General features: G+C 69.2%; 48 protein-coding genes and 2 tRNA genes. 30 read left to right on the forward strand and 20 right to left on the reverse strand.

Features of this window, described 5'->3' with window-relative positions; genetic code table 11:
* Nucleotides 1–47: 47 nt before the first annotated feature.
* Entirely contained in the window at nt 48–2,846 is a 2,799-nt protein-coding gene (locus ACFC09_RS32710) for a penicillin acylase family protein (RefSeq protein ID WP_376534212.1), read from the reverse strand.
* A 313-nt stretch (nt 2,847–3,159) separates the two neighbouring features.
* On the opposite strand from ACFC09_RS32710, the gene ACFC09_RS32715 reads away from it, so the two are divergent.
* The 6 genes from ACFC09_RS32715 to mscL all read left to right on the forward strand — a co-directional run bounded on the left by ACFC09_RS32715 (nt 3,160) and on the right by mscL (nt 9,605).
* Nucleotides 3,160–4,620 (forward strand): potassium/proton antiporter, encoded by a 1,461-nt coding sequence (locus tag ACFC09_RS32715; RefSeq protein ID WP_376534214.1) that lies wholly within the window; start codon nt 3,160–3,162, stop codon nt 4,618–4,620.
* A gap of 568 nt (nt 4,621–5,188) precedes the next feature.
* Nucleotides 5,189–6,481, forward strand: coding sequence for an MFS transporter (locus tag ACFC09_RS32720; RefSeq protein WP_376534216.1), 1,293 nt, complete (start codon nt 5,189–5,191; stop codon nt 6,479–6,481).
* 67 nt (nt 6,482–6,548) lie between these two features.
* Complete coding sequence (locus ACFC09_RS32725; protein WP_376534217.1) at nt 6,549–6,914, forward strand: FmdB family zinc ribbon protein; 366 nt, start codon at nt 6,549–6,551, stop codon at nt 6,912–6,914.
* Between the two features lie 103 nt (nt 6,915–7,017).
* The gene (locus tag ACFC09_RS32730) at nt 7,018–7,851 is read left to right on the forward strand and encodes an S-methyl-5'-thioadenosine phosphorylase (RefSeq protein WP_376534219.1); all 834 of its coding nucleotides are present in this window, start codon (nt 7,018–7,020) and stop codon (nt 7,849–7,851) included.
* A gap of 584 nt (nt 7,852–8,435) precedes the next feature.
* Nucleotides 8,436–8,996 carry a hypothetical protein gene (locus ACFC09_RS32735; protein WP_376534221.1) on the forward strand — a complete coding sequence of 187 codons (561 nt, stop codon included), beginning with the start codon at nt 8,436–8,438 and terminating at the stop codon, nt 8,994–8,996.
* 138 nt (nt 8,997–9,134) lie between these two features.
* Nucleotides 9,135–9,605 (forward strand): large conductance mechanosensitive channel protein MscL, encoded by a 471-nt coding sequence (mscL, locus tag ACFC09_RS32740; protein WP_376534223.1) that lies wholly within the window; start codon nt 9,135–9,137, stop codon nt 9,603–9,605.
* A 19-nt stretch (nt 9,606–9,624) separates the two neighbouring features.
* Here mscL and ACFC09_RS32745 read toward each other — a convergent pair whose 3' ends face one another.
* A complete protein-coding gene (locus ACFC09_RS32745) occupies nt 9,625–9,795 on the reverse strand; it encodes a hypothetical protein (protein ID WP_376534225.1) in 171 nt (56 codons plus the stop codon).
* Nucleotides 9,796–9,958: 163 nt separating this feature from the next.
* On the opposite strand from ACFC09_RS32745, the gene ACFC09_RS32750 reads away from it, so the two are divergent.
* The 4 genes from ACFC09_RS32750 (at nt 9,959) to ACFC09_RS32765 (ending at nt 14,725) form a co-directional block, all read left to right on the forward strand.
* The gene (locus ACFC09_RS32750) at nt 9,959–11,197 is read left to right on the forward strand and encodes a low temperature requirement protein A (RefSeq protein ID WP_376534227.1); all 1,239 of its coding nucleotides are present in this window, start codon (nt 9,959–9,961) and stop codon (nt 11,195–11,197) included.
* A gap of 50 nt (nt 11,198–11,247) precedes the next feature.
* Entirely contained in the window at nt 11,248–12,276 is a 1,029-nt protein-coding gene (locus tag ACFC09_RS32755) for a P1 family peptidase (RefSeq protein ID WP_376534229.1), read from the forward strand.
* A 307-nt stretch (nt 12,277–12,583) separates the two neighbouring features.
* Nucleotides 12,584–13,801, forward strand: coding sequence for an Ig-like domain-containing protein (locus tag ACFC09_RS32760; RefSeq protein WP_376534230.1), 1,218 nt, complete (start codon nt 12,584–12,586; stop codon nt 13,799–13,801).
* A gap of 177 nt (nt 13,802–13,978) precedes the next feature.
* Nucleotides 13,979–14,725 (forward strand): DUF6227 family protein, encoded by a 747-nt coding sequence (locus ACFC09_RS32765; protein ID WP_376534232.1) that lies wholly within the window; start codon nt 13,979–13,981, stop codon nt 14,723–14,725.
* Nucleotides 14,726–15,040: 315 nt separating this feature from the next.
* Here the strand turns inward: ACFC09_RS32765 and ACFC09_RS32770 are convergent, their stop codons facing one another.
* Nucleotides 15,041–15,292, reverse strand: coding sequence for a hypothetical protein (locus ACFC09_RS32770; RefSeq protein ID WP_376534234.1), 252 nt, complete (start codon nt 15,290–15,292; stop codon nt 15,041–15,043).
* Nucleotides 15,293–16,196: 904 nt separating this feature from the next.
* Nucleotides 16,197–17,225, reverse strand: coding sequence for an RNA polymerase sigma factor RpoD/SigA (locus ACFC09_RS32775; RefSeq protein ID WP_376534236.1), 1,029 nt, complete (start codon nt 17,223–17,225; stop codon nt 16,197–16,199).
* Between the two features lie 226 nt (nt 17,226–17,451).
* Between ACFC09_RS32775 and ACFC09_RS32780 the strand changes: the two genes are divergently transcribed.
* On the forward strand, nt 17,452–17,970 hold the full coding sequence (locus tag ACFC09_RS32780; RefSeq protein ID WP_376534238.1) for a GNAT family N-acetyltransferase: 519 nt from the start codon (nt 17,452–17,454) through the stop codon (nt 17,968–17,970).
* 135 nt (nt 17,971–18,105) lie between these two features.
* Here ACFC09_RS32780 and ACFC09_RS32785 read toward each other — a convergent pair whose 3' ends face one another.
* Nucleotides 18,106–18,897, reverse strand: a complete 792-nt coding sequence (locus ACFC09_RS32785) for a dioxygenase (RefSeq protein WP_376534240.1) — start codon at nt 18,895–18,897, stop codon at nt 18,106–18,108.
* A gap of 140 nt (nt 18,898–19,037) precedes the next feature.
* On the opposite strand from ACFC09_RS32785, the gene ACFC09_RS32790 reads away from it, so the two are divergent.
* The gene (locus ACFC09_RS32790; protein ID WP_376534242.1) at nt 19,038–19,547 is read left to right on the forward strand and encodes a MarR family winged helix-turn-helix transcriptional regulator; all 510 of its coding nucleotides are present in this window, start codon (nt 19,038–19,040) and stop codon (nt 19,545–19,547) included.
* A 22-nt stretch (nt 19,548–19,569) separates the two neighbouring features.
* Here ACFC09_RS32790 and ACFC09_RS32795 read toward each other — a convergent pair whose 3' ends face one another.
* The 3 genes from ACFC09_RS32795 to ACFC09_RS32805 all read right to left on the reverse strand — a co-directional run bounded on the left by ACFC09_RS32795 (nt 19,570) and on the right by ACFC09_RS32805 (nt 22,167).
* Nucleotides 19,570–21,096, reverse strand: a complete 1,527-nt coding sequence (locus ACFC09_RS32795; RefSeq protein WP_376534244.1) for an MFS transporter — start codon at nt 21,094–21,096, stop codon at nt 19,570–19,572.
* A 38-nt stretch (nt 21,097–21,134) separates the two neighbouring features.
* A complete protein-coding gene (locus ACFC09_RS32800; RefSeq protein ID WP_376534245.1) occupies nt 21,135–21,335 on the reverse strand; it encodes a hypothetical protein in 201 nt (66 codons plus the stop codon).
* A gap of 187 nt (nt 21,336–21,522) precedes the next feature.
* On the reverse strand, nt 21,523–22,167 hold the full coding sequence (locus ACFC09_RS32805; RefSeq protein WP_376534247.1) for a TetR/AcrR family transcriptional regulator: 645 nt from the start codon (nt 22,165–22,167) through the stop codon (nt 21,523–21,525).
* 448 nt (nt 22,168–22,615) lie between these two features.
* Between ACFC09_RS32805 and ACFC09_RS32810 the strand changes: the two genes are divergently transcribed.
* The 3 genes from ACFC09_RS32810 to ACFC09_RS32820 all read left to right on the forward strand — a co-directional run bounded on the left by ACFC09_RS32810 (nt 22,616) and on the right by ACFC09_RS32820 (nt 25,989).
* Nucleotides 22,616–23,905, forward strand: a complete 1,290-nt coding sequence (locus ACFC09_RS32810) for a M6 family metalloprotease domain-containing protein (RefSeq protein WP_376534337.1) — start codon at nt 22,616–22,618, stop codon at nt 23,903–23,905.
* 241 nt (nt 23,906–24,146) lie between these two features.
* Nucleotides 24,147–25,853, forward strand: coding sequence for an IclR family transcriptional regulator C-terminal domain-containing protein (locus ACFC09_RS32815; RefSeq protein ID WP_376534249.1), 1,707 nt, complete (start codon nt 24,147–24,149; stop codon nt 25,851–25,853).
* A gap of 63 nt (nt 25,854–25,916) precedes the next feature.
* Nucleotides 25,917–25,989: transfer RNA gene (locus ACFC09_RS32820), tRNA-Arg, on the forward strand.
* Nucleotides 25,990–26,036: 47 nt separating this feature from the next.
* On the opposite strand, the gene xerC is transcribed toward ACFC09_RS32820, so the two are convergent.
* Nucleotides 26,037–27,710: a tyrosine recombinase XerC gene (xerC, locus tag ACFC09_RS32825; RefSeq protein ID WP_376534251.1), complete on the reverse strand. Its 1,674-nt coding sequence runs from the start codon at nt 27,708–27,710 to the stop codon at nt 26,037–26,039.
* A complete protein-coding gene (locus tag ACFC09_RS32830) occupies nt 27,707–28,399 on the reverse strand; it encodes a helix-turn-helix domain-containing protein (protein ID WP_376534253.1) in 693 nt (230 codons plus the stop codon). Before ACFC09_RS32830 ends, xerC begins: the two co-directional genes overlap by 4 nt.
* A gap of 96 nt (nt 28,400–28,495) precedes the next feature.
* On the opposite strand from ACFC09_RS32830, the gene ACFC09_RS32835 reads away from it, so the two are divergent.
* From ACFC09_RS32835 to ACFC09_RS32855, 5 genes are all read left to right on the forward strand, one after another.
* Nucleotides 28,496–28,744, forward strand: coding sequence for a hypothetical protein (locus ACFC09_RS32835; RefSeq protein ID WP_376534255.1), 249 nt, complete (start codon nt 28,496–28,498; stop codon nt 28,742–28,744).
* A 233-nt stretch (nt 28,745–28,977) separates the two neighbouring features.
* On the forward strand, nt 28,978–30,285 hold the full coding sequence (locus ACFC09_RS32840; protein ID WP_376534257.1) for a DUF3631 domain-containing protein: 1,308 nt from the start codon (nt 28,978–28,980) through the stop codon (nt 30,283–30,285).
* A gap of 196 nt (nt 30,286–30,481) precedes the next feature.
* Nucleotides 30,482–31,312: a DUF2637 domain-containing protein gene (locus ACFC09_RS32845; RefSeq protein ID WP_376534259.1), complete on the forward strand. Its 831-nt coding sequence runs from the start codon at nt 30,482–30,484 to the stop codon at nt 31,310–31,312.
* Between the two features lie 182 nt (nt 31,313–31,494).
* The gene (locus tag ACFC09_RS32850) at nt 31,495–32,148 is read left to right on the forward strand and encodes a MobC family plasmid mobilization relaxosome protein (RefSeq protein ID WP_376534261.1); all 654 of its coding nucleotides are present in this window, start codon (nt 31,495–31,497) and stop codon (nt 32,146–32,148) included.
* Nucleotides 32,145–33,863 carry a relaxase/mobilization nuclease domain-containing protein gene (locus ACFC09_RS32855; protein WP_376534263.1) on the forward strand — a complete coding sequence of 573 codons (1,719 nt, stop codon included), beginning with the start codon at nt 32,145–32,147 and terminating at the stop codon, nt 33,861–33,863. Before ACFC09_RS32850 ends, ACFC09_RS32855 begins: the two co-directional genes overlap by 4 nt.
* On the opposite strand, the gene ACFC09_RS32860 is transcribed toward ACFC09_RS32855, so the two are convergent.
* Nucleotides 33,864–34,409 carry a flavoprotein gene (locus ACFC09_RS32860; protein WP_376534265.1) on the reverse strand — a complete coding sequence of 182 codons (546 nt, stop codon included), beginning with the start codon at nt 34,407–34,409 and terminating at the stop codon, nt 33,864–33,866.
* A complete protein-coding gene (locus ACFC09_RS32865) occupies nt 34,406–35,680 on the reverse strand; it encodes a helix-turn-helix domain-containing protein (protein ID WP_376534267.1) in 1,275 nt (424 codons plus the stop codon). Before ACFC09_RS32865 ends, ACFC09_RS32860 begins: the two co-directional genes overlap by 4 nt.
* Before the next feature lie 176 nt (nt 35,681–35,856).
* Between ACFC09_RS32865 and ACFC09_RS32870 the strand changes: the two genes are divergently transcribed.
* From ACFC09_RS32870 to ACFC09_RS32910, 9 genes are all read left to right on the forward strand, one after another.
* A complete protein-coding gene (locus ACFC09_RS32870; RefSeq protein ID WP_376534269.1) occupies nt 35,857–36,297 on the forward strand; it encodes an ATP-binding protein in 441 nt (146 codons plus the stop codon).
* On the forward strand, nt 36,297–37,613 hold the full coding sequence (locus ACFC09_RS32875) for a UDP-N-acetylglucosamine 1-carboxyvinyltransferase (protein WP_376534271.1): 1,317 nt from the start codon (nt 36,297–36,299) through the stop codon (nt 37,611–37,613). Before ACFC09_RS32870 ends, ACFC09_RS32875 begins: the two co-directional genes overlap by 1 nt.
* Nucleotides 37,610–38,851: a bifunctional metallophosphatase/5'-nucleotidase gene (locus ACFC09_RS32880; RefSeq protein ID WP_376534273.1), complete on the forward strand. Its 1,242-nt coding sequence runs from the start codon at nt 37,610–37,612 to the stop codon at nt 38,849–38,851. Before ACFC09_RS32875 ends, ACFC09_RS32880 begins: the two co-directional genes overlap by 4 nt.
* Complete coding sequence (dcd, locus tag ACFC09_RS32885; RefSeq protein WP_376534275.1) at nt 38,848–39,387, forward strand: dCTP deaminase; 540 nt, start codon at nt 38,848–38,850, stop codon at nt 39,385–39,387. Before ACFC09_RS32880 ends, dcd begins: the two co-directional genes overlap by 4 nt.
* Nucleotides 39,384–39,920: a deoxycytidine triphosphate deaminase gene (locus ACFC09_RS32890; protein ID WP_376534277.1), complete on the forward strand. Its 537-nt coding sequence runs from the start codon at nt 39,384–39,386 to the stop codon at nt 39,918–39,920. Before dcd ends, ACFC09_RS32890 begins: the two co-directional genes overlap by 4 nt.
* Nucleotides 39,917–41,032, forward strand: coding sequence for a glycosyltransferase family 4 protein (locus tag ACFC09_RS32895; RefSeq protein ID WP_376534279.1), 1,116 nt, complete (start codon nt 39,917–39,919; stop codon nt 41,030–41,032). The genes ACFC09_RS32890 and ACFC09_RS32895 overlap by 4 nt, the downstream gene beginning before the upstream one ends.
* 94 nt (nt 41,033–41,126) lie before the next feature.
* A complete protein-coding gene (locus ACFC09_RS32900) occupies nt 41,127–42,170 on the forward strand; it encodes a serine hydrolase domain-containing protein (protein WP_376534281.1) in 1,044 nt (347 codons plus the stop codon).
* A gap of 1,298 nt (nt 42,171–43,468) precedes the next feature.
* Nucleotides 43,469–43,542: transfer RNA gene (locus ACFC09_RS32905), tRNA-Met, on the forward strand.
* Between the two features lie 246 nt (nt 43,543–43,788).
* Nucleotides 43,789–48,660: a DEAD/DEAH box helicase gene (locus ACFC09_RS32910; protein ID WP_376534283.1), complete on the forward strand. Its 4,872-nt coding sequence runs from the start codon at nt 43,789–43,791 to the stop codon at nt 48,658–48,660.
* 614 nt (nt 48,661–49,274) lie between these two features.
* On the opposite strand, the gene ACFC09_RS32915 is transcribed toward ACFC09_RS32910, so the two are convergent.
* Nucleotides 49,275–49,505, reverse strand: a complete 231-nt coding sequence (locus ACFC09_RS32915) for a hypothetical protein (protein WP_376534285.1) — start codon at nt 49,503–49,505, stop codon at nt 49,275–49,277.
* Between the two features lie 496 nt (nt 49,506–50,001).
* Between ACFC09_RS32915 and ACFC09_RS32920 the strand changes: the two genes are divergently transcribed.
* Nucleotides 50,002–51,393, forward strand: a complete 1,392-nt coding sequence (locus ACFC09_RS32920) for an IS1380 family transposase (RefSeq protein ID WP_376534287.1) — start codon at nt 50,002–50,004, stop codon at nt 51,391–51,393.
* A 161-nt stretch (nt 51,394–51,554) separates the two neighbouring features.
* Here the strand turns inward: ACFC09_RS32920 and ACFC09_RS32925 are convergent, their stop codons facing one another.
* The 7 genes from ACFC09_RS32925 to ACFC09_RS32955 form a co-directional block, all read right to left on the reverse strand.
* Nucleotides 51,555–51,851 (reverse strand): hypothetical protein, encoded by a 297-nt coding sequence (locus ACFC09_RS32925; RefSeq protein ID WP_376534289.1) that lies wholly within the window; start codon nt 51,849–51,851, stop codon nt 51,555–51,557.
* Nucleotides 51,852–52,629: 778 nt separating this feature from the next.
* On the reverse strand, nt 52,630–53,673 hold the full coding sequence (locus ACFC09_RS32930; protein WP_376534291.1) for a serine hydrolase domain-containing protein: 1,044 nt from the start codon (nt 53,671–53,673) through the stop codon (nt 52,630–52,632).
* A complete protein-coding gene (locus ACFC09_RS32935; RefSeq protein ID WP_376534293.1) occupies nt 53,670–54,596 on the reverse strand; it encodes a DUF6895 family protein in 927 nt (308 codons plus the stop codon). Before ACFC09_RS32935 ends, ACFC09_RS32930 begins: the two co-directional genes overlap by 4 nt.
* A 114-nt stretch (nt 54,597–54,710) precedes the next feature.
* On the reverse strand, nt 54,711–55,379 hold the full coding sequence (locus ACFC09_RS32940) for a hypothetical protein (protein WP_376534294.1): 669 nt from the start codon (nt 55,377–55,379) through the stop codon (nt 54,711–54,713).
* Between the two features lie 43 nt (nt 55,380–55,422).
* The gene (locus tag ACFC09_RS32945) at nt 55,423–55,602 is read right to left on the reverse strand and encodes a hypothetical protein (RefSeq protein WP_376534296.1); all 180 of its coding nucleotides are present in this window, start codon (nt 55,600–55,602) and stop codon (nt 55,423–55,425) included.
* A gap of 1,194 nt (nt 55,603–56,796) precedes the next feature.
* Nucleotides 56,797–57,216 (reverse strand): DUF5994 family protein, encoded by a 420-nt coding sequence (locus tag ACFC09_RS32950; RefSeq protein ID WP_376534298.1) that lies wholly within the window; start codon nt 57,214–57,216, stop codon nt 56,797–56,799.
* Nucleotides 57,217–57,301: 85 nt separating this feature from the next.
* Nucleotides 57,302–57,619: a hypothetical protein gene (locus ACFC09_RS32955; protein ID WP_376534299.1), complete on the reverse strand. Its 318-nt coding sequence runs from the start codon at nt 57,617–57,619 to the stop codon at nt 57,302–57,304.
* Nucleotides 57,620–57,671 lie beyond the last annotated feature (52 nt).

The following is a 57,671-nucleotide window of genomic DNA, read 5'->3' on the forward strand; positions in this document are numbered from 1 at the left end:
GCTCACGCGCGCGTGAGCGGGGCCCTTCCCCATCAGCCGTCAGCCGATCACGGATTGAGCACCAGGGTGTCGCTCGTGCTCTTGTCGACCGCCTTGCCGGAGTACGACCAGGGCAGCAGCTCGCCCTTGGCCCATGTGCCGGTCTGGTCGGTGTAATGGGCGCTGTAGGCGTGGCCGGAGGCTCCCGTGAGGTTGATCCACTTGGATTTGTCGAGGTCGTCCAGGTTGACCACCATCCGCATGGACGGCACCCACACGACGCCGTAACCGCCGGCCGCGTTCCAGCCGGTCGCGTCGACCGTCCCCTCGCCGCCGCTCAGCTCCCACGGGCCGCGGTTGAGGGCGTACTGAAGGATGCCGGGGCCGTCCGTGCCCAGGGTCTGGTTCTTCAGGAACAGCCGGTGCAGCCGGCCCCAGCTCCAGGTGTCGATGTCCTTGCCGAGCTTGGCGGTCAGCTCCCAGCGGGCGTCGATCATGGCGCGCCTGAACAGCTCGTCGCGGTTGTCGGCCGCCGGGCGGCTGCCCGTCTTGGAGGCCGGTGTCTTCCACCAGTCGCTGTCCGGCTTGTCCATGAGGGTGCGGACCACCTCGAACCAGCGGTCGCCGCCGTCCGGCTGCGCCTGGTCGGCGGCGCGCTGGCCGCACTCGCGCACCTTGGTGTCGTCGTCCACCGGACCGGTGCTGTCGACCTTGTCGACCCACAGGCACTGGCCCTTGACCCGCAGTTCCTTGGGCAGCTTGTCGCCGAAGGCGAGCTTGAGGACGTTGCGCCAGACCGCATTGAAGTACGCCGCCGCCGCGGAGTCGGCGTCCTGGGTGTAGTCCCAGCCCTCCAGCAACTGCTGCGCCTGGCGGACGTCCTTGTCGTCCACGTGGATCTTCAGCAGCGTGGGCACGAGCAGCTTGGCGATCTCGCTGCTGTTGTCGAGCTGCATCTGGCGCATGTCGTCGGTCGAGATCTTGCCACCGTTCTTGATCTTGGACTCGATCAGATCGGTGATCCGCTGACTGCGGGCGCCGTATCCCCAGTCGGTGGTGAGCGTGTACGGGTACTTGTCCGGGTCGACGACGGCCTGGTTGGCGGTGACGATGTAGCCGCGCGAGGGGTTGTACTCGTAGGGCAGTTCGTCCTGCTTGATGTAGCCGGTCCAGGCGTACTTCGAGTCCCAGCCCGGTGCCGGGACGGACCCGTCGTCGCCCTTCGCGCGCGTGGGGATCTTTCCGGGCAGCGTGTAGCCGATGTTGTCCCGGGTGTCGGCGTAGACCAGGTTCTGCGAGGGCACGTCGAACAGGGCGGCGGCGTCCCGGAACTCGCCCCAGTCCGCCGCCTTGTCGAGGGCGAAGACGGCGTCCATGGTGGTGCCCGGCTCCAGGGCCGTCCACTTCAGGGCGATGCCGTAGCCGTCGCCGCGGTCCGGCGCAGCGGTGTCGACGGCGGCCGACTTGCCCACCTTGACGAGTTCGTCGTCGCGGTCGGACAGCAGCGGCATGCCGTCGGCGGTCTGGCGCACGACGATCGTCTTGGACTTGCCGCCGGCGACCTTGATGGTCTCCTCGCGGCTGGTGAAGGGCCTGACCTTGTCGTCGTACAGATAGCCGTCGCCGGTCAGCTTCTCCAGGTAGAGGTCGGTGACGTCGACACCGGAGTTGGTCATGCCCCAGGCGATGTCGCCGTTGTGGCCGATGACCACGCCGGGCATGCCGGCGAAGGTGTAACCGGTGACGTCGTACTGGCACTTGGCGGAGACGGTGCGGCAGTGCAGGCCCATCTGGTACCAGACCGACGGCAGCGACGCCTCCAGGTGCGGATCGTTGGCGAGCAGCGGCTTGCCGGTGATCGTGTACTTCCCGGCGACGACCCAGGCGTTGGAGCCGATGCCCTGCCCGTTCACGCCGACGGCCGTGGGGAGGTTGTCCAGGACGCCGTAGAGGCCCGAGAGCTGGCTCGTGAGGCCCGCTCCGGAGCCGGAGGTGCCCGAGGAGCCGGACGTGCCCGTCGTGCCCTGTGTGCCGCCCGTGCCGCCGCTCTGCTCGAACGCCTTGGTCAGATCGTCGTACTGGCCTTCCTGGACGATCGTCTTGTTGCGGCTGTAGGGGTACTCCGGGTAGAGGTCCTTGATCTGCTGCGGGCCGAGGCGGGTGGTCATCAGGGCGCGGTCGATCTCGTCCTGCATGTTGCCGCGCAGGTCCCAGGCCATCGCCTTGAGCCACGCGATCGAGTCGACCGGGGTCCACTGTCCGGGCTTGTAGTCGTTGGTGAACCCGAGCGCCGCGTACTCCAGGGAGATGTCCTTGCCGTCCTTGCCCTGGAGGTAGGCGTTGACACCCTTGGAGTACGCCTGGAGGTACTTCTTCGTCGAGTCCGACAGCTTGGTGTCGTACTCCTGCTGCGCGATCCGGTCCCAGCCCAGGGTCCGCAGGAACTCGTCGTTCTTGACCTGGCTCTTGCCGAACATCTCGGACAGCCGCCCGGAGGTCATGTGGCGGCGCACATCCATCTCGTAGAACCGGTCCTGCGCCTGGACGTAGCCCTGCGCCATGAACAGGTCCTCGTCGGAGGAGGCGTAGATCTGCGGCACGCCGTAGCCGTCCCGCTTCACCTCGACCGGCCCGGACAGTCCGTCGAGCTTGATCGAGCCCGTGGTCTGCGGGAAGGACGCGCGCACGGTGCTGACCGACCAGTACGAGCCGTAGGCGACGCCGCCGACTATGGCAAGGACGACGACGAACACGAGCAATCGGAGTCTGCGCCCCTTTTTCCTGCCTGACCTGCCCGGCCGGGCACCCGCCTTCCTGCCTGATTTGCCGGGCTGGGCACCCACGGTGGCGGTGGTGTTCGGGGGCATCGCTGTCCTTGCTGTCCTAACGCGAGCGGCAGGTCGGGCTGTGACTTTGAATGAGCGCTGGAGCAACCATAGGCGCAGGAACCTGTGGCCCTTGACCCGGACCGGGGAACCAGCACGGACGCGCGTTCGATCTTGCCTCCCCCCGCGTCAAGAAAGCGTCAAGAGTTAGGTAAGGTAATGAAGTAGTTGGGTGCGGCGTGCCGCAGCCTCGACTGTGTGTACGTGAGCGTCGCGCCCCCCGCGCGCGAACCGGTGAAGGGATGCGCTGCTGACTGTCGACCACCTCAACCAGCTCCTGCTCGTCTGCTCCCTCGTGCTGCTCGTCGCCGTGGCGGCGGTGCGGATCTCCTCGCGCAGCGGGCTGCCGAGCCTGCTCGTCTACCTGGGGATCGGCGTCCTCATGGGCCAGGACGGCATCGCGAAGATCCAGTTCAGCGACACCGAACTGACCCAGATCATCGGGTACGCGGCCCTGGTCGTGATCCTGGCCGAGGGCGGCCTGGGCACGAAGTGGAAAGAGATCAAACCCTCGCTGCCCGCGGCCTCCACGCTGGCGCTGTTCGGCGTCGCGGTGAGCGTCGGGGTGACGGCGTCGGCCGCGCACTACCTGGTCGGGCTGGACTGGCGGCAGGCGCTCATCATCGGTGCGGTGGTGTCCTCCACGGACGCGGCGGCGGTCTTCTCGGTGCTGCGCAGACTCCCGCTGCCCGCGCGCGTGACGGGCACGCTGGAAGCGGAATCGGGCTTCAACGACGCCCCGGTGGTCATCCTGGTCGTCGCCTTCTCCACCGCGGGACCGGTCGCGCACTGGTACGTGCTGCTGGGCGAAATACTCCTGGAGCTCGCCATCGGCGCGGCCATCGGGCTCGCGGTCGGCTGGCTCGGCGCCTGGGGCCTCAGACACGTGGCGCTGCCCGCCTCCGGCCTCTACCCGATCGCCGTGCTGGCCATCGCCGTCACCGCCTACGCGGCCGGCGCGCTCGCGCACGGCAGCGGCTTCCTCGCGGTCTACCTGGCCGCGATGCTGCTCGGCAACGCCAAGCTGCCGCACTGGCCCGCCACGCGCGGCTTCGCCGAAGGAGTCGGCTGGATCGCCCAGATCGGCATGTTCGTCCTGCTCGGCCTGCTGGTCTCGCCGCACACCCTGGGCAGCGACTTCTGGCCGGCCCTGGTCATCGGCCTGGCGCTGACCCTGGTCGCGCGCCCGCTGAGCGTGCTGCTCAGCCTGGTGCCGTTCCGGGTGCCGTGGCAGGAGCAGGCCCTGATGTCCTGGGCCGGGCTGCGCGGCGCCGTGCCCATCATCCTGGCGACGATCCCCATGGTGAACGGCGTCACCGGCAGCCGTCACATCTTCAACATCGTCTTCGTCCTGGTCGTCGTCTTCACCCTGGTCCAGGGGCCGACGCTGCCCTGGCTCGCACGTCTGCTGAAGCTCGGCGACGGGGCGGAGGCGGCCGACCTCGGGATCGAATCGGCCCCCCTGGAGCGGCTGCGCGGCCATCTGCTGTCCTTCGCGATCCCGGAGGGCTCACGGATGCACGGCGTCGAGGTGGGCGAGCTGCGCCTGCCCGCCGGCGCCGGGGTCACCCTGGTCGTACGGGACGGAAAATCGTTCGTCCCGACGCCGACGACCGTGCTGCGGCGCGGGGACGAACTCCTCGTGGTCACCACCGATCCCGTCCGGGACGCCGCCGAACAGCGGCTGCGGGCGGTCGCCCAGGGCGGCAAGCTGGCCGGCTGGCTGGGCACGGGCGGCGCGGGGACGGGGCGCTGAGCGGCCCCCGGCTCCGGGCCGGGGACGGGCACGCGGGCCTGCGGACCTGCGAGCGCCGACCGGGCACGCGCGTGTGGGGCGGCTCCGGACGGCCACGCGCGCGTGGGGGCAACTCAGGACGGCCACGCGCGCGTGGGGCCGCATTTTCACGTGACGCCTTTCATGTCATCTCGCGTGCCGCCTTTCATGTCATCTCGTGTGACGCGTTTCTTGTCGTTCATCTCGCGTACCGCGTTTCTTGTCGTCTCGCGTGGCGCGTTTCATACGGTCGGCGTCTCCCGTCGATCCCAGGCGAACGCACCCGTTGGTGCGCGGATTCACAGCCGTACGACGTTCTGGACCCTGTACGATGAAGGAACCCCTGATCGAACCAACTCTGTCTGACGCAGAGCTGGCGCGACCGTATGGCGGCCGGACGCCCTGAGCGGTGACGCCGGTATCTACCGCAGTTCCGCGCAAGAGGACAGCTCTCGGCGCCCCCGTGAGGCGTGTGGACCGAAGGAGCGTGCTCCTGAGGCGTACGGGCCCGGCAAGGGATCGCGCTACCAGGCGGCAGAAAGGCACGGCCGTGGCGTCCACGGTCACCACCGAGCCGTCGGAGAACCCGGCGGCACCGGCCCGCCCCGGATACGGGCAACTGCTGCGCACTCGCGGCGTATGGGCGTTCCTGCTCCCCGGCTTCGCGGCACGCCAGCCGTTCGCGATGCTCACCATCTCCATCGTGCTGCTCGTGCAGCACACCACCGGCTCCTACGGTGCCGCGGGCGCCGCGGCGGCCGTCACCGGCGTCTCCATGGCACTGTTCGCCCCTTACAGCGGACGCCTCGCCGACCGCTACGGCCAGCACGCGGTGCTGATCCCCGGCGTCCTCGTGCACACGCTGTCGGGCCTGTCGCTGACGGCCCTCGCACTGTCGCACGCACCCCTGTGGGCACTGCTGGCAGCGGCCGTGCCGACCGGCGCCTCGGTGCCGCAGATCGGCCCCATGGTGCGCACCCGCTGGAGCGCGCGGCTCCAGGGCTCCCCGCTGACGGCCACCGCGGCGGCCTTCGAGTCCGTCACGGACGAGCTGACCTTCGTCGTCGGCCCGCTGCTGGCGACGGCCCTGTGCACCGCGGTGGCCCCGGCCGCCGGACTCGTCACGGAGGCCGCGCTGACGCTGCTCGGCGGCCTGCTGTTCGCCGCGCGCCGGAGCACCCAGCCGCCCGTGGCCGAGCGCGGCCACGCGCGCGTGCGGCAGGCGTCCGCGCTGCGCGTCCCCGGTGTACGGGTCCTGGCCGTGGCGTTCCTGGGCATCGGTTCCGTGTTCGGCGGCATGCAGGTCTCGCTGGCCGCGTTCAGCGAGTCGATCGGCCGGCCCGGCCTGAACGGCGTCCTGTACGGGACGTTCGCGGCGGGCAACATGCTCTCCGGCATCGTGTGCGGCGCGATCACCTGGAAGGTGGCACCACGACGCCGCCTGGTGATCGGCTACGCGGCGCTCGCGCTGACCGCGTCGTCCCTGTGGACCGCCCACTCCGTGCCGCTCCTCGCCGGGCTCGGCCTCCTGGTCGGCATCTGCATCGCGCCCGCCCTGATCACCGGCTACACCCTGGTCGGCGACCTGGTCGCGGCCGGCGCGCGCACCGAGGCGTTCACCTGGCTGACCGGGGCGGTCGCCCTGGGCCAGGCGGCCGCGGTCACCGTCGCCGGTCAGCTGGAGGACCGCGCGTGGGATTGCGCCGGATTCCTGGTGCCGATGGCGGGTACCCTGCTCGCCCTGGCAACCCTGCTGGCACTGCGTTCACGGCTGGCCGGCCCGCCCCGGGCCCGGACCGTCACACGTGGCGTCGGTCACCGAGCGCCGGTCGCGGTGGACTGATCCCCGGGAATACGACACTATGGACCGTCGTTAGCACTCATCGAGTGAGAGTGCCAGGAGGAAGACAGTGCCCACCTACCAGTACCAGTGCACCGAGTGCGGCGAGGGCCTTGAGGCGGTGCAGAAGTTCACCGACGAGTCCCTCACCGAGTGCCCCGCTTGCGGTGGCCGCCTGAAGAAGGTGTTCTCCGCAGTCGGCATTGTCTTCAAGGGCTCCGGTTTCTACCGGAACGACAGCCGCGGCTCCTCTTCGGGCAGCAGCCCGGCCTCGAAGGCCGCCGGGTCCGGCGCGTCGTCGGGTTCCTCTTCCTCCGACACGAAGTCTTCGTCGGCGTCGTCCTCGACGTCCTCTTCTTCGTCGTCCTCGACGTCCTCGACGTCTTCGACCTCGTCTTCCTCGTCGTCGAGCTCCAGCGGCAGCTCAGCCGCCTGAGACTCCTCCTCCTGAGACCCTGCCGTCACCCGACGGTGGGGTCTTCGGCGTCCTCTCCGGCCTCCGCTTTCCCGACGTTTTCCGCGCGGCTAGTGTGCTCGTCATGGCGAACGCAGAGATCGGCGTAATAGGCGGCTCGGGCTTCTACTCGTTCCTCGACGACGTGACCGAGCTCCAGGTGGACACCCCTTACGGCGCTCCCAGCGACTCCCTCTTCCTGGGCGAGGTCGCGGGGCGGCGGGTCGCCTTCCTGCCCCGGCACGGCCGTGGCCACCATCTGCCGCCCCACCGCATCAACTACCGGGCCAATCTCTGGGCCCTGCGGTCGGTGGGCGTCCGCCAGGTCCTCGGCCCCTGCGCGGTGGGCGGCCTGCGGCCCGAGTACGGGCCCGGCACGCTGCTCGTCCCGGACCAGATGGTGGACCGCACGAAGTCGCGGGCACAGACGTATTTCGACGGGCTGCCGCTGCCCGACGGGACCGTGCCGAACGTGGTGCACGTGTCCCTGGCCGACCCCTACTGCCCCGTCGGCCGGAGCGCCGCGCTGAAGGCGGCACGCGGCCAGGACTGGGAACCGGTGGACGGCGGCACGCTGGTCGTGGTGGAGGGACCGCGGTTCTCCACCCGCGCCGAGTCGCTGTGGCACCAGGCGCGGGGCTGGTCGGTGGTGGGCATGACCGGCCACCCGGAGGCGGCGCTCGCCCGTGAACTGGAGCTGTGCTATACGTCGTTGACGCTGGTCACCGATCTCGACGCGGGCGCGGAGACCGGCGACGGGGTCTCCCACGACGAGGTGCTGCAGGTGTTCGCCGCCAATGTGGACCGGTTGCGGGGTGTGCTGTTCGACGTGGTGGCGGCGCTGCCGGACAGCGCGGCACGGGACTGCCTGTGCGCCGGCGCGCTCGGCGGGATGGACCCCGGGTTCGAGCTGCCGTAGGGCGTTGGGGCCGTAGGGCGTTGGGGCCGTAGCGCCACGGTATCGGTACTGCCGTGCCTTGGCGCTGTGGTGCGTGGTGTTGTGGTGATGTGCTGCCTTGGCGCCGTGGCGCTGTGGAGCCTGTGGCGGAATTCCCCGTTCGGGCGGGCGAGTTGTCCACAGTCCGGCCGTGGTCCACCGGCTTCGGCGAGTGTCGGCGTGAGGCGTCATCGTGGGATCGCAACCCGATTCCGCACGCAGGTGGTGACCTCATGTCCGTCCCTCCCTCATCCGCTCCCCCCTCATCCGTTCCTCCCGAGCCCGCTCCTCACCGGTCCGTCCCGCCCCGGCCTTCCTCCGGACCGTCCTTCTGCTCCGCCCAGCCGCCCGATCCCTGGCCGGACGCCCCGCGGCCGGCCTTCCGGACCCCACACCACTCCGCCCCTCCCCCACACCACTCCGCCCCTCCCCCACACCACTCCGCCGCTCCCCCGCAGCGGGCCTCCCCCCGTCGGCAGCAGCCCTCTCTGGCCACACCTTGGCCCCCTTCCTTCTCCTCCCCACCTCCAGCCGCCCCCTCACCACATCCCTCCTTTCCGCCGCCCGTGCTCCCGCCTCCCCGTCCCGCTCCCGAGCCGCGCCCGCTCGGCACCGACGCCCCCGCCACGTGCGAGATCCCACAGTTCGCGCCGGTGCGGGTGCGCGGCGGACGGTACGGGTTGCAACGGCTCGTACGGCATCGCGGGCGTGCCCTGACGGCCGGGCTCGCCGTCACCGCCGCCGCGCTCCTGGCGACCGGACCGCGGGCCGCGACGGATCCCCACCGCCCCGAGCGGGCCCGCGGCCATCCCGCGATCGAGCCCGCACGGCGGCCGGGCGCGGGCACGGCGGTCGAGGCGGTGACCGCAGCGGTCCGGATCGCCGACGCCGCCACCGTCCGGCTGCTGCGCCCCGGGGACCGGGTCGACGTCATCGCCGCGCAGGATCCCGCGACGGGCGGTTCCGCCGAGGTGGTCGCACGCGGGGCGCGGGTGACGCGGCTGCCGGAGCCGCTCGACGGTGCCGTGGAGGGCGGGGCGCTCGTCGTGCTGTCGGTGCCGCGCGCCACGGCGACGCGGCTCGTGGGGGCGAGCGCGACGGCGCGACTGGCGGTGACGCTGTGCTGAACCGGCCGGGACCTTATCTTGACGACACGCTGTCAAGTCCCTCGTTAGAGGGAAGGAATTGGACAGGATGGCTGCATGGTGCCGTAGGTTGCGGAGCGTTTCGTTCCACACCCTGTGCGCACGAGGAGAGTCCCCGAGGTGAGCGAGAAGCAGGAACCGAGCATCTGGCAAGGCTTCAAAGCCTTCCTGATGCGCGGCAATGTCGTCGACCTGGCGGTCGCGGTGGTCATCGGCGCCGCCTTCACGAACATCGTCAACGCGGTGGTGAAGGGCATCATCAACCCGCTGGTCGGAGCGGTCGGCACCCAGAACCTCGACCACTACAGTTCGTGCCTCAGCTCGTCGTGCGAGGGCGACCAGGGCATCCAGCTGATGTGGGGCTCGGTCCTCGGCGCCACACTGAGCTTCGTGATCACCGCGGCGGTGGTCTACTTCCTGATGGTGCTGCCCATGGCGAAGTACCTGGCCCGGCTGGAGGCTCGCAGGAAGGACCAGGAGAAGGGGACGGAGGCCACCCCGGAGGTCATCGAGGTGACCGAGCTGGAGGTGCTCAAGGAGATCCGCAACGCGCTGGTGGCGCAGCGCGGTTCGGGCCACGACGAGCGGTAGCGGCCGCCCGGGGTCCGCTTCAGAGGTGGTGGGGCGGCTTCTCGTCGAGGAAGCGCTTCAGGCCGGCGGCGGAGTCGCCGTCGTCGGCCTCGCCCCAACCGCGGTCCGTGTCGTCCGAGGACTGCTGGTCGAGCGGATCGTCGAAGACGAGCGCGGCCCTGGGGTCGCGCGGCTCGGGGGCGGTGGTCATGCCCCTAGGGTACGGCCCCGGGACCGCCGCCCGGCGCCGAGTGCGCCACCGGGAGGGGTTCGGACGCCGTCCGACCTGGCCGTTCCTTCGGACCGAGACCCACTCCAGAATTCGTGAACTCATTCACAAGCCTTTCGCCGGGATTTCTGCTGTGCTGAGAGGCATGACGCCGAGTCCCGCTCCGACACCCGCCTCCGCGGGCACGCCGCATCCACCCCGCCCCCTGCGCAGACTCACCGCACGCGAACGCGGCGAGCCGCACCGGGTCGCCACACCGCTCGAACTCTTCTTCGATCTGTGTTTCGTCGTGGCCGTGGCACAGGCGGGCGCCGAGTTGGTGCACGCCGTGGCCGAGGGACACGCGGGCAACGGCATCCTGAACTACGCGATGCTGTTCTTCGCCATCTGGTGGGCCTGGATGAACTTCTCCTGGTTCGCGTCGGCGTACGACAACGACGACGTGCTGTACCGACTGATCACCCTCGTCCAGATCGCCGGTGTCCTGGTCCTGGCCGCGGGGATCTCCCAGGCGTTCGAGAAGCACGACTACATGGCGGTCTGGCTCGGCTACGTGATCATGCGGGTGGCGATGGCCACCCAGTGGCTGCGGGCCGCGAGAACCGCCGAGGGCCCGGAACGGACCACGGCGGTGCGGTACGCGGCCGGAGTCCTGCTGGTCCAGATCGGCTGGGCCGGGCTGGTGGTCCTGCCTCCGCACGCGCGCCCCTGGGTGTTCCTGGTGATGGCGATCGCGGAGATCTGCGTGCCGGTGTTCGCGGAGCGGCACCACACCACCGCCTGGCATCCGCACCACATCGCTGAGCGGTACGGGCTGTTCACGATCATCGTGCTCGGCGAGACGATCGCCGCGGCCACGGTCGCCGTGAAGTCCGCGGTGTCCGAGCACGACGCGCTCGACACGCTGCTGCCGATCGCGGCCGGCGGCCTGCTGATCGTCTTCTCGGCCTGGTGGATCTACTTCGCGGTGCCCATCCACGGACATCTGCGTTCCAACAGACAGTCGTTCCTGTGGGGGTACGGCCACTACCTGGTCTTCGCCTCGGCGGCCGCGATCGGCGCCGGACTCGAAGTGGTGGTCGAGCAGTCCGTGGGCACCTCGCACATCTCGGTCCTGGCCGCCTCGGCGGCCGTCACCCTGCCCACGGCGCTCTACCTGCTGACGGTGTGGATCCTGCACTCACGCCACTTCAAGGTCGGCACCGCCCAGCAGGTGGTGCTGCCGCTCGCGGCGCTGCTGGTGATCTGCTGCACCTTCCTGGGCCACTGGGCGGTACTGGCGACGGGCATCGTGACCGCGCTGGCGGTGGCGATCGGGATCGCACTGACGGCAGGGAGGGCGGCGCACGGGAAGGAGACGAGACCCGCCACACCTACCGCCTGACACTCTTCCGGCCGGCCTCGTCGCAGCCGCTCCGGGAGAGACTGGCCGTCATGACAGTTGACGCATTGACGGACGTCGCCGGGCTTCGGGTGGGGCACGCGACCCGCACCGGCGAAGGACTGCTCACCGGTACCACGGTCGTCCTCGCGCCTGAGGGCGGGGCCGTGGCCGCCGTGGACGTGCGCGGCGGCGGGCCCGGCACCAAGGAGACCGATGCCCTGGACCCGCGCAACCTGGTAAGCAAGGTCGAGGCGATCGTGCTCACCGGCGGCAGCGCGTACGGGCTGGACGCCGCCTCCGGGGTGATGGCCTGGCTGGAGGAGCGGGGACGCGGGGTGCGGGTCGGGGCGGATCCCGCGCACGTCGTGCCGGTGGTGCCGGCCGCCTGTGTCTTCGACCTAGGACGGGGCGGTGACTTCCGGGCCCGCCCGGACGCGGCCACCGGGCGGGCGGCGGTCGAGGCCGCCGCGGCGAACACCCCCGGCTCGCCGGTGCCCGAGGGATGCGTGGGCGCCGGTACGGGCGCGGTGGTGGGACAGCTCAAGGGTGGGATCGGCACCGCGAGCACGGTCCTCGGCTCCGGCATCACGGTGGCCGCGCTGGTGGTCGCCAACGCCGCGGGATCGGCGCTGGATCCGCGGACGGGTGTGTTGTACGGGGAGTTGTTCCAGGGGCCGGTGACCTATCCGGAGGCGCGCGTCCACGAGGCGGCGGGCCGGCGCCTGGCCGACGCGGCCGCGCGGAACCAGACTCCGCCGCTCAACACCACGCTGGCCGTGGTCGCCACCGACGCGGACCTCTCGAAGGCCCAGGCGCAGAAGGTGGCCGGCACCGCCCACGACGGCATCGCGCGCGCCGTACGGCCGGTGCACCTGCTCAACGACGGCGACACGGTGTTCGCGCTGGCCACGGGTGAACGCCCGCTCGACACCGGGAACCCGCTCGCGCTCAACGAGATCCTGGCGGCCGGCGCGGACGCCGTGACACGGGCGATCGTACGAGCCGTACGGGCTGCAGAGCCGGTGGCCGGACCCGGCGGAGCGTGGCCGTCGTACGAGGAGTTGTACGGCGCTTCGTAGCGGCGGGGGGCGACCGTGGGGGCGGAGTGGGGCGGGGAGGGAGGAGGAGGGGGAGGGGGAGGGGGGAGGAGGGGGTGGGGCCCAGCCTTGTCTCACCCCGCACTGGTCCCACCCCCGCACTGGTCCCACCCCCGACTGATCCCACCCCCCGCTGATCCCACCCCCCGGCCGGTCGCGGCTCGGATTGTCGCGGTTCTGTCACGTGCATGTATTCATGAGCCGACGACGCGAACTTCACCGGGCGCGGGTGCCTCTCACCTCACGTACAGAAGCGGATCACCCACACCACACAAACCTGGAGCAGCCCGTGACTACGCCGAACATCGCAGCGCGGCGCGTACTGGGGGCCAGTGCCGCCCTGTTGGTCGGCGCCCTGACCCTGACCGCGTGTGGCGGCAACGCCGGCACCACGATCAACGACGGCAAGGGCGGCGACTCCCCCACGACGTCCGTGGCGAAGATCGCGATCTCGGCGAAGGACGGTTCGACGGGCGCGTCCATCAACAGCACCGGTGTGAAGGTGAGCGACGGCAAGCTGACCGACGTCAAGATGACCGTCGCGGGGTCGGGGCAGGCCGTGCCGGGCACGGTGTCGGCGGACGGCGCCAGCTGGAAGCCGAAGGAGCAGCTGGAGCGCGGGACCAAGTACGAGATAGCGGCGACCGCGAAGGACACCGACGGGCGTACGGCCGCGGCGAATTCCGCCTTCACCACCGTCAGCACGGCGAACAGTTTCATCGGGACGTACACGCCGGACGGCGGCACCACGGTCGGCGTCGGCATGCCGGTGTCGTTCACCTTCGACAAGGCCATCAGCGACAAGAAGGCCGTGCAGTCGCACATCACGGTCAACTCCGACAGCGGGCAGCAGGTGGTGGGGCACTGGTTCGGCACGCAGCGGCTCGACTTCCGGCCGCAGGAGTACTGGAAGGCCGGCTCGCGGGTCACCGTGAACATCGACCTGGACGGCGTCGAGGGTGCGAACGGCGTCTACGGGGTGCAGAAGAAGTCCGTGACGTTCACCGTCGGGCGCTCGCAGGTGTCCACGGTCGACGTCAACACGCAGACCATGACGGTGGTGCGGGACGGCACGACCCTCAAGTCGGTGCCGATCTCGGCGGGCAGCCCGGAGCACACGACGTACAACGGGCAGATGGTGATCTCCGAGAAGTTCGTCCAGACGCGGATGAACGGCTCGACGGTCGGCTTCGGCGGTGAGTACGACATCCCGGACGTGCCGCACGCGATGCGACTGACCACGTCGGGGACGTTCGTCCACGGCAACTACTGGTACAGCAAGTCCAATCCGCCCTTCGGTCAGGAGGGCACGAGTCACGGCTGCGTGGGGCTCGCCGACGTGCAGGGCGCGCAGGGGGACACGACCGCCAAGTGGTTCTACGACAACTCTCTCATCGGCGACGTGGTGATCGTCAAGAACTCGCCGGACACCACCGTGGCTCCGGACAACGGCCTCAACGGCTGGAACCTGCCGTGGAACGAGTGGGTCGCCGGTAGCGCGGTCTGAGTGGCGAACTGCCGCCTGACCGGCGGCCTTTGACGGGACATCGGGCCGTACGGGAACTTCTCCGTACGGCCCGCGCGTTTTCCCGGCGTACGTTTTCTCGGTTCCCGGACATGATGTCCGATCGAGGGGCTACGGTATGCACCCACAAGGTGACATGCAGCAACGCCGGGAGAAACCTTGAGCGTTCCGTACGAGACAGCAGCGTACGACCCAGCCGAGTCGCCCGAGTCTCCGGAGGAGCACCTCGCGCGACTCCTCGGCCGCGCCCTGAACTCCTTCGAGCTGCCCGACGAGGCAATACTGCAACTGGACTGCGCGCTGGCGCACGACAGTTCCCTGCACTCCGCCCACCACAGCGCCGGCCTGCACCGCGAGACGTACCGGCACACCTGGCTGCTCACCGACGGCCGCGCGATCACGCTCTGGGAGCTGGTGCACAACACCTCCCCCGGCAGCGAACCGGCGCACGAGGTCTACGCAGACGAGGAGGCACTGCGCGCCGCCACCGCCCGGCTGCCGCTGCCGCCCGAGAGCCCGGACTTCGAGCTGCCGGTGCAGGTACAGCTGCCACCTGCCCCCGCGCCACGCCACGCCTATGCCCCGGACGACTCCGCGGACCACGCCCGCCGGCTGCTGCGGCGCGCGGAGAACGCGGACCGCCCCGACGCGGAGACGGCCGCGCTGCTCGCGACGGCGTTCGCGCACCAGATCACGCAGGCGTTCGGGCGGCCGGAGCGGACCGGCCGGCCGGTGGTCGGCATCTCGCTCTACGAGCACGCGTTCCTGTTGCGCGACGGCAGCGAACACTCCCTGTGGGAGGTCGAGCACACGGCGACGCCGGACGGCCGGCACATGTGCGAGGTGTACGGCACGGAGGACGCGGCACGGGCCGCCATGGAGCGCAGGGCGGCGCACCAGCCCTGAGGAGACGCCCGAGCCCCGCACCGCCCGCTCCTGACGCCCGTACCCGGCCGCGGCCGACGCACCCGCCCACCGACCGCCGCCAGCGACCACCGACGGCGACCGCCGACGGCCGACGTCCCCGCCCACCGACCGCCACCGGCAGCCACCGAGGGCTGACGTCCCCGCCCGCCGACCGCCGCCAGCAGCCACCGATTGCCGACGTACGCGCCGCTCACCGACGGCCGACGTCCCCGACCGCCGACCGCCGACCGTCATCAAAGGGCCACCGGCTGCTGACGTGCGCGCCCGGCTGCGGCTGATGTTGGTACTCGGCGGCTAACGCCGGCCGAGTTGCCGCACCAGACCGGCGAACGCGTCCTGTTCCGCCGGGGTCAGTTCGACGGACTCCACGTGGGGAGCCTCCTGACGTTGGCGCGGGAGGCCGGACAGCGTACGGCCCGCTCGACCGGCGGCACTCCCGGAGCGGCTCCCGCGCAGCAGAAGCAGCAGCACGACTGCCCAGGCGACCGCCACCAGGACCAGCAGGCTCGCACCCAGCGCGGCGAGGATGGAGAGGTAGTCAGGCATGCGCCCCAGTAGACACCACGGATCGGAACTTACACCTCGGACCGTGACCTATCTCGCAGGTGCCGTGAATCACCCACAGCATCCGAAACAGACACACTGCGCGGGAGGAGGCGGGCCGCCGTGCGGGCGATCTCCCGACGGGTCTCCGCCTTGCGCCACGTCGGTCAGGGAGGCTGCGGAAACGCGCCGCAGGATGGAAAATGCCTGGTCAGAGATGCGGGCGCTGGAAATTGGGGTGGTCACGTCAGCAGGTTGTGCCCATGTGGCAAAATCTGCCGTCCGGTGGGCCACCCCGGGGTTCAGGTACGGGGTGGCCCACCGTGCGGCCTACCGAGAACCCACGCGGCGAAAGAGCCGTACGCCCCTCCGAAGGCTGCGGGCCCGCCGAAGAGACCCGGGCCCACCGAAGGCCGCGGGCGCCGAAGAGACCGGGCCCGCCGATGAACGCGGGCCCACCGAGGGACGGGCCGACCGCGTAACGCGGGCCGGCCGAAGGACTCGGGCCGGCCAGGAGCGCAAAAAGCAGCCGGGCTCCGGCGCCCGGGGGGGATAGGCGCCGAAGCCCGGCTTTGGGAAGGTCCCGGCGCCGGGGGGGAGTGCGTCGGGACGTGGTCCTGGGGAACCTGTGCGGCCGCGGGGTCGCGGTCCTGGGCCCCCGAACTCCAACTCCTGGGCCCTGAGGGTTTGTTCCCGGGGGCCGGGGAGTTGAAGCGACGGTACACAGCCATGTTTGCGCGGTCTTCCGCCACCCGGCGTACGCGGGAGGCGGCATTCTCTTGCGCCACCCGGCATACGCGGGAGGCGGCACTCTCTTGCGCCACCCGGCGCACGCGGGAGGCGGCACTCGCACCACACCTGTCGCGCAGGAGCTTCGCACCGGTCAGGTGCGGTCGGCTCCCGTCGCTCACGCGGCGGCGTCGAAACCGGTCTGGCGCGCCAGCTTCTTCAGTTCGAGCAGCGCGTGCTTCTCGATCTGGCGGATGCGTTCGCGCGTCAGGCCGTGCTCCTTGCCGACCTCGGTGAGCGTGCGCTCCCGGCCGTCCTCGATGCCGTACCGCATCTTGATGATGGAGGCCGTGCGCTCGTCGAGGCGGCCGATCAGTTCGTCCAGGCCCTCGCTGCGCAGCAGCGTGAGCACGGACTGCTCCGGTGAGACGGCCGAGGTGTCCTCCAGCAGGTCGCCGAACTGGGTCTCGCCCTCGTCGTCCACCGACATGTTCAGCGAGACCGGGTCGCGGGCCCAGTCGAGCACGTCGGTGACGCGGTCCGGCGTGGAACCCAGCTCCACGGCGATCTCCGCGGGCTCGGGGTCGCGGCCGTTCTCCCGGTTGAACTCGCGCTGCACTCGTCGGATCCGGCCGAGTTCCTCGACGAGGTGGACGGGCAGGCGGATGGTGCGGGACTGGTCCGCGATCGAGCGGGTGATCGCCTGGCGGATCCACCAGGTTGCGTAGGTGGAGAACTTGAAGCCCTTGCGGTAGTCGAACTTCTCGACCGCGCGCACCAGGCCGGCGTTGCCCTCCTGGATCAGGTCGAGGAGGGGCAGGCCGCTGCGCGGATAGCGCCGGGCGACGGCCACGACCAGGCGGAGGTTGGAACGGATGAAGACGTCCTTGGCCCGCTCTCCGTCGGCCACCAGGGCCTCCAGCTCCTCACGGGTGGCGTCCGAGCGGGACTCCTCCTCGCCGTCGAGGACTTGCTGCGCGAACACACCCGCTTCTATGGTCTGGGACAGCTCGACTTCCTTGGCGGCGTCGAGCAGTGGCGTACGCGCGATCTCGTCGAGATACATGCCGACCAGATCGCGGTCCGCGATCTCGCCGCCACGGACGCGGACGCTGCTCGCCGAATCTGCCGTCTCTCCCCCAGAGCCGAATGCCTGGGAGGTACCCCCACGGGCGGACTGACGACGGGCGACGGCACGGGTTGCCATGCGTGCTCCCTTTCGAATCGGGGTCCCCCTGTCCGGCCGGAGCCGGGCCTCAGGGGAGGGCTGGCGGGTGTTCCTTGCGGACACTCAGCACTTCGAGAACTCCTGAGACTCTCGTCGAGTGCCCGGCATCCGAAGGAAACAACGACTGTAATCCGGACAGAATTCCCAACCCGCCCCCCAGTTTTTCTGATCATGCAGTACCCTGTGCGGCCACAGGGGAGGCCGGATGCCGTCGGAACGTACAGAAGTCCAGGTCAGGCCGGGGGTCGAGAGCGATCTCGACGCCCTTACCGATCTCTACAACCACTACGTGCGCGAGACGCCCATCACGTTCGACACCGAGATCTTCACTCCGGAGGAGCGCCGCCCTTGGCTGCTCTCCCACCCGGAAGACGGTCCGCACCGTCTGATGGTTGCCGTGGAGGCGGACTCTCAGGAGATTCTTGGCTACGTCACATCGAGTCCTCACCGTCCGAAGCCCGCGTACGGCACCACCGTGGAGACCACGGTGTACGTCGCACCGCACGCGGTCCGCCGCGGCGTCGGCACGCTGCTCTACACGGCCCTCTTCACGGCCTTGTCCGGCGAGGACCTGCACCGCGCCTATGCGGGCATCACCCAGCCGAACGCCGGGTCGACGCGGCTGCACGAGCGGTTCGGATTCCGCTACGTAGGCACGTACCGCGAGGTGGGGCGCAAATTCGGGCGGTACTGGGATGTGGCCTGGTACGAGAAGGAACTGTGAGCCACGACGCCCACGACGCCCACCACGAACACGACGCCCACCACGCCCGCCTCGCCCCGCGCCCACGGCGCCCCACCGCATCCATCCCACGGCACCCCACGGCACCCCATGCCACCCCGCGGCACCCCGCGGCGGTCAGCCGAACTGCACCGACCGCTTCGCCATCCCCATCCAGAACCCGTCGATCACCGGCTTCGGAGCGGTCGGCCCGCCGTCGCCCGCCGCCGCGCCCATGGTGACGAACAGCGGGGCGAAGTGCTCGGTGCGCGGATGGGCGTACCGGCCGGCCGGGGCCTTGTCGAGGAAGTCGAGCAGGGCGTCCCAGTCGCGGGTTTCCAGGGCGCGGCGGCCCCAGTCGTCGAACTCGGCGGACCAGGCCGGCACGCCGCCTCCCGCGTGGCGCAGCGCGGCCAGGTTGTGGGTGAAGAAGCCTGATCCGACGATCAGCACGCCCTCGTCGCGCAGCGGCGCCAGCTTGCGTCCGATCTCCATCAGGCGCCCCGGGTCGAGGGTCGGCATGGAGATCTGAAGGACGGGGATGTCGGCCGCGGGGAACATCTCCACCAGGGGCACGTACGCCCCGTGGTCGAGGCCGCGGTCCGGGATGTCCTGGACCGGGGCGCCGGGGGCGCGCAGCAGCTTGCGCACCGACTCGGCCAGTTCCGGGGCGCCGGGGGCCGCGTAGGTGACCTGGTAGTAGCGCTCAGGGAAGCCCCAGAAGTCGTAGACGAGGGGGACGGTCCGGACGGCTCCGAGGGCGAGCGGCGCCTCCTCCCAGTGGGCGGAGACCATGAGGACGGCCTTCGGCCGGGGCAGGTCGGCGGACCAGGCGGCCAGTTGGCCGGGCCAGACCGGGTCGTCGGCGAGCGGTGGGGCGCCGTGGCTCAGGTAGAGGGCGGGCATGCGCTCCGGTGCGGCGGCGGACATGGCGGCGGCTCCCTCCGACGGCCCGGCGGTCCCGGGCGGCCGATCCCGTGGTCGGACATCTACTTTAAAGCTCAAGCTTTCTTGGACACCGTACGCGGAACTTGTTCAACTTTCAAGGAGATCTCTCGTACAGTGGACCCATGGACACGGCATCCGGCTCCGCCTCGCAGTACCGCTGGCTCACCGACGAGGAGCAGCGCGTCTGGCGCTCGTACCTGCACGCCACGACGTTGCTGGAGGACCACCTCGACCGCCAGTTGCAGCGCGATGCGGGCATGCCGCACATCTACTACGGCCTGCTCGTCCAGCTCGCCGAGGCCCCGGGCCACCGGCTGCGGATGACCGAGCTGGCCATGAAGGTGAAGATCACCCGCTCCCGGCTCTCGCACGCCGTCGCACGCCTGGAGAAGACCGGCTGGGTACGCCGCGAGGACTGCCCCTCCGACAAACGCGGCCAGTTCGCGGTGCTGACCGAGAAAGGCCACGAGGTGCTGCGGCACACCGCGCCGGGCCATGTGGCCGCCGTGCGCCAGGCGCTGTTCGAGCGGCTGACCCCGGAACAGCAGAAGGCCCTCGGCGAGATCATGGAGATCGTCGCCGAGGGCCTTCAGCCGAACGAGGCGGGCGCCGACCTGCCCTGGCTGCGCTGAGCCGAGCGGGCGCCCCGGTACCTCAGTGGGCGACCACCGGCACCGCCAGCTCGTCGTCGGCGCCCGCGCCGGAGGCCACCGCGCCGCCGCCCGGCCGGCCGGCGTTGACGAGGGTCAGGGCGATGGCCGCCGCGACCACGAGGATGCCGACCGCGAACCAGATGGCGCTGCTGTAGCCGTGCACCATGGCCTGGAGCTGGACCAGCTGCCGCTGCTGCCCGGTGGCCGCGGTCGCGATGTGGTCCTTGATGTACGAGGTCGTCGCGGAGGCGGCGATCGTGTTCAGCAGGGCCGTACCGATCGCGCCGCCCACCTGCTGCGAGGTGTTGACCATCGCGGAGGCGACACCGGCGTCCCGCGGCTGGACCCCCTGCGTGGCCAGCGCCATGGCGGGCATGAACGCCGTGCCCATGCCGAGGCCGAGCAGCATCATCGCGGGCAGCACCAGCGAGGCGTAGGCCGAGCCGATCTCCAGCTGGGCCAGCAGCAGCATGCCCACCGCGGCGAGCAGGAAGCCGGGGCCCATCAGCAGCCGGGGCGCGACCCGGGTCATCAGGCGGGCGCCGATCTGCGTCGAGCCGGTGATCATGCACGCGACCATCGGCAGGAAGGCGAAGCCGGTCTGGATCGGCGAGTAGCCCTTGACGACCTGGAGGTAGTACGTCAGGAAGAGGAAGGTGCCGAACATCGCGATGATCGCGAGACCCAGCGAGAGGTAGACGCCGCCGCGGTTGCGGTCGGTGACCACGCGCAGGGGCAGCAGCGGGGCCTTGACCCTGGTCTCGGTGACCACGAAGGCCAGCAGCAGCACCACCGACGCGACGAACAGCCCGATGGTCATCGGGTCGCCCCAGCCGTCGGACTCGGCGCGGGTGAAGCCGTAGACCAGTGAGACCAGGCCCAGGGTGGACAGGATGACGCCGGGGATGTCGAGCGGGGAGCGGTTGCGGCTGCCCTCCGGCTCACGGATGACGAAGTAGGCGCCGGCCGCCGCGACGATCGCGAACGGGACGTTGACGAAGAAGGTCCAGCGCCAGTCGAGGTACTCGGTGAGCACACCGCCGAGGATCAGGCCGACGGCACCGCCGCCACCGGCGATCGCGCCGTAGATGCCGAACGCCTTGGCGCGCTCCCGGGCGTCCGTGAACATCACGGCGAGCAGGGACAGCGCGGCGGGGGCGAGCAGGGCGCCGAAGACACCCTGGAGGGCGCGGGCGCCGAACATCATCGAGCCGGTGGTCGCCGCGCCGCCGAGCGCGGAGGCGGCGGCGAAACCGGCCAGACCCAGGACGAAGGCGCGCTTGCGGCCCCACAGGTCGGCTATCCGGCCGCCGAACAGGAGCAGTCCGCCGAAGGCGAGCGCGTAGGCCGTGACGACCCACTGCCGGTTGGCGTCGGAGATGCCCAGGTCGGTCTGGGCGGAGGGCAGGGCGATGTTCACGATGGTGGCGTCGAGGACGACCATCAGCTGGGCGAGCGCGATGAAGACGAGCGCTTTCCAGCGGTTGGCGTCGGGGACGCCGAGAGCCTTGGAGGCTGTTTCAGACATGGAGGTACCCATTTCGGGACTTCGGGACTTCATGACCTTCAGCGGGGAAGGCCGGGACGTCGTGACGGAGGAAGTGATCGGGAAGCGGTGCCGAGGCGGTCGAAGGCGATGTGGTCGAAAGCGAAGCGATCGAAAGCGAAGCGATCGAAGGTGGAGCGATCGAAGGTGGAGCGATCGAAGAAGAGGCGATCGAAGGTGACGTGGTCTAAGAGGAGGCGATCGAAGGCGATGTGTTCCAAGAAGAGGTCATCGATGGTGAAGTGATCGAAGAAGGGGTGATTGAAGGAGCGCCCGCCGAAGAATAGATGAACAGATGTTCGATCCGATCCGTAGGCAGAGGCGAAGCGATCGACGGTGAGCGGCGCGTCGCCAGTGACGGCCGAAGGGCGTGTACGTGAAGACCGGGCTACGGCCCGGAACTGAGCGTCAGACCTGGCGCAGGTCCTCCAGAGTCGCCGCCGTACCCGGCAGGACGGAGCGGGCCGGAGCCCGCAGCCCGTCCAGGAACAGCTGAAGGTGACGGTGGACGAAGCGATCCACACTGAGGCAGCCGACCCCGGCCGGCGGCCGGGACAGCTGGGCCACGGCGACCGTCACATCACCGACGCCGACGTCCGGCCGGAGCTGACCGGCCACCCTGGCACGGTCCATGACCTCGGTGATGAGGCGCTCGGTACGCTCCCGCGCGGCCTCCAGATCGGGATGGTCCTGGTCGAAGGTGCTGGAGATCATCGGACACAGCGCGCTGATCCGCTCGTCAGCGGCAGCGTGCACGAACCGCTCCAACGCCGCAAAGGCGTCCCCCGTCTCCGCGAGCGCCTCCTCGGCCGCCCGCGCCGTACGGTCCATCACGGAGCAGACGACCTCGCGCACGAGGGCGTCGCGGTCGGGGAAGTTGCGGTACACCGTGGCGTTGCCGACGCCGGCCCGGCGGGCGATGTCGTCGAGCGGCACGTCCGGCCCGTGCTCGACGAACATCTCCCGGGCGGCGCCGACGATCCGCTCCCGGTTGCGCAGGGCGTCGGCGCGGGGCCTGGATGCCTTGCGCTGCACGGCGGTCGCGGTCTGCACGGCGTACTCCTCGGATGGTCTTGAGCCGGTCGGAACGACCGGTCCTGCCGGACGGGCCGGAGCGATCGAACCGGCCGGACGGGTCGGAGCGATCGAACCAGCTGGGCCGGCGACCGGTCAGGGCCGACCGACCACGCATGGATCGGATGGAACAGGCAGATCAGACAGATCAGGTGGATCAGATAGATCGTGCGGATCGTGCGGATCAGGTGGATCGAGCGTCGAGCGCAGGAAGATCCCCCCTTCGCTCCGACACAGGTTTAAACGGGGAGACGATCCCCAGTTATTTCCCGCCCCCGCGACGAAATCCTGTGACCTGACTCACATCTCTACGGCTGAGAAACCCACGATCGGTCTCCTCCAGCGCGCGCCAGGCGCTTGGTCGGCACAGGGTGATCGCAAGGGTGCAGTCGGTGACCGGCGGCTGCCGTGGAGCGAAAGGCCCATGATGCAGCCGCAGCCGATCGCCCGTCGGATACGCCCGCGGCGTGTAGCCGCTCTCGCGTCCGTGACCGTCCTGACGTTGGCGGTCAGCACCTCCGCCGGAACCGGTCGCCTCTCCTCCGGCGCCACCGCCACGGGCGCCGGCTCGGCCGCCGCCCTGGCCCGCAAGACCGCTCTCGCCCCCTGCCTGATCAACGGCGCCCACGAAGTCCAGATGACGGAAGGCGTCCCCACCTCCGGCGGCTACTCCCGCTCCACCGGCACCGTCCGCGCACTGACCCTGATGGTCGACTTCCCCGACGCGCCCGGCGAGGGCGACGCCCTGGACCGCTTCCGCGAGTTCTTCCCGCAGACCCAGGACTGGTTCCGCACGGCGTCCTACGGCCGTCTCGACTACCGCCCCGAGACCCCCATACCGACCTGGCTGCGGATGCCGAAGCCGTTCACGGACTACGGCATAGAGCGCGGCGCCCCCTTCGACCCCGGCTACCGCCAACTGGTCCAGGACATCGTGGCCGCCGCCGACCCCGCCGTGGACTTCAAGTCGTACGACCTGCTGAACGTGCTCGTCAGCCCCGGCGCCGGCCCCTCCGCGCTGGACACGGTGCTCTCCGTGACCTTCGCCGGCAACGGTGAGGCGCCCGTCGCCGACGGTGTCCCCGTCGCCAACGCCTCCTTCGTCTACTCCCGCCAGGACGACGGCTCCGGCTCCTACCCGCACACCGGCTTCCGCGTGCTCCCCCACGAGAACGGCCATGTCTTCGGCCTGCCCGACCTCTACACCCAGGACGGCGGCGGCGCGGTCGGCCACTGGGACATCATGAGCGAGGACTGGGGCGCCAACAACGACCTGCTCGGCTGGCACAAGTGGAAGCTGGGCTGGCTCGACGCCGACCAGGTGAGCTGCGCGGCCGCCAAGGGCCCCAAGGAGTACACGCTGACCCCGCTGTTCCGGACCGGCGGCCAGAAACTCATCTTCGTCCCGCTCACCGCGCACACCGGCTACGCCCTCGAACTGCGCAGCCACGGCGGCAACGACGAGGACGTATGCCACCCCGGCGTCCTGATCTACAAGGTCGACGCGAACGTCGACACCGGACGCGGGCCCATCTCGGTGTACGACGCCCACCCCGACAGCGGCGGCTGCACCCACAGCCCCAACGTCCACGCCGAACTCTCCGACGCCCCCTTCGCCCCGGGAGAGACCTTCAAGGACCCGCACCACGCCCTCACCATCGAGGTGATGGCCGCGGGGCACGACGGGGACGTCAAGGTGCGGGTGGAACGGAAGTAGCCCGACTCGGGCAGCCACGGCGGGGCACACCTCCTGCGCCGGCCGGCCGCCGTTCGATCTCCACCGGCCGCTGACAGGTCGTCGTCAGCCGCTGACAGGCCCTCATCGGCCGCGGACCGCACCCGAGCGCATGCCTCCGTCCGTGGGGGCTCGGCTCGGCAGCGGGTTACCGTAGGCGAACCCTGCCACGGTCGACATACCCGGGCAGGTGTGCGTGCCGCACCGCCGTACCGGAGAACCGATGCCCGCCCAGACCGTGCCGAACGCCCCCGAGGCTGCCCAGGCGCAGCCCCTCGGGAGCACCGCCGTACCCCCGCCCGAGGCGGTCGCCCCGCTCATCCGCGGGATCACGGTGCTGCACCGGCTCACCGAGGCGGACGGCACCCTGAGCCTGAGCGCCCTCGAACGCTCCACGGGCCTGGCCCGCTCCACCGTGGACCGCATCACGGCGACCCTCGCCCACATGGGACACCTCCGCCTCGACGGCCGGGACGCGACCCTCACCCCGCACGTCATGGAACTGGGCAACGCCTACCTGGCCGCCCTGCGCCTGCCGACCCTGCTGGACGCCCGTGCGGACGCGCTGGCCGACGAACTCGACGAATCCGTCTCGCTGGCCGTCGCCGACCACGACGGCATCCGCTTCATCCATCAGGCCACCCGCCGCCGCGCACTGTCCCTGAGTTTCCGCATCGGCGACCTGCTCCCCGCCGAACGCACCGCGCCGGGCTCGCTGTTCGCGGCCGGCTGGACCCCCGAGGAGTGGACCGCCTGGCGCGCCCGCCGAGCGGCGGACCCCAAGGACCGGGCCTTCCCGGCGGTACCGCCCCGCGGGGAGGAGGGAGCGGACGGGGAGCACGGGGAGCACGAGGAGAACGAGGAGAACGAGGAGTTCGTACGCCGGGCCGCGCGGGCCGCCACCGACGGCTGGGCACTGGACGACCAGCTGATCGAACCGGGCCTGGTCGCGGTGTCCGTACCCGTACGGGACCCGCGCACGGGACGTGTCCTGTGCGCGGCGAGCGTGGTCAGCCACACCAGCCGCCGCACCGCGGCCGACCTGCGCGCCGCGCTGCTCCCCCGCCTGCGTACGGCGGTGGCGGAGATGGAGTCGGTCCTGCGCGACGCCCCGCCGGCCGACCCCGGCCCGTCCCCCTCCGGTCTGGCCACCTGGACGACCGCGTCCAAGCATGAACTCGGCCGCGAGTTCATCGAATCGCTGGCCCGGGGCCTCACGGTGCTGACGGCCTTCGGCGAGGGCCGCGCCGCGCTCACCCTGACAGAGATCGCGAAGGCGACGGGCCTGTCCCGGGCGACCGTCCGCCGTGCGCTGATCACCTACGCGCACCTGGGCCTGGTGACGACGCCCACGGCACCGCCCCACACCTTCGCCCTCACCCCCCGGGTCCTCTCCCTGGGCTTCCCGCCCCTGTCCCGCACGACCCTCCCGCGCCTGGCGGCCCCCCATCTCCAGGCCCTGGCACAGCGCCTGAACGAGCCGGCGGCCCTGGCCGTCCTCCTGACCCCGCCCGACGCCGAACCGGAGATCCAGTACACGGCCGGAGCCACGGCACCCCGGGTCCTCACGGTCGACATCACCGTGGGCACCCGCCTGCCGGCCCACGTCACCGCCCTGGGCCGAGTACTCCTGGCCGACACTCCCACCGCGCCACCCGGACCGGACCTGCGCCCCGCCCTCGCCGAGATCCGCGCCCAGGGCTATGCCCTGGCCGACGAGGAACTCGAATCCGGCCTCCGTGCGATCGCGGTCCCCATCCGCGACCGCACGGGCCGGACGGTCGCAGCACTGAACGTCGCCACCCACGCGGCCCGCCGCACCCTGGAGGACTGCATCACCCAGATCCTCCCGGAACTGACCCACACGGCCACCCGCATCCAATCCGACCTGCACACAGCGTCCCGTTTCACCCCCGTCCCCCTGACCTGACACCCACACCCCCACCAACCGAATCCGGTACGCTGACGCCTGTGGCCAACACGACCACGCTCCGCCTTCGTAGCTCAGGGGATAGAGCACCGCTCTCCTAAAGCGGGTGTCGCAGGTTCGAATCCTGCCGGGGGCACAACGCGTTACCGCTCTGACCTGGGGTTTATCCCCCAGGGAGGGCTCCTACTCGGCCTCGGACGTCTCGTCCGGGGCCGTTTGCGTGAGCGGTGCGTGAGCGGACGGAGAGTTGATCTCCGATATTCCTCCCAACAGATCAGCATCATCCGGCACGGACTCCGGGCCGGGATGCTCCGCGTCGTCGGGCTCGGCCTCCGCTTCGGGAGCGGTGTTCTCGGAGGTGGCGCGGGCGCGCGGAACGAGCCTGGCTGCGGCCTCGGCGATCGCCAGATCCGCTTCGGGAAGCAGGCTCGTGTACGTGTCGGCCGTGATGGTGATCGAGGAGTGGCCGAGCATCTCCTGGATGTCCTTCAGGTCGGCCCCGGCCGCGTGGGCGAGAGTCGCGGCACCGTGGCGGAGGTCGTGGAGCCGGACCGGCGGGAGGGCGATCTCCTCATACAGCTCGATGAATCGCCGTGTGACGTTGGCGGGGTGGAGCAGCTCACCGTTCTCCTGGGTGAAGACGCGTCCGGTCTCCACCCAGGCGCTCCTCCACTCCTTGCGGTCCTTCTCCTGCTGGGCACGGTGCCGCTTGAGCGCCAGGACCGTGTCGGAGTCCAGCGCGATGGTGCGTGCGCCGGCGTCGGTCTTGGGGTCGTCCTCGTACACCTCCCAGCCGTCCACGACGAGTTGCTTGGCGACGGTGATGAGACCGGCGTCCAGGTTGGTGTCGGTCCACTTCTGCCCACACGCCTCGCCCCGGCGCAGCCCGCGGAACGCGATCAGGTGGAACAGCGCGTAGAGGCGGTCCTGCGCGACGTGGTCGAGGAAGAGGCCGGTGTGTTCCGGCGTCCAGACCATCACGGGCGAGGGCTTCTCGCCGGTGCGCTTCCAGTGGAGGATGCGCTCCTCCGTCCACACGAACGCCTTGGGCCGCTTGCCCGCCTCCAGTTCGACGTGGGCCGCCGGGTTGAAGGTGATGAGCTGCTGCGCGATCGCGGCGTTCAACGCGGCACGCAGGGTGGATCGGACGCGCTGGCGGGTAGCCGGACCGACGATGCGTCGGTAGGGCTCCATCTCGGCGATGGCGGCCTTCATAGCCTTGCGGCGGGCACGGTGCTCGCGCCCCTTCCAGGGAATTCGGGCGAGATCCTCGAATGCCTTCCGGCGGGCGGCGTTTCCCTCGTCGATGTCGACGTTGGCCTCGGCGACGGCCTCGAACATCTCCGAGAGGTGGGTGACCCGGAGACGGTCGAGCCGCAGGTGCCCGATCCGCGGTTTGAGGTGCACCCTGATGTTGCTCTCATCGCGGCTGATGGCGCTCTGCCGCCCCTTCTTGCCGGCCAGCCACGTGTCCAGCCACTCACCGACCGTGAGCCGGCTTGTCAGGTCCAGGCCGTGGCTGAGGCGCCTGCGCGTCGCCTCGATGTCCGGCAGCGGGGCCTTCTCCTCGGCCACCTTCTCCAGCAGCTCGGCGATCTGGGCCAGGCCCTCCGGGTCGTCGCTGTCGGCGAGGCCGAGGAGTGCCCGGACGTGGTCGAGGTCCGTCTGGGCGGCCTTCAGGGATTCGTAGCCGGCGCGGCTGAAGGAGCGGCGGGTGCCGTCTTCGCGGGGTGGGAGTTCCTGGCGTATGGAGTAGGAGCCGTGCTTGCGGCTGGAGAGCTTGGGGCAGTTCTTGCCGAGGGGTTTGCCGGTGTGGGGGTCACGGCAGTAGCAGCGGCGGTGGGTGGAACCCTTCAAGGTTGTTCCTCCGGTGGGGTATTGGGGCTTGGGCTGGGGTCGGGTTCGGGTGGGTCGACGTCGCTGAGTGCGGGTGGCAGGCCGGGTGGGGTGCCGCCCTCTTCGCGGATCTCGCGGCGGAGGTGGCGGAGGTTGTACTTGGCGGAGATGGCCTGGTCGGCGTACTGGGTCCGCTGGCGTTCGGCTTCTTCCTGCTGGGCGCGGCTGGTGGCCGTCTTGGCCGCAAACCGTGCCTGTCTCTCCTCTTCGAGTGCGGCGAGTGCGGTGCGTACGAGGCTGGCGTGATATTCGAAGTCGCCTACGAGGCCGGAGTCATATTCGAGTACGTCCTCTTCGCCGGTGAAGCGCCGCAGGGCGTCCCAGGTGGGGACGAGGTGCTGGAAGGGGAGTTCCTGGGTCTGCTGGACGTAGCCGACCGGGAAGATCAGGTAGACCGGGTAGGTCTCCAGGGCGGCGGCCAGGATCATGACGTCCACGAGGGGGAGGCTGGCCCGGCGTCCGGACTCCATGTTGGCGATGACGTTGCGCGGGATGGGGTGCCCGAGCCGCTCGCACTCGTCCGCCAGGTCCTGTGCACTCCATCCCTTCTCCTTCCTCCTGCGCCGGACTTCGCCGGCCACGTTGGCTTTGATCCGGTCCACCCACTCCGGGAAGTCGTCCTCTTCATCATCGAAACGGCGTTGTGTCATACAGACACAGTAGCTTGGTCATCCTGGTTGTCAGGCGCCTGGAGCCGGACGTGATGGGCACGTTCGCCGAGGGCTGTACTGAAAGAGGCGCACCGTATGCGCGAGGACGCGACGGCTGGACGACCGCAGGGCTCGAAGGGCCTGAAGGGGATGAGCCGGGAGGAGCTGCTCGCCCTTCCGGTGGCTGTTGACCTGGACACGAGCAACCGGGCTCTGGGGCTCGGGCGAAGCAAGGGCTATGAGCTGGCGAAGCGGGGCTCCTACCCGTGCAAGGTGCTGCGGCTCGGCAACGCCTACCGGGTCGTGACCGCGGACCTGCTGGAGCTGCTCGGGCTGGCGGCGTGAAAGCACGGCAGCTTAGCAGGCAGTTCTGTGTCGAGACGACACAGAACTGCTGGACTGTTGGCGGGGGTGGACGTACTGTCCGTGTTCCCTCGCGATGGCCTGATGCCCGCGAGAAGGGGACAGGCCCCCGGCGGCGCAACGCCGGAGGCCCCAGCAACCCCGAACGGCCCTGGAAGAACCAACCCGGCGGCAAGGGCGCGCAAGCCCGCCACCGCCAGACGAGGAGCTGCCCCGTGGAACATGCCGGACCCAAGCCCTATTCCGAACCCGACAAGCCTTCGTGGCCACCAGTCGCGATCCCCGGCCAGCCCCGCGACCACACCGAGAACGCCGGTGCGCTCTCTGCCGGGCACGAGCAGGACACCGATACGGCGGTACCTGCTCAGGACAAGGAGATCGACCGGGAGCAGGCCCCCGGGGCGGCGCTGCTGGATGACCTGCGGGCGCAGATAGCGAAGTTCGTGATCCTGCCCTCGGTGGAGGCTCTGGACGCGGTCACCTTGTGGGTGGCGGCGACCCATCTGCAGCCGGCGTGGCAGCACGCCCCGCGGCTGGCGGTGGTGGGACCGGCGAAGCGGTGCGGCAAGTCACGCCTGCTGGACGTGGTGACCGAGACGGTGCACAACCACCTGATCACGGTCAACGCCAGCCCCGCGGCGATCTTCCGCTCGATCACCGACCAGGATCCGCCCACGCTCCTGGTCGACGAGGCGGACACCCTCTTCGGAACCGCCAAGGCGGCGGAGAAGAACGAGGACCTGCGCGGCCTGCTCAACGCCGGGCATCAGCGCAACCGGCCCACGCTTCGGGTGTCCGGCCCCGAGCACAAACCGCAGGCGTTCCCCACGTTCGCCATGGCCGCGCTCGCCGGGATCGGCGATCTCCCCGACACCATCATGGACCGGTCCGTGGTCATCCGGATGCGTCGCCGGGCACCGGGCGAGCGGGTGGCAGCCTTCCGTACCAGCCGGGACACACCCGCCCTGCACGCCGTCCGTGCCCGCCTCACCGCCTGGCTCGCGCCGCTGCACGCCCAGGCGATGGAAATGGAGCCGGTCATGCCGGTCGAGGACCGCGCGGCGGACACCTGGGAACCGCTGGTCATCGTCGCCGATCTCGCTGGCGGCGAGTGGCCGGTGCAAGCGCGTATGGCCTGCCGCGCCATGACCGCCTACGAGGCCGGACAGGACGAGGAGGGAGGTCTGCGGACCCGCATCCTCGCCGACATTCGCCGTGCCTTCGCCGCAGAAGGCGGCCCCAGTGTGATGCGCACCAGCCGCCTCCTCGACCACCTCCACGGGGACAAGGAAGCGCCGTGGGCCGAGCACGGGTCAGGGGGCCTGACCCCACGTGGCCTGCAACTGCTCCTGAAGGACTACGGCATCAGCTCGGCCAACCGCCGCTTCCCCGACGGCACCCAGGCCAAGGGCTTCGCCCGCAACCAGTTCCTCGACGCCTGGGCCCGCTACTGCCCCGAACCCGCCGCAACCGGAGCCCCCGCCGAAGCCGAGACCAAGTCGCCGCCCGGCACGGCTGCCTGACCCGACACCACTCGTCGCACTCGTCCCCGCGCAGGTCAGCGCGGGGACGAGTCGGCGCCCGGCGACGAGTCGTCTCGGCATCACCACTTCACTCGTACCTGCACTGACCAGGCACGCAACGAGTGGTACGAGTCACCGCACCTCACGGCGACCACCTCACCCCCGTGGCCGCCTCGAACACCCGGAGAGCCCCCGCTTGACTTCCCCCACCGCTTCGACTGCGCTGCCGGGCACCACAGCGATCCGCACCGGCATCGCCATGCTCGCCGCGTTCGCCTTCGCCCTCTCCTACGACGCCCTGCGGCAGATGGCCGTGGCCATCCACATCCGTGGGCTGCTCACCTACGCCTTCCCACTCGTGATCGACGGGTTCATCGCCATCGGCGTCGGCGCTCTGCTCATGCTGCGCACCGCACCGTTGCGCTCCCGCGTCTACGTGTGGGCCCTCGTCGGGGTGGCCACCGTCACCAGCATCTGGGCCAACGCCCTGCACGCGGTCCTTCTCAACGAGGAGACGCGCCAAGTCGGCGGTTTGCGCCTCAGCGACTTCACCGTAGGCGTTCTGTCCGCCATCGCCCCGCTCGCCCTGGCCGGAGCGGTCCACCTCTACCTCGTCATCCGACGCCACCCCCTCCCGCCCGTGCCACAGGCAGACGCCACAGCGAGCCACGACCACGACACCAAGCTGGAGGAGCTACCCCCGCCCCTGCACGACGCTTCTGACGTCACCGCCAACGTGGCTTCCACGCCTGCCGATGTGGCGAAAGCCTCGCGAGCCTCCGCCGACCCACAAGCCGGCGAGGCCGATGACATCGCCGACGAGCTTCTCTCCATCGCGCGCACCGCACCGCTGGGGCGCGGTGGCCGCGCCTCACGCCGCCACATCGAAAACGCCATCCGCGCCGAGAACCTCACCATCGGCAGGAAGGAGGCAGACAAGATCAAGGGCCTCCTGCAAGCCGAACTGGATGCGGCTGCCACCCAGCAACCGACCGAATGGGACGAGCCTCCCACCAGCGCGCGCTGAGCCCGGCCGCCTCAGCTTCCCCATCCCCGCCTCCACTCGTATCCCCCGTCCCCGCGTCGACCGGCGCGGGGACGGATCAGCCATCCGCAACGAGTCGACCCAGCATCAAGCCCCCACCCGTACCAGCCCTGACCAGGCACGCAACGAGTGCGACGAGACAGACCACCACACGGAGAACCCACATGCACGACCCGCACCACGACTCCGCAACCGCTCAGCAGGAGATGCCCACCACGTCAGCCACCCACGCGCCAGCAAGGTATCCCGCTGGACCGTCCACGGACGGCCGCAGCGAGGACGCCTCCGCCCCGGGGGTGGCGGAGGCACTCGGGCACCAGGGGGCGCCCGAGGAGGAACAGCCCGTCGACTCGGTCGCCGTTGTGCTGCCGCGTGCCGCCGAAGCCGCCGCGCTGTACCGCGTCGCCCGACGCCGACAGCGCGACCCGAACGGCCAACGCAAGCAGCGTGTCGACGCCCGCTACAGCCTCGACGAGAAGACCGCGATCCTCCGCAAGGCCCGGTCTCTGAACATCGCCGGCGCCCACTACGTCGGCGCCGTAGTCATGGCCCACGTCCACGGTGACCTTGCCCTGCCCGGCCAGCGCACCCCGCTCGACGACTACGTAGACGAACTGACCGCCCTACGCGGCGAGGTCGCCAAGATCGGCCACAACATCAACCAGATCGCCAAGAAGCTCAACTCCGGCGGCCATCCACACCCTGGGGACACGGCAGCCCTGGATCGCGCCGAGTGCACCCTGACGGCGGTCGGCGCCACCGTCCGCCACATCGCAGAAGCCGCGAACCAGGCCGTCGCCAAGAAGCCGACCCGATGATCGCGAAGATCAGCAGCGGCAAGAACACAGCCGGTCTGATCCGGTACCTGTTCGACACCAAGAGGGCCAAGGACCACACCGACCCGCACCTGGTGGCCTCCTGGGACGGCTTGGCACCCGACCCCGGCCGCTCCGACGACTTCGACGCCACCAAGAAGCTCCTCGTGGCCGACCTCGATCTGCACGTCAAGCAGGCCAAGTGGCTGGGCCGCGCCCCCGATAAGTACGTCTGGCACTGCTCGCTCCGGGCCGTTGAGACCGACCGCCACCTCAGTGACGAGGAGTGGGCCCACATCGCCCGCCGGGTGGTCGCGGCCACCGGCATCGCGCCCGACGGTGCCCCGGACGGCTGCCGGTGGGTCGCCGTACGGCACGCTCCCGACCACATCCACATCGCCGCAACCAAGGTCCGGGCGGATCTGCGCACCGCACGCCACTGGAACGACTACCTCACCGCCGACCGCGAACTCGCAGCCATCGAGAAGGAATACGGCCTGTTCCAGGTCGTACGCGGGGACCGCACCGCCGCCAGGCGCACCACACGGGCCGAGCAGGAGAAAGCCCACCGCTCCGGTCAGCAGAAGCCCGCCCGTGAGCGCCTGCGCACCCTCGTGCGCACCGCTGTGGCCGCCGCCACCAGCACCGAGGAATTCGTCCACCTCCTCAGCCACACCGACGGCGTACTCGTCGAGGTCGTGTACTTCCCCTCCGGTGATGTGCGCGGTTACAAGGTCGCCAGCGAAGACACCACCACCGCCGACAAGAAGCCCGTCTGGTTCTCCGGTTCCGGGCTCGCCCCGGACCTGTCCTTCCCCAAGATCCAAAAACGCCTTGCGGGCATCGAACCCCAGCCCACCAGCCAACCGGTGCAGCGCAGGCCCAACCCCTGGCACCAGGCCACCGCCGCCACCGAACGCATCCCCCACCACCTCGACCAGACCAACGACGAAGCCTCCCAGGCCCACCTCGCTGCCTTTGGTGAAGCCCTCGACGTCCTCCCCCTGCTCACACCCCAGACCCTGCGCCCCCAACTCCAAGAGGCAGCAGCCGTGTTCGAGCGCGCCACCCGTTCCCGCGTCCAGGCCGAACACCACCACGCACGCGCCCTGCGCGGAGCCGTACGGGCCATGCTCCGCGAGCCCATTCCCAAGGACGGCGCCGGCCTGGCGATGTTCCTCGACACCGCGATCCTCGTCGTCATCGCCGCCACCCGCTGGCACCAACTCCGCCACCACGACCAGCAGGTCGCCGCCGCACAGCAAACCCTGCTCCACCTCCAGGCCGCCTACGACCAAACCGCAGCCGCACCCCTGGCCGCCCTCGCCCAGCACCGACCACCCCAACAGGCCATGGACCGGCACATCCGCCACCTACACCAGGCCGTGCCCGAACACGCCGAGCAGATCATCGAAGACCCCGCCTTCAATGCCCTCACCGCCGCCCTCGCCGAGGCTGAAACCGCAGGCCACAACCCGGAACAGCTCCTACAGCAGGCTGCCGACCAGCGAACCCTGGACGACGCCCGCCGCCCCGCACAGGTACTGACCTGGCGCATCCAGCGCCTCAGCGCAAGGCAGGCACCGAGCGAACGAGCCCGCGCGGCACAGGCCCGCAGCACCGTACGGGCCGAAAGCCCAGCACAGCGCCCCAGCGCTCCGGCCCACGAAGCAGCCGCCGTCCCAGCCCCGCAACCACCGCGAGCACGGCGGCGCTGATCACGACCGCGCGGACAGCCTGGGGGCGAGCAGCTCCAGCACGTCCTCCCAGCGGTAGCGGTCGGCCCTGCCGCCGGCCTTCGGCCGGTGCGGCTCGTACGAGCCGATCAGGACGCCCATCTCGCGCAGCCGCTCCAGACTCTGGCGGTATGCGGGGTGGGCGGCCTGGGCGGAGTTCAGATACGGCAGCACAGCGACCGGGATCCCCATGGCGGGCGCTTCGCACAGCACGCCCAGCGCGAGATTGTCGGAGATCCCGGCGGCCCATTTGTTGACCGTGTTGAAGCTCGCCGGGGCAACCGCGATCGCGTCCGCGGTCCGAGTCGGGCGTGGTTCACCCGGCGACCGCCAGGCCGAACGGATGGGACGGCCGGTCTGGGCCTCGACCCGCTCCGTGTCAAGGAAACCGAGCCCTTGCGGGGTGGCGGTGACGCCGACGTCCCAGTGTCGCTCCTGTGCCGCGGTGATCAGCCGGCCGACGTCGGCTGCGACTCCGGCCGCGCAGACCACGATCTGGAGGAACGGCTTGTCGTGCTGGTCACTCACGCGGGCACTCCCAGTTGGCGGCTGAAGTGGTGCAGCTCGGGCAGTGCCCGGCGGCGGTCGCGGGCTGCCATGTCGGCGACCAGTTCGCGTACGGCCGGGCGGCGGATGTCCTGTGCCGCACAGCTCTCGGCGATGCGCAGGGCCTGGTAGCCGTCGGCGAGTCTGCCCTGCTGACTGTAGGCGCGGGCGGCCTCGACCCAGAGCGCGGCCCGGCGCTCGGGTACGGGGATGTGCCGCCGCATGAGCGGCCGTGCGGTGTGCAGGGCGATGCCGGCGTCGCCGAAGGAGACGGCCGCACTGACCTCGTGGAGGGCGACGTTGGTGGGGCTGAAGTTCGCCCAGGCGTCCGGCCGGTCGAAGGCGACGTAGCGCGCCACCTCCTTGGCCTCGGTGAGGAAGTCCTGGGTGGTGTCGCGGTCGCCGTTTCTGCTGGCGGCGGTCGCCCCGCGGAGCAACAGCAGGCCGACCGCTGCCAGGTAGCGGGGCGAGCGCTGGCCGTAGGAACCGGTGAGCTGGTCGGCGGTGTGGCGGACCATGTTCACGGCCTGGGCGGTGTGCTTCTCCCGCACGAGTACGTGGGCGTGCACGCGGACGCTGGCGGCGAGGACGACCGGATCCCCGGACCGCTCCGCCTCGGCCATGGCCCGGCCGGCCGCGAGCCACGCATTGCCCTGATCGGCTCGCTTCAGCAGCAGGCTCACCGAGGTCTGGTAGGCGGTCGCGAGCAACCCGGACACCTCCGCCGAGGCGGACGAGCCGCCTGCGGCCTGGCGCAGGTCGGCGATCAGACCCGGCAGGGTCTGCTCCAGTCCCGCGTAGTCGCACGTGCAGAACAGCCGCCGTACGGCCCGTGTCCGCTCCCTCAACTCATCGATGCCCAGGGCTTGCCCGGTGGCCGCAGGGCTCGTGCCGGGCAGCAGGACCCGGACCAACTCGTGATGTGCTGCGGTGGACGACGGTGGGGCCGCAAGCACGGCGGCGGCGCTCACGGCCAGAAAGGTACGGCGGTGCATGTCCTCTGTTCCGGGGTCGGCGGGGCTGGCGACGGGTGCGGCGGCGAGGCCAAGACGGTGCGGCGGAATCTTCAGTACCTGCGCGATCTCGCGCAGCATGCGTACGTCCTCCGTACCCCTGCCGCTCTCCAGGCGGCTCACCTTCGACTGGTGATACCCCAGTGCGACGGCGACGTCCCTCTGCGAGCGCCGCTGTAACACGCGTGCCTGACGGATCACTTCGCCGATCCGTCTCGCTTCACCCTGTGCGTCGGCCATCTGTGCCACGGCTCCTCCTGCCGTCGCCGATCCTGCCTGCTCAACCGAGCGTAACCGAGCAGCAATTGGCCGCGATGCAGCTCCTGCATAAGTGATGCAGCCCCAGCACACGGCGTGGCCCCACCCGCCTCCGGAACGGTTGCGTAGAGCAGCCGCACCAATCCAGGAGGCAGCTCGTGAAAGCACACCGGTTCGCTCTCTCCGTACCCGCCACACCGACCGCGGTCACCGCCGCCCGGCACCAGGCCGTGGACGCGATAGAGGGCTGGGACGCGGGACTCGGCACCGGGGTGGTGCACACCGCCGAGCTCGTGATCAGCGAGTTCGTCACCAACGCGGTCCAGCACGCCGGTGGCGACCTGGTCTCCATGACCGTACGACTCGACGAGGCCACCTTGCGGATCGAGGTCTGCGACGCCTGCCCGGTGCTGCCCCAGCCGGCTCTCCCGGACCTGTACAGCGAGGGCGGCCGAGGTCTGTTCCTCGTCGCCGTTCTCACAGACCGGTACGGCGTCGAGCCGACGGCAGTCGGAAAGCGCTGCTGGGCCGAGATCGCCGTGTCCTCCAGCCCGAACCCGGAGATCGCCTTCTCCCTTCCCTTGCAGAGGAGTCGCTGATGACGACCACCCGCGCCCCTGGCGTTGCCGCCGAGGTGATCGCCGTACGCCCCGGCCCACCGCTCACCGGCACCGTGACCGTCGACGGTTCCAAGAACGCCACACTCCCGCTGCTGGCCGCCGCGGCAGCCCTCGGCCGTCCGGTGAGGCTGAGCAACATCCCGGCCAACACGGACGTCCAGATCATGCTTTCGCTGCTGCAACAGGCGGGCTGGCACGTAGCACAGCCCGTCGGGGAACCAGCAACTGCCGTAATCCTGCCGACCGAGAATCGGCACGCATACCCCGAACTGCCGCAGGCCGCCCGTATCCGTGCCTCGTACTACCTGGTGCCGGCCCTGCTCGTCCGGCACAGCGAAGCCCGGCTGCCGTGGCCGGGAGGCTGCCGGATCGGCGCACGCGGGATGGACCTGCATTTCAAGGTGTACGAGGCGTTCGGCGACCGGAGCACCGTGGACGACACCGGATACCACGTCAAGGCCACCGCTCCCCGCACCGGCACCGTGTCCCTGGTACTGCCGTTCCGCTCGCGCGGGGCGACGGTGGTCGCCTTGCTCCGGGCCGTAACGACCGGGCGGCCTCTGCGACTGGGGGATCCCAACCTCTCGCCGGAAGTGCTGTGCGTGCTGGACGCCCTGCGCTCAGCGGGCTGGGAGACCCGAGCCAGCGAACGCCTGCTCACCCTCTCGCCGCCGTCCGCGGCACCGAACGACGCCACATGGGTGGTGCCGGGAGACAAGGTGGAAGCAGGGACGCTGGCCTGCGCAGTCGTCGCCACCGGCGGAAATGCGCGCATCGAAGGCGCGCATGCCAACGACATGGGCCCGCTCGTCGCGGCCTTGCACCGGCTGGGGATCTCCGCCAGCAGCGAGGCGAACGCTCTCACCGTGAACGCCCACGACGGCCGCATGACCAGCCGCCCCCTTCGGGCCATCGCCTCGCTCAGCCCCGGCGGCCTGGACGCCGACTTCGAACCACCGCTCATGGCACTGGCCCTCGGCCTGCCTGGCGCCCACCTGTTCGCCGACGCCATCAACCCCGACCGCCACAGCAATCTGCTGCCCCAGCTGGCCCGCCTCGGCGCGGCCATCGAGGAGATCTCTCCCACCGAGTGCCGCCTGACCGGCCCCCAGCAACTGACCGGGACAGGTGTGGAAGCCACCGACATCCGCACCGGCTCCGCCCTCATGGTCGCCGGCCTCACCGCCCAAGGCGTCACCACCCTCGGCGGCCTCGACCAGCTCCGCCGCGGACACGCAGACCTGCCCGGCAAGCTCCACGCCCTGGGCGCCGACGTCTGCGAGGTCACCCCATGACCGGCATCCGCGCCCTGCGCCAGATCCTGGCCACCACCGACGTCCACTCCACCCTGCGCAACGCCGCGCCCTTCCTGACCCACCTCCACGCCCTCCGTCCCACCTCACTCGTCGCGGACTGCGGCGACTTCTTCGAAGGCTCCGGCTATTACGCCCTCGCCCAGGGCACGATCGAGCGCGAGATCCTGCTCAAGCTGTACGACGTGCTGGCCCCCGGCAACCACGGCTGGCCCCACCACTTCGAACCCGAGCTCCACCGGCTCACCGTCTGTGCCAACGCAGTCCACGCCGAGACCGGCGACGCGCTCTTCCGCCGTCTGCGCATCGCCGAAATCGGTGACCGGCGCGTCGGTGTAACCGCCGTGATCGGGCAGCAGGCTTTCCACTCGATCCCCACTGCGCAGCGAGCCGGCCACTGCGTCACCGACCCCGCTCAGTCCCTGCGTGAGCTGATGCTCGCCCACCACCACGAGGTGGACAGCTGGGTCCTGCTCAGCCATTCCGGGTTCGAGGAGGACCTCAAACTGGCGTCGGCCTGCCCGTTCCTCGACGTGATCTTCGCCGGGCACTGCCACAGCAACCAGTACGGCCCCTCCCGCGCGGGAGACACCCTTGTCGTCAAGGGCCACGAACTCGCCGACGGCTACGCGATCGCCACGCCTGTCGGTTCGGGCTGGGGTGCCGGCACCACTCGTTTTCCGGACCGCACCCCAGGCGCCGTTCCCACAGAACTCACGGACGTGACAGCACGTATCAACGAAGTCAGGGAGCAACTGAACGAGGTCCTCGGACCGGTCCGCCCGGCTTTCAGCCACCAGCCCCTCGACCGGCGCGCCGCGCTGTTGGACCTCACCGCCCGCCTGCGCACAGCACTCGGCGCAGACGCAGTCATCCTCAACGAGACCGCCCTGCGGACCATCCCACTCGGCGACACCCTCACCCTGGGCGACCTACTCTCCATCGAGCCGTTCGCCAACCAGCTGGTGCACGCCCACGTTCCGGAGCCAGATCGCCGCGACCTGCATGGCCTGGTGACGCGTCTGACCGCCCAGACCGGCTCGCTCGTCACCGCCCCCGATCCCCTGCCGGACGCCATCACCACGGTCCTGACCACCGACTACCTCGCCGACACCTACTTCGGCGGTCGCACGTATGAAGCCGGCCTGCGCCTGGAGCAGACCGTGCAGCACGTCCTCACCGCTGGATTCCCCGGCACCGCGGATGGAGGCACGCAATGATCCTCACCGGCCCGGAGATCGAGGCAGCCGCCCACGACGGCCGCCTCCGCATCGCCCCCTTCGCCGCCAACCAGGTCAACCCCAACAGCTACAACGTCCGTCTCGGTCCCACCTTGATCACCTACACCCACGAGGTCCTGGACGCCCACCGTCCCAACCCCACCCGCGAGACCACCATCGGCCCGGACGGGTTCGTCCTCCAGCCGGACGAGCTCTACCTCGGCCACACCTTCGAAGAGGTCGGCTCCGACACCTTCGTCCCGCTGCTGTTCGGCCGCTCCTCCGTCGGCCGACTCGGCCTGTTCGTCGAGATCACCGCCCCCATCGGCGACATCGGCTTCCACGGCCAGTGGACGCTGATGCTCACCCCGACCCGCCCCCTGCGGGTGTACGCGGGCATGAAGATCGGGCAGATCATGTTCTTCGTCTCCACCGGCCCCATCGACCTTTACCGCGGCAAGTACCAGGCCGCCACGGGCCCGCAGCCGTCGGCCTACTGGCGCGATGTCGCAGGACTTCGGGCGGTGGCTTCGTGATCCTCACGGGACCCGGCATCGCCGCTGCCGTCAAGGCCGGTGACATCACCATCGACCCGTACGATCCCACCCGCCTCTCCCCAAACGCCTACGACTGGCGCCTGGGCGACACGATCCGCATCTGCGACGGTGACCTCGACGCCGCCACCCCCACCGCGTTCACCGAGCAGCCCATCCCCGCCACCGGCCTGGTGTTGCAGCCCAGGATGCTCTATCTCGGCGTCACGCTGGAGAAGACCGGCTCGGAGACGTACGCACAGATACTCAACGGCGACCGCACCATTGGCGCCCTCGGCGTCTGGGTCCACGTCTCGGCCCCACTCGGTCACCAGGGCCACGCCATCCGCTGGACCCTGGAGATCCGCGCCGCGCGGCCCGCCCGTGTCTACCCGGGGATGACCTTCGGCAAGCTCGTCTTCCTCACCACCTACGGCACTCCGGCCAGCTACCAGCAACAACCCGCCAAGTACGCGACAACGGACGGCATCGACATCTCCCGCCTCTACGAAGAGATCCCGGGAGGAGCCCTGTGAGCCCTCACCAGGCCGACAGGCCGCTGGCCGCCACCTTCCTGGATCTGCCCGCCGGCAGCCCCGGCGGCAGCGTTGAGCTCTTCCTCGACCTGTACACCGGCGACCGCCCGCTCATCCCTGCTCGCGCCTTCATGCTGGGGCGGTCCGGCTCCGGACACCGCGTACCCGCCGGGCTCGACCTACTGCCCGTTGCCGGGAAGTGCCTGGAGGGCCCGGCGTTCGGTCGCTACGTCGCAGCCCTGCGCAGAGCTCTCGCAGCAGCGATCGACCCAGCCCAGATCGGCGTCCTGCACCTCCAGCACCTCGCCTTCGGCGCCACCCCCGCCCTGGTGCGGGCCCTGCCCCTGCACCCTCGCATCGCCTTGGTCCACGGCACAGACCTGATCTTCGCCGAGGCCCACCGTGACCAGCTCCAGGTCCTGCGCGAGACTGCCAGAGCAGCCGATGCAATCGTCGTCCCCACAGGGGCAATGGCCGACCACCTCATCAAGCTGGCCCCACAGATCGACCGGCGCAAGATCACCCGCATCCCCTGGGGAATCCCCGACCACCTGCTCACCAACCCGCCAACCCGGCCCACCCGCACCTCCTCCAGCCATCTGCGGCTGCTGTACGCAGGAAGGCTGACCGCCGAGAAGGGTGTAGAAGCCCTGGTCAAGAGCCTGGCCCCCGTGCCAGGGGTCAAACTCAGCATCGCCGCCCCCAGAGCCCAGTTCCATGCCCTGGCCCCGCTGCTCCAACGGGCCGGCGTGCGGCCCCGCTACCTCGGCTGGCTCCGCCGTCCACAACTCTGGAGGGCGTTCGCCGAACACGACGTACTGGTCGTGCCGTCCACCACGCTGGAGGCCATGGGCCTGGTCGCTCTGGAGGCCCAAGCCTGCGGGCTGCCCGTCCTCTACCAGCCCGTACCTGGCCTGCGTGAGGCCCTCGCCGCGTCCGGCGTAGCCACCGACTTCACCCACTCCGCCGCCCTGGCCCGCGACCTCGACCGGCTGCGCACCTCCCCCAGCCTCTTGTCCGCCCTACGGCAGGCGGGTTACGCGAACGCGGCCCGCTACCCGCTCTCAGCAACCGCACGGTCCCTGACCGCCCTCGGCCGCCAACTCACCTGAACTGCCTTCCGGGCAGCCCGCCACGCCGCTGCCCGGCCCACCCCGTGCACATCACTACGCTGACCGGCGGGATGCCCCGGCGAAGAGGGAGACCATGACGTACGACAGCGACCGCATCGAAGCCCTGCTGGACGAAGGCGTCCGCGACAAGGTGTACCCAGGGGCCGTATGGGCCGTCGGTGACCCCACCGGCATCCGCGTCCAAGGCGCCACCGGCGTCCTCGACCCCGACGAACCAGACGTGCCGATGCGCCCCGACACCGTCTTCGACGCCGCCAGCCTCACCAAGATCCTCGCCGTTTGGTCATCCATCGGTGCTCTGTGGGAGGACGGCGCCCTCGACCTCGACCAGACGCTCGGCACCTTCTGGCCCGAGACCACCCGCCATCCCCTCGGCACCGTGACCGCCCGGCAGCTACTCACGCACACAGCCGGCCTCCCTCTGCGGGCCCAACTGAAGAACCTCTACGGCACCAACCAGGACGACATCCGCCGAGGCGTGCTGGACGAGCAACTGCACCGGCCACCAGGCGAGGCCGTCGAATACACCGACCGGGCCGCCCTCATCCTCGGCTACCTCGCCGAACACCTCTCCGGCCAGCCCCTGGACGAACTGGCCACCATCCGCATCTGGCAACCATTGGGCATGCACTCCACCCGCTTCGGCCCACTACCCGACGAGATCGCGGCTCGTTGCGCCCCGACCGAACTCGACCAGGACACCGACACCCATCTCAGGGGCACCGCCCACGACTTCTCCGCACGCCTCCTGGGCGGCGTCTGCGGCATCGCCGGCGCCTTCACCGTCCTCAACGACCTCGCCGCCCTCCTGCGCTACATGTTGGACACCAGTACCGCACCGCATCGAGTCGGCTTCGGCCCCGCATGGACCGCGACGTCACTGACCATCCAGACCGGCACCCTGGCACCCGTGCGCGGCCTGTTCTGGCACTCCGCTCCCGGGACCGCCCCAGCCGACGATGTCTGGGTCCACTACGGATTCACCGGAACCGGCATGTGGATCTCACCCCGCCAAGGACGATGGGCCGCACTGCTGACCAACAAGCTCTACTACACCCGTGATCGGCAACCCCTGACCGATGTCCGCAACGCCTTCCGACGGCTTGCCTTCACCTGAACAACCGCCCCTCAGCACTGCGCCCGCGCCGGGCCCGCACCTGGTGCACCGGTGATCCACGGCCACTCCATGGAAGGACGTTCCCTTTCTCAGCTGGTCGGGATGGTCGATCTGACGGCCTGGCATTGGGAGGAACACGTCCAGAGCTGGAACATCACGTCCGGGTGGCGTATCTCTCCCGGCCGTCGACCGCTCGCTCCCAGCGGCCGGGCGCAGAGGACGCAGTCCATGGCCATCTGCTGGCGGGGCCGGAGTCGGGCGAGATCCGGAAGGGGCGAGGGTGCCGTGGCCGGGATACTCACTTGCCGCCCTCGGTGCGGAGTGTGAGGTGGGCCGCCGGGCGAGGTTCCAACTCGTGAGCTGGTCCTTTTCCCAGCGACCTCCTCCCGAACCCGTCGTGCGGCGTTAACCGCAACGGGCTCTCCAGTGACTGTTGTGAACTGCGGTTCGGCCGTCGTGGATGTCCTCATCGCAGGTCGGGCAGACTACGAGGGTCTTGCGTCGTTTCCTGGCCATGAGGGTGGCCTAGTCGGGTCGTGTATTCCCGAGCCGGTCGAGGTCGGCGAGTCTGCGGACCTGGTGGACCTGTGTCTGTGCGGTCTGTCCGCACAGTTCGCAGAGTCCGGCCAGTAGTCGACTCGTCAACTCGCGTTGGCGGGGTCGGCGTTGGGCAGGGTCACGGTCGGTCAGGACCGTAGCCTTGTTCCGTTTGAGCGGAATCCCACCGAATTGCGCGACCAGGGGTTTCCTGCCTGGAGTTTGGGTGCTGACCTGGAGGCACTTGCGTGGCCCGCCCGGGGTGTCGACGGTGACCTTGTACTTGCGGGCCATCAGAGACAGCCGTCACCAGCTTCGCCGCTCCTCACCGTGCTGATCCGCGATACCCACTGATCGCCCCCACGGCTGAACCACCCCGGTTCCAGGGGAGCGGTCTGCCCTAGGTCTGGACGGAGTCGGGTTGCTGGAGAATTGACCGTCCAGCAGCCTCGTAGGCCGTCACGCCCTGCAGCTATCCGCCCGAGTTCCGCTGTCAGGTCCTCGATCTCGCCGTCTCCCATCGCCGCCCACCACTCTGTGAGTCAGGGGTGGCGAGCCAAGGGACGTCGTATCCCGTCCCTCACAACCATAAGAAATGACACGACCGTGAGGCAGAGCGCTCCGGGCAAGCCGTGAGACAGCCGTAGGACACGCAGGTCACCAGGCCGTCCTACGCCACGAATCGGGAGGCCCTACAGCCGACGCTCAGCGGGCGCTGGTCTCCAGCACCCGCCGGCATGGCGTACGGTAGGGACCACCGGCGCGGGGTGGAGCAGCTCGGTAGCTCGCTGGGCTCATAACCCAGAGGTCGCAGGTTCAAATCCTGTCCCCGCTACTGCATAACGTAGGGCCCGGGTCCACACGGATCCGGGCCTTACGTCATTGCTGCCGACGGTCTTTTCACTGCTGGCGGTTACAAACCGTAGAAGCGGATTTATCAGGATTCATGACCCTCCCCGCCATCACGTGATCAGCCGTGCGTGGTGTCCACGGGTGCCAGTAGGGTTCTGAGTATTTCTTGGTGTGTTCTTCTCGGCACGCGGACCCGCGTGCCTCCAGCAGTAATGGGGAGCGAAGCGCAGTGGCCACGACCACGTCGGTGCACGACGTCATCAGAGCGATCCGTAACGGCTCTCTCGGGAACCGCGATCGTGGTACGCGCTTCGAGGAGCTGATCCGCCAGTACCTCAGCACCGACCCGCAGTGGACCGAGCAGTTCAGCCGGGTATGGATGTGGGCCGATTGGCCGGGAGCGGAACATGACAAACGCGACACAGGCATTGACCTGGTGGCCCAAGACCGGGAGACCGGAGGCTTCTGCGCGATTCAGTGCAAGTTCTACGACCCCAAGCACACCCTCCAGAAGGACGACATCGACTCCTTCTTCACGGCCTCCGGCAAGGGCGGGTTCACCCGCCGCATGATCGTCTCCACGACGGAGAAGTGGGGTGTCCACGCAGAAGCTGCGCTGAACGACCAGCAGATCCCGGTCACTCGCCTCGGCCTGTCCGATATCGCCAACAGCCCGGTGGAATGGCATCTACCCACGGCCAATGAGCCTTTCGAGCTGAGCCTCCAGACGAAGAAGGCCCCGCGCAAGCATCAGCGTGCGGCAATCGACGACGTCTTCGCGGGCTTCGCCAACCACAACCGCGGCAAGCTGATCATGGCTTGCGGCACCGGCAAGACCTTCACTGGCCTGAAGATCGTGGAACGGCTCCAGCAGGAGCGCGCTGCTGCTGGCGAAGGCGAGCACACCACTGTCCTGTTCCTGGTGCCCTCCGTCGCCCTGCTCTCGCAGACGCTGCGTGAATGGTCGTTCGAGGCCAAAGTGCCGCTGCGTCCGTTCGCGGTGTGCTCGGATACCAAGGTCGGCAAGCAGCAAGGCAACGGCGATGACAAGGACATGGCCACGCATGACCTGGCCCTGCCCGCCACAACGGACCCGGATCGCCTGATCAAGCAGATGGCCAGCGTGGAGGCGGCTCCCGGACTGACCGTCGTTTTCTCCACCTACCAGTCCATCGCCACGATCGCGGAGGCCCAGAAGAAGGGCCTGAGTCGCTTCGATCTCATCCTGTGCGACGAGGCACACCGCACCACGGGCGTCACCCTGGCCGGCCATGACGAGTCGGCCTTCGTACGGGTCCACGACGACAATTACCTCGGTGCCGACCGTCGCCTCTACATGACGGCCACCCCGCGCATCTACAACGAGGACACCAAGGCGGACGCGAAGAACGCCGAGGCCGTTCTGGCCTCGATGGACAACGAGCAGATGTACGGCCCGGAGTTCCACCGTCTCGGCTTCGGACAAGCCGTGGAGCAGGGACTGCTCACCGACTACAAGGTCCTCATCCTCACCATTGACGAGGGCATCGTCGCCAAGACCCTCCAAGAAGGCTTCGCCGGCGGGTCCTCCGAGCTGAACATCGACGATGCCGCCAAGATCATCGGTTGTTGGAATGCAATGGCCAAGCGCACTGGCACCTTCGCCGACGGCTCCGGCTTCGCCGAGGGCGAGGCGCCCATGAAGCGGGCGGTCGCCTTCGCCCGCTCCATCGCCGACTCAAAGGCGATCGCAGGCCGCTTCAACGAGGTCGTCGACGCCTACGACGACGCGGACGACGACGCGCTGCACTGCGAGGTCGACCACGTCGACGGCACGTTCAACACATTGCAGCGCAACCGGCTCCTCGACTGGCTCAAACAGGACCCGGGCCAGAATCAGGCCCGTATCCTCTCCAACGCCCGATGTCTCTCCGAGGGCGTTGACGTACCCAGCCTGGACGCCGTCCTCTTCCTCCACCCCCGTAATTCGGTGGTCGATGTTGTCCAGTCCGTCGGCCGCGTAATGCGCCTGGCCCCGGGCAAGAACTACGGCTACATCATCCTGCCAGTCGCCGTACCCGCTGGGATGCCACCGGAGAAGGCGCTCTCTGACAACCAGCGGTTCAAGACGGTATGGCAGGTCCTCCAAGCCCTGCGCGCCCACGACGACCGGTTCAACGCGACCGTCAACCAGATCGACCTGAACAAGAACAAGCCCGACAACAAGATCGGCATTGGCAGCATCGGGCCCACCGACGAGACGATCGGAGACAAGGACGGCTCCAGTACGGCCGCCAGCTCCCAGGACGCCAAGGACAAGGAAGCCCAGAGCGCCCAGCACATCCAGGACGCCCTCTTCTCCGTCAGTGACTGGCGTGAAGCCATCTACGCCCGCATCGTCGATAAGGTCGGTGAGCGCCACTACTGGGAAGACTGGGCCAAGGACATCGCCCAGATCGCCGAGCGCCACGTCATCCGTATCAAGGCCGCACTGGCGATCCCGGAGAAGCAAACAGCCTTCGAAGAGTTCGTCGAGGAGCTGCGCGCAACGATAAATCCCGGCGTGACCGACTCCGACGCCGTCGACATGCTTGCACAGCACGTCGTCACCAAGCCGGTCTTCGACGCTCTATTCAAGGACTACGGGTTTGCCGAGCATAACCCGGTCTCCAAGGCCATGCAGCGAATGCTCGACATTCTCGACGACCAGGGCCTAGACGCCGAGGCAAAAACCCTTGAGGGCTTCTACCAATCGGTGCGAGTCCGTGCCGAGGGCATCGACAACCACGAGAGCCGCCAGCGCGTCATCGTCGAGCTCTACGACAAATTCTTCAAAACTGCCTTGCCCAAGACCGCCAACGCCCTCGGCATCGTCTACACGCCCATCGAAGTCGTCGATTTCATCCTCCGCGCCGCCGAACAGGCCCTGGCCAAGCACCTCGGCCGCTCCCTCTCAGACCAGGGCGTCCAGATCATCGACCCCTTCGTCGGCACCGGTACCTTCCCCGTGCGCCTCCTTCAATCCGGCCTTATCCGGCCGGATGACCTGCTCCGCAAGTACACGAGTGAACTCCATGCCAACGAGATCGTGCTGCTCGCGTACTACATCGCCGCCGTCAACATCGAGGCCGCCTTCCATGACCTTGCCGGGGGCGACTATGAGCCCTTTGAAGGCATCGTTCTCACAGACACATTCCAGCTCGCCGAGGGCACGGCGAAGCTGGACGGTATGGAAGTCCTGGAAGGCAACAGCGAGCGGGCGAAGAAGCAGCAGGGACAAGACATCACCGTCGTCGTTGGCAATCCGCCGTACTCGGTGGGACAGGACAGCGCGAATGACTCTAACCAGAATCTGAAGTATGAAGCGCTCGACAGGCGCATTTCTGAAACCTACGTGGCCCGCTCCACCGCCACGCTCAAGAACTCACTGTACGACTCCTATATTCGCGCCATCCGTTGGGCATCTGACCGCATCAAAGATGAGGGTGTCGTCGCCTTCGTTTCCAACGGCGGCTACATCGACGGCAACACGGCAGATGGCCTTCGGAAGTCCCTGACAGACGAGTTCAACACGATCTATTGCTATAACCTTCGGGGAAATCAGCGTACGCACGACTGGAAGCGAGAGGGGGGAAAGATCTTTGGCTCGGGGAGCCAGAACACCGTCGCCATCCTGATACTCATCAAGGGAGGCAAGAGCGCCGGACAAGAATGCACCCTGCATTACTGCGCTATCGGCGACTCGCTAAGCCGAGAGGACAAGCTCCGTATCCTGGCCGGACAGAACCTCCACACAGTTGAATGGCGGCAGATCACCCCGAACGCGTCCGGCGACTGGGTCAATCAGCGTGACGAGCGGTTCGCCACCTTCCAGGCCATCGGGAAGAAGGACAAGAAAGACTCTTCAGTATCCACCTTCGAGGTGCATTCTAGCGGTCTCATGACAGGTCGCGACTCCTGGGTCTACAACTTCTCCAGGCAGCGCCTCATGGAAAACGCGGAGTCAACGATTGACTTCTACAACAGTCAGGTAGATGGGTTCGTGGATCACTGCAAAACCGCGGGCATCGTGGCTCCCAAGGCGCCGGACGTGGAAAAGTTCATCGATCTCGACCCGAAGAAGATCAGCTGGGATAGAGCCGACAAGATTCGCATTGCCAGGGGGGAGAAGTATTCCTTCCTGAGAGAGCGAATCTTCACTTCGTTCTACCGTCCCTTCACCCGCGAGTTCGCCTACTTCGATCGAAAGCTCAACAACACGGTTTACCAACTCCCGCAAATTTTCCCGACGCCGGCGCACGAGAACTTCGGGTTCTACATCACAGGCACCGGGACTGACGAGCCCTTCTCCGTCCTAATGACGGACGCGGTTCCCGATCGTCATGCCGTCGGTACCAAGAGCATCGGCCCGCACTTCCCCCGCTTCACGTATCGCGAGCTGGGCAAGGGAGACAACCTGTTCGCTGCCATCGAGGGCGACGGCTACGAACGCGTTGACAACGTCACCGATGCGACCCTCGGTTCCTACCTGCAGAGCTACGACGACCCCGCGATCACCAAGGACGACGTCTTCTACTACACCTACGGGCTGCTGCACTCACCGCAGTACCGTGAGCGCTTCGCCGCCGACCTCAAGAAGTCCCTCCCCCGCATCCCCAAGGTGCGCAATTTCCGGGGCTTCACCGAGGCCGGCCGAAAGCTCGCCGACCTTCACCTCCGGTACGAGCAAGCAGAGCCGTACGCGGGCATCGTCGAGAAGGTCTCCGGTGATGTGTCCAGCACAGCGCCCCGAGAGCTGTACAGGGTTGCCAAGATGAAGATCCCCAAGGTGAAGGGCAAGCCGGACCGTTCGACGGTCGTGTACAACAACCGCATCACCCTGACCAACATCCCAGAGGAGGCGTACCGCTACCAACTAGGTGCGCGGTCCGCGATCGAATGGATCATCGATCGCTACCAGTTCACGGTCGACACCAAGGGCAAGAGCGGCCTCACCAACGACCCCAACGACTGGTCCGATGACCCCCGCTACATCATCGACCTCCTCAAGCGGATCGTGACCGTCAGTCTGGAGACGACGAAGATCGTGGACGGACTGCCGCAGCTGGACATCCTGGAGTAGTCAGCGACAGGTGGGCGCTGCGTCGGGCCCGCCCAACGCCGGACTCGAGGCCATCCGTGCGTGAGCGATGCGTGCGCGGATGGTCGAGCACCAGTTGTCACGGCCCAGGACAGAAGATCATGCTGGGTGGTGCCGACCTGCAAGGACGGCACCACCCAGCACCAGCGAGCACCTCTGATCAAGGATCCAATCCCACTCCTAAAGCGGGTGTCGCAGGTTCGAATCCTGCCGGGGGCACAGAGAAACAGCAGGTCAGAGCCTGTATGGACAGGAGAAGGGCCCTCCGTGGGGATCACGGAGGGCCCTTCTCATGTGTGCTGGGAACATTCTGGGAACGCGCCGTCTGGCAGCTCGCTCATCGGGAACATCGGGGCGCCTCGGGCTCGTCGCCGCAGACGTCGGGCGCCTCCTGATCGTCGCCGGGAAGGTAGGGGTCAGACCCGACCTCTTCCAAGCTCCCGGCACGTGGGACGACCGCGATGGCAGCATCCGCCTCGGCCTACATCGGCAGCGCCGCATCGCCCAGCCCACCGAGTGCGTCTACTCGCTCAAGAGTCACTGCCCGAGGCCATGGCCGAGGGCGCCCGAGCTGACCGCGAAGGACCGCAAGATTCTTACCGGCGCCCCTGGCTGGTGGAGACCACGTCGCCGAAGATCTGTGTGGGCATCGAGAAGACGGCGCTTGCGATGTTGCCGCTGTCAGTGGTTGCGCTGTCGCCGCCGAGGGCACTGCTGGCGCCTGCGAGGACGTCGTCGTCGAGGTCGGCGGCGGGGGCGGTGCCCGCGGCGCCGGCCAGAGCGGCGAGGGTCAGGGCCAGGACGGCGGGGGCGGCACGGATGTGCATGGGGACTCCCTGGTGTCGGCGGGCCGCCGGAAGTGCAGCCCCTCGCGCACAGCGTGTCCGCTGCGCGACGGGACCGCAGCTCCTGGCAGACCAACCGGATAACCCAAAACCCTCGTTCAGCCGGTCCCTCGGCTCTTGACTTGTTCATTCGGGTGAGCCGCATGAGTACCCGGCCCTGCCGGGGGTGCTTGTACCCCCGGCAGGGCGTTCTCCTTGAACGCCCCGTCGGGCTCCCGGTACCGGCGCATCACCCGGCGACCCCGGTCAAGGCTCAGCGCCAACGGCTGTTCCAGTCCCGAGACTGTCACCGGCTCCGTTCGCTGAAGCACCATTCCGGGCGACGGTCAGTCGACCTGCTGTTTCGAGGGACTCAGCCCGGATCCACCGGCTTGATGCCTGTGGATAGCTTCTTCAGAAACGAGGAAGTGCCTTGTGACCTGCGATGATGGGAGTTCTTCACGCTTCCAGCACGCACGATCAGCAAGGCACTTCCGAGATGCAATCTTCCCATGCCGCAGCGGGGGTCTCCGCACGGTTCGATGATCCGAATCTAGTCGGCTACGGCGGGCTGGCCCCGGTGGTGCGGCTGGCCGAGCGGTGCGGCCTGCCCGCACTCGTCGACGAGCATGTACGGCTGCCGGCCTCGAAGGACGGGACTGGGGCCTTCCCCGGGGCGAAGCTGATGTCGCTGGTCGGCGGCATGGTCGCCGGGGCGGACAGCATCGATGACATGGACCGGCTGCGGCACGGTGGGCTGCCTCGGCTGTTCAGCGGGGTACGGGCGCCGTCCACCCTGGGCTCGTACCTGCGGTCTTTCAGCCACGGACACGTGAAGCAACTGCACGCAGTGGCCCGCCGGTTCTTTCCGGAACTGGCCGCCCACACCCCGCTGCTGCCCGGCGCCGACCAGGTGGCCTATGTGGACATCGACGACACGATCCGCCGCACCTACGGCTACGCCAAGCAGGGAGCCGGCTACGGGTACAGCAAGGTCAAGGGCTTGAACGCGCTGATCGGGATCGTCTCCACCCCGCTGGCCGCTCCGGTGATCGCTGCCACCCGCCTGCGCAAGGGACCGTCCAACTCCGCCCGAGGTGCGGCTGCTTTTGTCGCCGAATCGATCCGCGCCGCGAGAGCGTGCGGCGCGAGCGGGCTGCTGGTCGTGCGGGCCGACTCCGCGTTCTACGGCGCCGATGTCGTGAACGCCTGCCGGGCCCTGGGCGTCCGCTTCTCGGTCACGGTGCGGATGAACGCCTCGGTCAAGGCCGCGATCGCGGGCATCGACGAAGCCTCATGGAAGGCGATCAAGTATCCCAAGGCGGTATGGGACGAGGAGGGGCAATGCTGGATCTCGGACGCCGAGATAGCCGAGACCACCTACACCGCCTTCACCTCCAAGCCGAAGAAGCAGCAGGTCACCGCCCGTCTGATCGTGCGCCGCGTCAAACGGCTCAACCCGGCGGCGGTGCCCGAGGGGCAGGGCACCCTCTTCGATACCTGGCGCTACCACGCCGCGTTCACCGACTCTCCGCTCTCCCTCTCCGATGCCGAACGTGATCACAGACGGCACGCTGTCGTGGAACAGGTGATCGCGGACTTGAAGAACGGTCCGTTCGCCCACGCTCCCTCCGGGCACTTCCAGGCGAACGCCGCCTGGCTCACGCTGACCGCTCTCGCACACAATCTAATGCGTGCCGCCGGCGCCCTGGCGTCCGTCTTCCACGCCAAGGCCACCACCGCAACGATCCGCGACCACCTGATCAACGTGCCTGCCCGCCTGGCCCGTTCGGCCCGGCGCCTCACCCTCCACCTGCCCGAACACTGGCCCTGGGCCGACGACTTCACCCACCTCTTCGACCTGGTGCACGCGCCACCACCCACCGCCTGAGAAACCCTGACCACCCCACCCGCAAGGGCCCGAGACCCCCGAATACGTGGAAGAGCTGGACAGACCAGCGGGTACTTCCTGCCTGAACGGCCAGATCATCTCGCCAACCACCAGGACGACTCCGAAACGATCACTCCGGAATCAAGCCGGTGGATCCGGGCTCAGCCGAAGTCACCACCGTGACACAAAGCGATACCGGAGAGGTTGGAGAACTGCTTTTCCGCGGGTGAGGGGTTGTAGTCCGGGCTGTCGCATGCGGGAACGGCGGTAGCGGCGATTCTGTCGGCCTGTTCCGGAGTGAGTACCCTCATGCTGGCGCCTTCCACGACGTCGTCGACACACACTGCGCTTGTCACACAGCCCTGGGCCTGAACTGGTCCGACGGCCAGCCCCATACCTGTAAGGACCAGTCCGGCCAGGGCTGTAATGCGTCCCAGGCGCGTCACCATCACACTCATTTCTGTCTCCCAAGTATCAGATGCCTCATGGCGTTCCAGCTCACTGACGCATTCAGTCAAACCGTGCCGACGTCATCTGTCGGGGAGGTGGCTTTCTACGTCACACTCGGGGGTCTGGAATACAGCCTTCCGGTCGATGCGGCTGTATTCGGGTGAGGCGTCTGTGGGAGCTGCTCCGGACGTGCCGACGAATTCCGCGCTGCCGACCAGAGGGACGGCCGATGTTATGGGACGGCCGGTCGGGCGTGTTCCGGCGGTGCGTCCGGATGCGCGCACAGGGGCGGTAAGAATCCTGTCGGCGATCCTGCCGGCTTGTTCCGCGTCCGGTGGAGCTGCTGGCTCGTTGACAGGGAGACATGCCGCCCCTGCCCGGTGCGCGACCATTGCACCCCGCTCGAAAACCGGCGGCCGGACCCTCTCACGGCAACCCCCCAAGCTGCAAGAAGTCCTCGCCCATGGCCGCCCCACGGCCTACGGCACTGCCGTTACCCCGGCATCGCCGAGGCCCACGTCCAGCACGCGCTCACCGCTACCGGGGCCAGTATCGTCCGCCTCAGCGAGTGCTTCCCACCCGGCACAAAGCCCGGCCGTCCATCAAAGCCGCCCAGCCAATTCCGGCGTCTCTGCCAGCAACTGCCCACCTAAGATCACCAACAGTATCCAGAAGTTGAGCCGGAACCAACCGGTTGGCCGGGCTGCGAGGGAACTCAGTAATGGTTTCGGCGGACTGCGCGATCCGCTCTTCCGGCAGGTTCGTTTCTCGGGTTCTGGAGCTGTTTCATCTGGCGTTGGGGGCGGCTTGGTCGCACAGTTCGTGGAGGAGGTTGTAGGCGGTGGTGACGAGGGGGCAGGTGCGGCCGTGGCGGGTGGTGGTGGCGGCGAGGGCGGTGTGGGTGGCGGGGTGGTAGCCGAGGAATGCCTGCTGGCCGAAGGTGGCACCGGCGTGGAAGAGGAGGGGGCCTCGTGGTGCGGGGTGCTGGATCCAGGTGAGGGTGTGGGTTTCCGGGTTTCGTCGGCCTTGGTGAAGTTCCGGTGTCTGGACGCGGGTCAGTGGCTGGTTCAGGGGTGTGTGGTGGGGGGTGAGGTGTGCTTCGAGGTAGGTGAGCAGGTCGTTCGGGGTGGCGCGGATGCCACCGCAGGAGACGAAGCCTGCGAAGACGCTGGGCGGCACTGGCCGTCCGTCGGGGCGGTGGCCGACCGCGTCGGTGCCCGTGGTGCCGGAGGCTGTCCCTGTGCTGGTCAGTGACAGGGGATGCAGGACGCGGTGTTCCAGGAGAGTGGGGTAGGCGGTGCCGGTGGTGTGGGCCAGCGCGGTACCCAGCAGGGCCGCGCCGAAGTTGGAGTAGCGCCAGTGGGTTCCGGGGCGGCGGAGGATGCGGGTGGTGGCGAAGGTCCGCAGCAGCCGCTCGGTGTCGTAGTCGGCGTAGCTGTTGCGGTGGGGGGAGGTCAGCGCGCCGAGGAGCAGGTCGCGGGGGATGCGGGGCAGGCCGGAGGTGTGGGTGGCCAGGTGCCGGAGGGTGATGCGGTGGGCGCGGGAGTGCAGGTGCAGGCCCGGTAGGTCGGGGAGGTGGGTGGTGAGGGGGTCGTCGAGGTGCACGATGCCGGTGTGGGCCAGGTCGGCCAGCAGGAGCGCGGTGAAGGTCTTGGAGATCGATCCGAGTTCGTAGCGCAGGTCTTCGCGGGGGGTGGCGGGTGCGGGGCGGGTGCCGCCGCTGATGACGGTGCGTTCGCCTCGGCGGGTCACGGCCAGGACGGTGTCGGGGGCGTTGATGTGGGCGATGGCCTCTTCGAGGCGGCCTTTGAGTGCGGTGTCGTCGGTCATGCCGGGCTGGTGGTCAGGGCGCGGGAGGTGGCCATTGCGGAGGCGAACGCGGCGACCAGCGTGGGGTGGTGGACCTGGTCGAACACGTGGTCGGTGTCTCCCTGGGGCAGGGTGCGGTGGGCTGGCATGGCGCCGTCGGGGGCCTGGGCTGCGGCGTAGCGTTCCCAGATCCGGCGGTCGAGGGCGGGGTAGGGCAGGCAGGCGTCGACGACGAGGAGTTCGCCCAGCAGGTCCCAGTGCTGGAGGTCGGCCCACTCGTCCAGCCAGGCGGGCAGGTAGAGGGTGAGGTAGTCGGCGATCCGGGGTGGGATGCGGTCGGGTGCCTCTCCCCAGTCGGTGAGGTGGAAGACGGTGTGGGTCAGGTCGTAGGCGGTGGCGTACTGGAGGGTCCAGGGTTCGGGCAGCTGGCCGAGCCAGGTGCGGCTCACGGCCTGGCCGACGTTGCCGCTGGGCGCGAGGCCGAGTCGGCGTTCCCAGTTGAGGATGCCGAGTCGCCGGTTGGGCAGGTGTTCCTGGGCCGTCCAGTTCCTCAGTCGCCGGGACAGGGTCACGCCTGCTTGGAGGCGGGGGTGGCGGTAGCCGTGGCCGTGGAAGACCGCGTAGGTCTCCAGGGGGATCGTGGAGAGCGGTTCGTCCTGCTGGAGCCGGGCCAGTTCGTTGCCGCCGTCCAGGAGGTCGCGCCAGGCGAAGTCCAGGAGAGCGCCGGCCTGTTCGCGCTGCCGTGCTCCGGCCACGCCTTCCCGGAAGAGGACGTGCGTGATGATCGCCAGTTCCGAGATCGGCTTGAGCCGTTCGACGAGACCGCTGGTGGTGGCCCGGTCCTCCTCGGTCAGGCGGAAGTGCTCGCGGTGTTCGAACAGCCAGCCCAGAGCGCGCCCGCCCACGGCGTGCAGGTGCGCGGGAGGCGCGGCCTGTGTGGTCACAGATCTGACTCCTTCCCAGGCCGTCGGCGGGTAGTACGGAGCGGGCCGACTGCGGATGGCGGGTCGGGTACGAGGGGCGTCAGGACCGATGCGGCCGGGGCCGGGGCGGAGCGGTCAGGCACGGTCGTCGGTGGAGCGCAGCGCGGCGGCGATGTGCAGTGCGGCCCGGGCGTGCCCGTCGCTCATGCCGTGGATGAACGCGAGTCCGTGGCGCAACCCCAGGGATGACGGGGTGTCCGGCAGCCACGCCAGCCATCGGCCCAGGCCGGCGGCCTGCTGCCAGTCCCGGCGCCGTACGGCCCGTACGAAGCCACGGGACAGATCCGTGGTCCGCCGCGTGAACCCTTCGGCCAGTGCGGGGGCGACGCCGGGCAGGGCGAGTGCCGCCAGGTGCGAGGCCCGGTGGGCCAGCCTCGGCCACGGGTCGGTCTCCACCCAGGCCACTGAAGGCTGTGCGGAAGGTGAGTCCTGCGGTGTGGCACCGGGCAGAAAAGCGCACGCTGCCTCGGTCAGGCCCTGGTAGCTCCACAACGACACGTCGGAGGCACCCGGCCCCGGCGGATACCCCTCCAGTGCTTCCCGCACCACGGACGCGTCCTCGCTGCCCGGCTCTGTGCGGGAGTTGAGCGCGTACGGTGCCAGGACGTCGGCGCCCAGCACCCTGACCGCCGCTGGTGTCAGCCCGTCGCCGGGCGGCAGCAACTCCGAGAGGATGTAGGGGCTGCCCTCGCCCCGCAGGGCGAGGGCGATCCCGCTCGCGGCGTCCGCGATCGCAGCACTCAACGCGGTGCTCTCCCGCGACCGCTCGGCCGGCATTCCCGAACCTTCAGGGCTTCTTCGGCCGCGGGGTAGGCGGCGAAATCAGCAGCGCGCTGCCGTAACTCCCGCCGAGGGCGCACTCGGGGCGACCCCACAGCTCGTGGCCGGGTTCCGGGGCATCCAGCAGCCCTTCGATTTCCACGGCGAGCGCCACGGCGTCCACCGATCGCACACGATCCGCAAGCATCCGGATCATCTCCTTCTCCCAAACGGGGTCACCGGCACCAAACGGTCCAACGAGGAAAGACCCAGTAGCGGCCGATCGACCCTGGAAAACTTCAGGACAAGATTTACGTCTAGCAACCGGCACCGCATTCAAAACCCGTATCGGAACAAGGTCACTCTCAAATCCGGCATAGTCCTGCCAACCGCCGCCGGGCGGCCCGCTGCCCCGGTTGGCTGAACCGGCACAAGCCCAGAGCAGCCTGGCGACGTCGGGTGTGCCCGGCGTGGCTGGCCTTCCTCCTGTCCTGTGGTGGCCGGGACTTCCCCACGACCGCTGGGGGCGGCAGAAACGGACCCACCAGTTTTGTCCGCCTCGCCGTGGCAGAGACCCGAGACACTCGGCAACTCTTCTCCCAGCACCAGCGCCACCCAGCGATCCGCACATCCACCGAAAGTGAGACAGGGTCGTTGGTTAGACACTCCCCTACTGGGTTTCTGATCCCGGTAGAGAAGAAGGAGTTCAAGAACGCGACTGCGATCTGCAAAAAGTGTCATTCAACAATGTCGTCACCACGTTCCTCGGATACGGAACCGTCCGCACATGACCCGCAACCGGCAGGTCTGACAGCAGGGCCCCGCCCCAGTACGAGCAACCAACGCCCGTGCCGGGCGGAGCCTTGTTCGGTTGGCACGGACGTCTGAAGAAGGCGCAAGGGGGGCCGTGGAGCCCTGTACGTTGCCGTCTACGTCCTCGCCGCCGTGGGACAGCGGGCGCAGGTCCACGGCCGCCCCGTCCGCGGGGAAGTCGCCCAAGCAGCAGCCACACCAGGCCGAGCCCCAGAGGGACTCCGGTGCCACCTGGCTGACGAATGTGGTGTCGGACGTTCGGCAACACGTGCACCACCCCCGGCCCCGCCTGGTCACGGTGTGGGAAGTTCTGCACCGTCGCTCGCGATGCGCTCTTGTACGCGCCGCGCTCCGAACCACCGTTCCCGGCCGGCCAGGGAACCCGGACACCACGGGGGATTCATGAAAAGAACCGCGGGACAGATCCTGAACGTACTCGCCGACCGGCGGAGCGTTCACGTCTAGTCGACGACAGAACTCGCTGCCCATGTCGACTCCGCAGCGGTGGCCACCGACAGGAGACGCAGGAAATAGCCAGGAAGCGATATTCAGGAGGCCCGAACTGCGCACCGTCACACGGCGTGTGTGGTCAACGGCGGCGGTGCGCCCCGCAAGCAGGACGTCCGCCGTGGCCGTCTCCATGAGCCGCTTCGGTCTCCTCTTCCGTGACGGCGGGTGGCACCGCGAGCAGGTCCCGGCGCCTGTACCCCGGAGCGAGCAGGCAGACGGGGTGTTCGGCTCGCGGCAAGTCCGTCCGACGCAGGTGCGCCCTCTGGTCCTCGGTGACCATCCCGTCCCCGGACAGCGACCACATCGTCCCGTTCACGAGAACGCTGCCGATGTGCCCACAGCGGTGTGGCCGCCCTGCGAGCAGTCCGGGGAGCTCGGCGACCAGGTCGTGGAGACCTCGGCCACCAGGCCCCGTCGATACGCCCACCCGGCCGGAGCCGCCGCGAAGGGCTGCTCCCGGAGCCGGGCGGAAGGCGGGTGAACGAAAGGGTGGGGTCACACGGTGATCATGAGGACCCTTGGGGCGGCGGGGGCGGGAGGCCCGCCGCGGTCGGAGGTCCGGCGGGCGACGGGCCGCGCGGCGGTCACACGCATTGTGCCGTCTCGCCCGGATGCGTCCGGTCGACCTGCGGCCTGCTGGCCTCCAGCCAGGAGCGGAGCGGGCCGGAGCCCCGCTCGGGGTCGAGCGTGAGGTGCAGACGCGTCCCTCTCCCCGAGGAGAACGCCGGGTAACTGCGTTGCTCGCCCCCGGCGAACAGCAGTCGGAGGGCGTCCGCGACGTGCCGGGCCGCTTCGGCGTCCGTGGAGACGATGCGGACCTCGACCCTGCCCTCGATGGGAGGGGCATCTGGAGCGTCCACGGTCAGCGATGAGTACGGTGAGTGCAGGGATTCGGTGGTCATCGGGGAACCTGTCCCGGGCCGGAAACAGCCCGTGTGGCGTCACGCGGCTCCA

The sequence above is a fragment of the Streptomyces sp. NPDC056161 genome (genome assembly GCF_042268025.1).
Lineage (GTDB): Bacteria > Actinomycetota > Actinomycetes > Streptomycetales > Streptomycetaceae > Streptomyces.

Excerpts from the sequence above, each read along its gene's own strand:
- ACFC09_RS32710 (WP_376534212.1), bottom strand. The coding sequence starts at position 2,846 with ATGCCCCCGAACACCACCGCCACCGTGGGTGCCCAGCCCGGCAAATCA.
- ACFC09_RS32730 (WP_376534219.1), top strand. The coding sequence starts at position 7,018 with ATGGCGAACGCAGAGATCGGCGTAATAGGCGGCTCGGGCTTCTACTCG.
- ACFC09_RS32745 (WP_376534225.1), bottom strand. The coding sequence starts at position 9,795 with ATGACCACCGCCCCCGAGCCGCGCGACCCCAGGGCCGCGCTCGTCTTC.
- ACFC09_RS32750 (WP_376534227.1), top strand. The coding sequence starts at position 9,959 with ATGACGCCGAGTCCCGCTCCGACACCCGCCTCCGCGGGCACGCCGCAT.
- ACFC09_RS32755 (WP_376534229.1), top strand. The coding sequence starts at position 11,248 with ATGACAGTTGACGCATTGACGGACGTCGCCGGGCTTCGGGTGGGGCAC.
- ACFC09_RS32770 (WP_376534234.1), bottom strand. The coding sequence starts at position 15,292 with ATGCCTGACTACCTCTCCATCCTCGCCGCGCTGGGTGCGAGCCTGCTG.
- ACFC09_RS32775 (WP_376534236.1), bottom strand. The coding sequence starts at position 17,225 with ATGGCAACCCGTGCCGTCGCCCGTCGTCAGTCCGCCCGTGGGGGTACC.
- ACFC09_RS32780 (WP_376534238.1), top strand. The coding sequence starts at position 17,452 with ATGCCGTCGGAACGTACAGAAGTCCAGGTCAGGCCGGGGGTCGAGAGC.
- ACFC09_RS32785 (WP_376534240.1), bottom strand. The coding sequence starts at position 18,897 with ATGTCCGCCGCCGCACCGGAGCGCATGCCCGCCCTCTACCTGAGCCAC.
- ACFC09_RS32790 (WP_376534242.1), top strand. The coding sequence starts at position 19,038 with ATGGACACGGCATCCGGCTCCGCCTCGCAGTACCGCTGGCTCACCGAC.
- ACFC09_RS32795 (WP_376534244.1), bottom strand. The coding sequence starts at position 21,096 with ATGTCTGAAACAGCCTCCAAGGCTCTCGGCGTCCCCGACGCCAACCGC.
- ACFC09_RS32810 (WP_376534337.1), top strand. The coding sequence starts at position 22,616 with ATGCAGCCGCAGCCGATCGCCCGTCGGATACGCCCGCGGCGTGTAGCC.
- ACFC09_RS32815 (WP_376534249.1), top strand. The coding sequence starts at position 24,147 with ATGCCCGCCCAGACCGTGCCGAACGCCCCCGAGGCTGCCCAGGCGCAG.
- ACFC09_RS32830 (WP_376534253.1), bottom strand. The coding sequence starts at position 28,399 with ATGACACAACGCCGTTTCGATGATGAAGAGGACGACTTCCCGGAGTGG.
- ACFC09_RS32835 (WP_376534255.1), top strand. The coding sequence starts at position 28,496 with ATGCGCGAGGACGCGACGGCTGGACGACCGCAGGGCTCGAAGGGCCTG.
- ACFC09_RS32850 (WP_376534261.1), top strand. The coding sequence starts at position 31,495 with ATGCACGACCCGCACCACGACTCCGCAACCGCTCAGCAGGAGATGCCC.
- ACFC09_RS32855 (WP_376534263.1), top strand. The coding sequence starts at position 32,145 with ATGATCGCGAAGATCAGCAGCGGCAAGAACACAGCCGGTCTGATCCGG.
- ACFC09_RS32865 (WP_376534267.1), bottom strand. The coding sequence starts at position 35,680 with ATGGCCGACGCACAGGGTGAAGCGAGACGGATCGGCGAAGTGATCCGT.
- ACFC09_RS32875 (WP_376534271.1), top strand. The coding sequence starts at position 36,297 with ATGACGACCACCCGCGCCCCTGGCGTTGCCGCCGAGGTGATCGCCGTA.
- ACFC09_RS32880 (WP_376534273.1), top strand. The coding sequence starts at position 37,610 with ATGACCGGCATCCGCGCCCTGCGCCAGATCCTGGCCACCACCGACGTC.
- dcd (WP_376534275.1), top strand. The coding sequence starts at position 38,848 with ATGATCCTCACCGGCCCGGAGATCGAGGCAGCCGCCCACGACGGCCGC.
- ACFC09_RS32900 (WP_376534281.1), top strand. The coding sequence starts at position 41,127 with ATGACGTACGACAGCGACCGCATCGAAGCCCTGCTGGACGAAGGCGTC.
- ACFC09_RS32915 (WP_376534285.1), bottom strand. The coding sequence starts at position 49,505 with ATGCACATCCGTGCCGCCCCCGCCGTCCTGGCCCTGACCCTCGCCGCT.
- ACFC09_RS32920 (WP_376534287.1), top strand. The coding sequence starts at position 50,002 with ATGCAATCTTCCCATGCCGCAGCGGGGGTCTCCGCACGGTTCGATGAT.
- ACFC09_RS32925 (WP_376534289.1), bottom strand. The coding sequence starts at position 51,851 with ATGAGTGTGATGGTGACGCGCCTGGGACGCATTACAGCCCTGGCCGGA.
- ACFC09_RS32930 (WP_376534291.1), bottom strand. The coding sequence starts at position 53,673 with ATGACCGACGACACCGCACTCAAAGGCCGCCTCGAAGAGGCCATCGCC.
- ACFC09_RS32945 (WP_376534296.1), bottom strand. The coding sequence starts at position 55,602 with ATGCTTGCGGATCGTGTGCGATCGGTGGACGCCGTGGCGCTCGCCGTG.
- ACFC09_RS32955 (WP_376534299.1), bottom strand. The coding sequence starts at position 57,619 with ATGACCACCGAATCCCTGCACTCACCGTACTCATCGCTGACCGTGGAC.